This is a genomic window from Rhodococcus sp. SB1D, assembly GCF_048573875.1.
Taxonomy (GTDB): Bacteria; Actinomycetota; Actinomycetes; order Mycobacteriales; family Mycobacteriaceae; genus Rhodococcus_F; species Rhodococcus_F qingshengii.
The window spans coordinates 1-56678 of record NZ_JBMAIQ010000017.1 but is presented as its reverse complement, the minus strand read 5'-3'; the positions used below and the strand labels follow the sequence as shown (position 1 = coordinate 56678).

General features: G+C 63.2%; 57 protein-coding genes and 1 tRNA gene (1 of these 58 running past the window's edge). 37 read left to right on the top strand and 21 right to left on the bottom strand.

What is annotated here, in order from left to right:
• Nucleotides 1-110 carry the beginning of a metallophosphoesterase gene (locus tag ACN50D_RS28220; RefSeq protein ID WP_003943461.1) on the bottom strand. The gene continues 859 nt to the left of window position 1, outside the view, so only the first 110 of its 969 coding nucleotides appear in the window; it begins with the start codon at nt 108-110; its stop codon lies beyond the left edge, outside the window.
• Between the two features lie 132 nt (nt 111-242).
• On the opposite strand from ACN50D_RS28220, the gene ACN50D_RS28215 reads away from it, so the two are divergent.
• Nucleotides 243-719, top strand: coding sequence for a GatB/YqeY domain-containing protein (locus ACN50D_RS28215; protein ID WP_003943491.1), 477 nt, complete (start codon nt 243-245; stop codon nt 717-719).
• Nucleotides 720-814: 95 nt separating this feature from the next.
• Here the strand turns inward: ACN50D_RS28215 and ACN50D_RS28210 are convergent, their stop codons facing one another.
• Nucleotides 815-3184: a penicillin-binding protein gene (locus tag ACN50D_RS28210; protein ID WP_003943525.1), complete on the bottom strand. Its 2370-nt coding sequence runs from the start codon at nt 3182-3184 to the stop codon at nt 815-817.
• A gap of 291 nt (nt 3185-3475) precedes the next feature.
• Between ACN50D_RS28210 and ACN50D_RS28205 the strand changes: the two genes are divergently transcribed.
• The gene (locus tag ACN50D_RS28205; RefSeq protein ID WP_007732375.1) at nt 3476-3799 is read left to right on the top strand and encodes a WhiB family transcriptional regulator; all 324 of its coding nucleotides are present in this window, start codon (nt 3476-3478) and stop codon (nt 3797-3799) included.
• An 18-nt stretch (nt 3800-3817) separates the two neighbouring features.
• On the opposite strand, the gene ACN50D_RS28200 is transcribed toward ACN50D_RS28205, so the two are convergent.
• A complete protein-coding gene (locus ACN50D_RS28200; RefSeq protein WP_007732380.1) occupies nt 3818-4996 on the bottom strand; it encodes an ArsA family ATPase in 1179 nt (392 codons plus the stop codon).
• Nucleotides 4996-6009, bottom strand: a complete 1014-nt coding sequence (locus ACN50D_RS28195; RefSeq protein ID WP_037130910.1) for an ArsA family ATPase — start codon at nt 6007-6009, stop codon at nt 4996-4998. The genes ACN50D_RS28200 and ACN50D_RS28195 overlap by 1 nt, the downstream gene beginning before the upstream one ends.
• A gap of 53 nt (nt 6010-6062) precedes the next feature.
• On the opposite strand from ACN50D_RS28195, the gene ACN50D_RS28190 reads away from it, so the two are divergent.
• The 9 genes from ACN50D_RS28190 (at nt 6063) to ACN50D_RS28150 (ending at nt 13423) form a co-directional block, all read left to right on the top strand.
• A complete protein-coding gene (locus ACN50D_RS28190; protein ID WP_003943454.1) occupies nt 6063-6227 on the top strand; it encodes a hypothetical protein in 165 nt (54 codons plus the stop codon).
• Nucleotides 6228-6232: 5 nt separating this feature from the next.
• Nucleotides 6233-6703 carry a RidA family protein gene (locus ACN50D_RS28185; protein WP_003943508.1) on the top strand — a complete coding sequence of 157 codons (471 nt, stop codon included), beginning with the start codon at nt 6233-6235 and terminating at the stop codon, nt 6701-6703.
• Complete coding sequence (locus ACN50D_RS28180; protein WP_064689104.1) at nt 6703-7524, top strand: MBL fold metallo-hydrolase; 822 nt, start codon at nt 6703-6705, stop codon at nt 7522-7524. Before ACN50D_RS28185 ends, ACN50D_RS28180 begins: the two co-directional genes overlap by 1 nt.
• A 98-nt stretch (nt 7525-7622) precedes the next feature.
• Nucleotides 7623-9098, top strand: a complete 1476-nt coding sequence (locus ACN50D_RS28175) for a 2-hydroxymuconic semialdehyde dehydrogenase (RefSeq protein ID WP_042446666.1) — start codon at nt 7623-7625, stop codon at nt 9096-9098.
• A gap of 42 nt (nt 9099-9140) precedes the next feature.
• Nucleotides 9141-9914, top strand: coding sequence for a 2-keto-4-pentenoate hydratase (locus ACN50D_RS28170; protein WP_003943526.1), 774 nt, complete (start codon nt 9141-9143; stop codon nt 9912-9914).
• Entirely contained in the window at nt 9911-10363 is a 453-nt protein-coding gene (locus ACN50D_RS28165) for a RidA family protein (RefSeq protein ID WP_003943520.1), read from the top strand. The genes ACN50D_RS28170 and ACN50D_RS28165 overlap by 4 nt, the downstream gene beginning before the upstream one ends.
• On the top strand, nt 10360-10881 hold the full coding sequence (locus ACN50D_RS28160; protein WP_003943511.1) for a 3-hydroxyanthranilate 3,4-dioxygenase: 522 nt from the start codon (nt 10360-10362) through the stop codon (nt 10879-10881). The genes ACN50D_RS28165 and ACN50D_RS28160 overlap by 4 nt, the downstream gene beginning before the upstream one ends.
• 3 nt (nt 10882-10884) lie before the next feature.
• Nucleotides 10885-11880 (top strand): amidohydrolase family protein, encoded by a 996-nt coding sequence (locus tag ACN50D_RS28155; RefSeq protein ID WP_042922846.1) that lies wholly within the window; start codon nt 10885-10887, stop codon nt 11878-11880.
• 184 nt (nt 11881-12064) lie between these two features.
• A complete protein-coding gene (locus ACN50D_RS28150) occupies nt 12065-13423 on the top strand; it encodes an MFS transporter (RefSeq protein WP_058227134.1) in 1359 nt (452 codons plus the stop codon).
• A 58-nt stretch (nt 13424-13481) separates the two neighbouring features.
• On the opposite strand, the gene ACN50D_RS28145 is transcribed toward ACN50D_RS28150, so the two are convergent.
• The 6 genes from ACN50D_RS28145 to ACN50D_RS28120 all read right to left on the bottom strand — a co-directional run bounded on the left by ACN50D_RS28145 (nt 13482) and on the right by ACN50D_RS28120 (nt 18215).
• Nucleotides 13482-14408 (bottom strand): LysR substrate-binding domain-containing protein, encoded by a 927-nt coding sequence (locus tag ACN50D_RS28145; protein ID WP_003943516.1) that lies wholly within the window; start codon nt 14406-14408, stop codon nt 13482-13484.
• Nucleotides 14409-14458: 50 nt separating this feature from the next.
• Nucleotides 14459-15751, bottom strand: coding sequence for a carboxylesterase family protein (locus tag ACN50D_RS28140; RefSeq protein WP_212633866.1), 1293 nt, complete (start codon nt 15749-15751; stop codon nt 14459-14461).
• Between the two features lie 85 nt (nt 15752-15836).
• On the bottom strand, nt 15837-16397 hold the full coding sequence (locus ACN50D_RS28135; RefSeq protein WP_003943459.1) for a TetR/AcrR family transcriptional regulator: 561 nt from the start codon (nt 16395-16397) through the stop codon (nt 15837-15839).
• 15 nt (nt 16398-16412) lie between these two features.
• On the bottom strand, nt 16413-16883 hold the full coding sequence (locus tag ACN50D_RS28130; protein ID WP_003943523.1) for a DUF1348 family protein: 471 nt from the start codon (nt 16881-16883) through the stop codon (nt 16413-16415).
• A 129-nt stretch (nt 16884-17012) separates the two neighbouring features.
• A complete protein-coding gene (locus tag ACN50D_RS28125) occupies nt 17013-17687 on the bottom strand; it encodes a Crp/Fnr family transcriptional regulator (protein WP_003943506.1) in 675 nt (224 codons plus the stop codon).
• A 255-nt stretch (nt 17688-17942) separates the two neighbouring features.
• The gene (locus ACN50D_RS28120) at nt 17943-18215 is read right to left on the bottom strand and encodes a hypothetical protein (RefSeq protein ID WP_019746620.1); all 273 of its coding nucleotides are present in this window, start codon (nt 18213-18215) and stop codon (nt 17943-17945) included.
• Nucleotides 18216-18295: 80 nt separating this feature from the next.
• Between ACN50D_RS28120 and nth the strand changes: the two genes are divergently transcribed.
• Genes nth through ACN50D_RS28100 form a run of 4 tightly spaced genes read left to right on the top strand, consistent with a single transcriptional unit; the run spans nt 18296 to nt 21644 of the window.
• The gene (gene nth / locus ACN50D_RS28115) at nt 18296-19081 is read left to right on the top strand and encodes an endonuclease III (RefSeq protein WP_003943471.1); all 786 of its coding nucleotides are present in this window, start codon (nt 18296-18298) and stop codon (nt 19079-19081) included.
• A 6-nt stretch (nt 19082-19087) separates the two neighbouring features.
• Nucleotides 19088-19741, top strand: coding sequence for a TlpA family protein disulfide reductase (locus tag ACN50D_RS28110; protein ID WP_003943500.1), 654 nt, complete (start codon nt 19088-19090; stop codon nt 19739-19741).
• Nucleotides 19738-20457: an NUDIX hydrolase gene (locus ACN50D_RS28105; protein WP_007732411.1), complete on the top strand. Its 720-nt coding sequence runs from the start codon at nt 19738-19740 to the stop codon at nt 20455-20457. The genes ACN50D_RS28110 and ACN50D_RS28105 overlap by 4 nt, the downstream gene beginning before the upstream one ends.
• Complete coding sequence (locus ACN50D_RS28100) at nt 20454-21644, top strand: MarP family serine protease (protein WP_003946095.1); 1191 nt, start codon at nt 20454-20456, stop codon at nt 21642-21644. Before ACN50D_RS28105 ends, ACN50D_RS28100 begins: the two co-directional genes overlap by 4 nt.
• A gap of 3 nt (nt 21645-21647) precedes the next feature.
• On the opposite strand, the gene ACN50D_RS28095 is transcribed toward ACN50D_RS28100, so the two are convergent.
• From ACN50D_RS28095 to nhaA, 3 genes are read right to left on the bottom strand one after another with little or no spacing between them, the layout of a single operon-like run.
• Nucleotides 21648-22583, bottom strand: a complete 936-nt coding sequence (locus ACN50D_RS28095) for an alpha/beta fold hydrolase (protein WP_007732412.1) — start codon at nt 22581-22583, stop codon at nt 21648-21650.
• A 15-nt stretch (nt 22584-22598) separates the two neighbouring features.
• Nucleotides 22599-23108 (bottom strand): phage holin family protein, encoded by a 510-nt coding sequence (locus ACN50D_RS28090; RefSeq protein WP_007732413.1) that lies wholly within the window; start codon nt 23106-23108, stop codon nt 22599-22601.
• Nucleotides 23105-24436, bottom strand: a complete 1332-nt coding sequence (gene nhaA / locus ACN50D_RS28085; RefSeq protein ID WP_371683642.1) for a Na+/H+ antiporter NhaA — start codon at nt 24434-24436, stop codon at nt 23105-23107. The genes ACN50D_RS28090 and nhaA overlap by 4 nt, the downstream gene beginning before the upstream one ends.
• A gap of 173 nt (nt 24437-24609) precedes the next feature.
• Between nhaA and ACN50D_RS28080 the strand changes: the two genes are divergently transcribed.
• On the top strand, nt 24610-26001 hold the full coding sequence (locus ACN50D_RS28080; protein WP_003946096.1) for an MFS transporter: 1392 nt from the start codon (nt 24610-24612) through the stop codon (nt 25999-26001).
• Nucleotides 26002-26056: 55 nt separating this feature from the next.
• Here ACN50D_RS28080 and ACN50D_RS28075 read toward each other — a convergent pair whose 3' ends face one another.
• The 5 genes from ACN50D_RS28075 to ACN50D_RS28055 form a co-directional block, all read right to left on the bottom strand.
• On the bottom strand, nt 26057-27742 hold the full coding sequence (locus tag ACN50D_RS28075) for a purine-cytosine permease family protein (RefSeq protein ID WP_042446692.1): 1686 nt from the start codon (nt 27740-27742) through the stop codon (nt 26057-26059).
• A 135-nt stretch (nt 27743-27877) separates the two neighbouring features.
• The gene (locus tag ACN50D_RS28070; protein WP_212633867.1) at nt 27878-28936 is read right to left on the bottom strand and encodes an AAA family ATPase; all 1059 of its coding nucleotides are present in this window, start codon (nt 28934-28936) and stop codon (nt 27878-27880) included.
• A 10-nt stretch (nt 28937-28946) separates the two neighbouring features.
• Nucleotides 28947-29984 carry an aliphatic amidase gene (locus ACN50D_RS28065; protein ID WP_003946093.1) on the bottom strand — a complete coding sequence of 346 codons (1038 nt, stop codon included), beginning with the start codon at nt 29982-29984 and terminating at the stop codon, nt 28947-28949.
• Nucleotides 29985-30010: 26 nt separating this feature from the next.
• Entirely contained in the window at nt 30011-30631 is a 621-nt protein-coding gene (locus ACN50D_RS28060) for an AmiS/UreI family transporter (protein WP_042922853.1), read from the bottom strand.
• A 122-nt stretch (nt 30632-30753) separates the two neighbouring features.
• Entirely contained in the window at nt 30754-31833 is a 1080-nt protein-coding gene (locus tag ACN50D_RS28055) for a substrate-binding domain-containing protein (protein ID WP_065455129.1), read from the bottom strand.
• A gap of 107 nt (nt 31834-31940) precedes the next feature.
• Here ACN50D_RS28055 and ACN50D_RS28050 point away from each other — a divergent pair, with 107 nt between their 5' ends.
• The gene (locus ACN50D_RS28050; RefSeq protein ID WP_042446697.1) at nt 31941-32366 is read left to right on the top strand and encodes a MarR family transcriptional regulator; all 426 of its coding nucleotides are present in this window, start codon (nt 31941-31943) and stop codon (nt 32364-32366) included.
• 37 nt (nt 32367-32403) lie between these two features.
• On the opposite strand, the gene acs is transcribed toward ACN50D_RS28050, so the two are convergent.
• Entirely contained in the window at nt 32404-34335 is a 1932-nt protein-coding gene (gene acs, locus ACN50D_RS28045; RefSeq protein ID WP_007732429.1) for an acetate--CoA ligase, read from the bottom strand.
• Between the two features lie 364 nt (nt 34336-34699).
• Here acs and ACN50D_RS28040 point away from each other — a divergent pair, with 364 nt between their 5' ends.
• From ACN50D_RS28040 to ACN50D_RS28020, 5 genes are all read left to right on the top strand, one after another.
• Nucleotides 34700-36316, top strand: coding sequence for a peptide ABC transporter substrate-binding protein (locus ACN50D_RS28040; protein ID WP_007732431.1), 1617 nt, complete (start codon nt 34700-34702; stop codon nt 36314-36316).
• A 125-nt stretch (nt 36317-36441) separates the two neighbouring features.
• Nucleotides 36442-37368 carry an ABC transporter permease gene (locus ACN50D_RS28035; protein ID WP_019746637.1) on the top strand — a complete coding sequence of 309 codons (927 nt, stop codon included), beginning with the start codon at nt 36442-36444 and terminating at the stop codon, nt 37366-37368.
• A complete protein-coding gene (locus tag ACN50D_RS28030; protein WP_019746638.1) occupies nt 37361-38317 on the top strand; it encodes an ABC transporter permease in 957 nt (318 codons plus the stop codon). Before ACN50D_RS28035 ends, ACN50D_RS28030 begins: the two co-directional genes overlap by 8 nt.
• A gap of 5 nt (nt 38318-38322) precedes the next feature.
• Nucleotides 38323-40047, top strand: coding sequence for a dipeptide ABC transporter ATP-binding protein (locus tag ACN50D_RS28025; protein ID WP_143173114.1), 1725 nt, complete (start codon nt 38323-38325; stop codon nt 40045-40047).
• 56 nt (nt 40048-40103) lie between these two features.
• A complete protein-coding gene (locus ACN50D_RS28020) occupies nt 40104-40853 on the top strand; it encodes a hypothetical protein (protein WP_020905979.1) in 750 nt (249 codons plus the stop codon).
• Nucleotides 40854-41244: 391 nt separating this feature from the next.
• On the opposite strand, the gene ACN50D_RS28015 is transcribed toward ACN50D_RS28020, so the two are convergent.
• Nucleotides 41245-42063, bottom strand: coding sequence for an HAD-IB family hydrolase (locus tag ACN50D_RS28015; RefSeq protein ID WP_003946123.1), 819 nt, complete (start codon nt 42061-42063; stop codon nt 41245-41247).
• A 312-nt stretch (nt 42064-42375) separates the two neighbouring features.
• On the opposite strand from ACN50D_RS28015, the gene ssd reads away from it, so the two are divergent.
• The 7 genes from ssd (at nt 42376) to ACN50D_RS27980 (ending at nt 46989) form a co-directional block, all read left to right on the top strand.
• Nucleotides 42376-43470, top strand: coding sequence for a septum site-determining protein Ssd (gene ssd, locus ACN50D_RS28010; RefSeq protein ID WP_209922594.1), 1095 nt, complete (start codon nt 42376-42378; stop codon nt 43468-43470).
• A complete protein-coding gene (locus ACN50D_RS28005) occupies nt 43467-44648 on the top strand; it encodes a TadA family conjugal transfer-associated ATPase (protein WP_212633868.1) in 1182 nt (393 codons plus the stop codon). The genes ssd and ACN50D_RS28005 overlap by 4 nt, the downstream gene beginning before the upstream one ends.
• Nucleotides 44645-45433: a type II secretion system F family protein gene (locus ACN50D_RS28000; protein WP_212633869.1), complete on the top strand. Its 789-nt coding sequence runs from the start codon at nt 44645-44647 to the stop codon at nt 45431-45433. Before ACN50D_RS28005 ends, ACN50D_RS28000 begins: the two co-directional genes overlap by 4 nt.
• On the top strand, nt 45430-46014 hold the full coding sequence (locus tag ACN50D_RS27995) for a type II secretion system F family protein (RefSeq protein WP_212633870.1): 585 nt from the start codon (nt 45430-45432) through the stop codon (nt 46012-46014). Before ACN50D_RS28000 ends, ACN50D_RS27995 begins: the two co-directional genes overlap by 4 nt.
• Nucleotides 46015-46079: 65 nt before the next feature.
• Nucleotides 46080-46283 (top strand): DUF4244 domain-containing protein, encoded by a 204-nt coding sequence (locus ACN50D_RS27990; RefSeq protein ID WP_042446719.1) that lies wholly within the window; start codon nt 46080-46082, stop codon nt 46281-46283.
• On the top strand, nt 46283-46642 hold the full coding sequence (locus tag ACN50D_RS27985) for a TadE family type IV pilus minor pilin (RefSeq protein WP_042446722.1): 360 nt from the start codon (nt 46283-46285) through the stop codon (nt 46640-46642). Before ACN50D_RS27990 ends, ACN50D_RS27985 begins: the two co-directional genes overlap by 1 nt.
• Complete coding sequence (locus ACN50D_RS27980) at nt 46639-46989, top strand: Rv3654c family TadE-like protein (protein WP_003946120.1); 351 nt, start codon at nt 46639-46641, stop codon at nt 46987-46989. The genes ACN50D_RS27985 and ACN50D_RS27980 overlap by 4 nt, the downstream gene beginning before the upstream one ends.
• On the opposite strand, the gene ACN50D_RS27975 is transcribed toward ACN50D_RS27980, so the two are convergent.
• Complete coding sequence (locus ACN50D_RS27975; RefSeq protein WP_050655288.1) at nt 46982-49270, bottom strand: DEAD/DEAH box helicase; 2289 nt, start codon at nt 49268-49270, stop codon at nt 46982-46984. The two genes, ACN50D_RS27980 and ACN50D_RS27975, sit on opposite strands and share 8 nt — an antisense overlap.
• A 456-nt stretch (nt 49271-49726) precedes the next feature.
• Here ACN50D_RS27975 and ACN50D_RS27970 point away from each other — a divergent pair, with 456 nt between their 5' ends.
• The 8 genes from ACN50D_RS27970 to ACN50D_RS27935 all read left to right on the top strand — a co-directional run bounded on the left by ACN50D_RS27970 (nt 49727) and on the right by ACN50D_RS27935 (nt 56666).
• A complete protein-coding gene (locus tag ACN50D_RS27970; RefSeq protein ID WP_003946117.1) occupies nt 49727-49930 on the top strand; it encodes a cold-shock protein in 204 nt (67 codons plus the stop codon).
• 185 nt (nt 49931-50115) lie between these two features.
• Nucleotides 50116-50700: a hypothetical protein gene (locus tag ACN50D_RS27965; protein ID WP_003946106.1), complete on the top strand. Its 585-nt coding sequence runs from the start codon at nt 50116-50118 to the stop codon at nt 50698-50700.
• A 169-nt stretch (nt 50701-50869) separates the two neighbouring features.
• A complete protein-coding gene (gene topA / locus ACN50D_RS27960; protein WP_003946104.1) occupies nt 50870-53806 on the top strand; it encodes a type I DNA topoisomerase in 2937 nt (978 codons plus the stop codon).
• Between the two features lie 33 nt (nt 53807-53839).
• Nucleotides 53840-55069: a DNA polymerase III subunit delta' gene (locus tag ACN50D_RS27955; protein ID WP_019746652.1), complete on the top strand. Its 1230-nt coding sequence runs from the start codon at nt 53840-53842 to the stop codon at nt 55067-55069.
• Nucleotides 55070-55099: 30 nt separating this feature from the next.
• Nucleotides 55100-55172, top strand: a tRNA-Thr gene (locus ACN50D_RS27950).
• Between the two features lie 121 nt (nt 55173-55293).
• Nucleotides 55294-55863, top strand: coding sequence for an RDD family protein (locus ACN50D_RS27945; RefSeq protein WP_042446733.1), 570 nt, complete (start codon nt 55294-55296; stop codon nt 55861-55863).
• Nucleotides 55864-55893: 30 nt separating this feature from the next.
• On the top strand, nt 55894-56316 hold the full coding sequence (locus ACN50D_RS27940) for a DUF2752 domain-containing protein (protein WP_003946115.1): 423 nt from the start codon (nt 55894-55896) through the stop codon (nt 56314-56316).
• A gap of 152 nt (nt 56317-56468) precedes the next feature.
• Nucleotides 56469-56666: a hypothetical protein gene (locus tag ACN50D_RS27935; RefSeq protein ID WP_003946112.1), complete on the top strand. Its 198-nt coding sequence runs from the start codon at nt 56469-56471 to the stop codon at nt 56664-56666.
• Nucleotides 56667-56678: the final 12 nt, after the last annotated feature.

The following is a 56678-nucleotide window of genomic DNA, read 5'->3' as shown; positions in this document are numbered from 1 at the left end:
AGTGCAAATGCATTGCGTTCGATGCCGGATGCGTACCCGATCCCTAGTGCAGCGGCGCCCGCGGCACCAAGTGCGGTGCGGGTCAGATTGGTGCGGAACTGGGAAGACACCTCTCAAGGATACGGGTGTGGCGTTCTTCTGCGTCGCTCTCGCCGCCTTTTACAGCTATTCCACAGAGAATTGTGTCCGGGCGGAGGTAACTATCGGCACGCTCGAAACGCCGAGCGCGTAGCGTTTCCACCATGTCCGACACGACACCATCGCTCAAAGCCACCCTCCGAACCGACATGGTTGCATCCATGAAGGCGAAGGATCCGCTACGTACAGCCACCCTTCGGATGCTCATGGCAGCCATCCAGACCGAAGAGGTTGCCGGTAAGGAAGCACGGGTCCTCACCGACGAAGAAATCATCAAAGTCCTTGCAAAGGAATCGAAGAAGCGCGGCGAATCGGCCGAGATCTACACCGAGAACGGCCGCGGTGAACTTGCCGCGAAAGAGCGCGCCGAAGCTCAGATCATCGACGAGTACCTGCCGACGCCGTTGACCGACGCCGAACTCGTCGACGTCGTCGACACCGCCCTCGCTCAGGTGTCCGAGGAGCTCGGTGAGCGTCCGGGTATGCGTCAGATGGGCCAGGTCATCAAGGCCGCCAGCGCGCTGGCCAAGGGCAAGGCCGATGGCGCACGTATCTCTGCAGCAGTGAAGTCCCGCCTGTAGAAGCGCGCCACCGAAAACCGAAAACGGCCGCGAACTCCGAGTCACTCGGAGATCGCGGCCGTTCTTGTTTTCAGGGCCGTCAGTTTTCAGGGCCGTCAGTTCGGTGGGGTCCCCGCAGGCGGTGCGGGTTCGCCTCCCGGCGGAGTCGCATCCGGGGGAGTCGCGCCCGGTGCCGGAGCTGCTGGAGCTGCCGGGGATGCGGGTGCTGCCGGAGCCCTTACGGACCCGTCACTGATGTAGATCGTGACGGTCGAACCCGGGATCGCGGACCCGGACGGCGAAACTCCGGTGACCGTTCCCGCCCGTGCTCCGGATGCCGTGGTCACGGAATTGACCGTGAAGCCGGACGCCTGCAACCTCGACGTCGCCGCCGACTGGCTCAGGCCGACAACCTCGGGAACCTGGCCGTTCTGTGATCCCCGTGCGTACTTCTCGTCGATCGGGGGCAGCGAAGTGGGCCCGAAGTTGTTGGCGACCGGGTTCATTGCCGCGAACCAGGATCTCGCCGGTTCGGTACCGCCGTACAGGTTGCCGCTGTAGCAGGGGCGTAGCGGGCTCGAGCAGATCTCGCCGGGCGTCGGGGAGTCGCCGAAGATGTAGACGGCCGCAGCGAGGTTGTTGGTGAAGCCGAGGAACGCCGAGGACTTGTGGGTCTCGGTGGTACCCGTCTTGCCCGACATCGGCAGGCTCCATCCGGCACTGCTTGCAGCACCGGCAGACGTACCGGCGCCGACGTCGTCACGGCTCATGGCGTTGGCGAGTGTGTCTGCCAAGCCGGGCTCGACGACCTGCTCACAGCCCTGCTCGGTGACGGCCACCGGCTTGCCGTAGCGGTCGAATACCGAATCGATGGGACTCGGCGGGCACCACTTGCCGTGCGAGGCGAGAGTGGCCGCGACGTTGGAGAGTTCGAGCGGGTTGATCCAGGTGGGGCCGAGGGTGAACGAACCGAGGTTTTGTTCCTTCTGGAAGTCGGCCATGCTGCGCTCGTCGAAGCCCGAGGTGTTGGGATCGGCGTACGAGCGCATGCCGAGGCGGACAGCCATGTCGACCGTCGGCGTGACGCCGGTCGCCTCGATGAGCTTGACGAAAGCGGTGTTTGGGGACTGTGCCAGGGCGTCGGTCACGGACAGTGTCGGCGGATAGTTGCCGGCGTTCTCCACGCAGTACGTCGAGACCGGGCAGCCTGCCGCACCACCGCTACCCATGCCCTTGGCTTCGAAGCGCTTGGGCACGTCGAGGGTCGCGTTGATGCCGAGGCCCTTCTCCATCGCCGCAGCGGTCGTGAAGATCTTGAAGACGGAACCCGCACCGTCACCGGCAAGGGAGTACGGCTGCGCCTGGACGGTTTCGTCGGCGTCGGCATTGAGTCCGTACGTGCGACTGCTGGCCATCGCGATGACCTTGTGTGAATCCTGGCCCGGCCTGATCACGTTCATCACGTTCGCGATGCCGTCGAGGTTGGCGCTCGCGTTCGCGTTCAGTCCGGCCTTGGTGGACGCCTGGACCTGCGGATCGAGAGTGGTCTTGATGAGGTAACCACCCTCGTTGATCTGGTCGCGGGTGATTCCGGCATCCGAGAGGTACTTCAGTGCGTAATCACAGAAGAATCCGCGATCGCCTGCAGCGATGCAGCCGCGCGGCAAGTTGTTGGGGGTTTCGAGGACGCCGAGGGGCTCTTCCTTGGCTGCACGGAACTCGTCGGCACGATCCGGAATGTTCGTGATCATGGTGTCGAGCACGGTGTTACGACGCTCGGTCACGCCCTCGACGTTCGTGTACGGGTTCAGCGCGGAGCTGGACTGAACCATGCCGGCCAGCATCGCGGACTGCGGAACGGTCAGATCTGCGGCGTCGACGCCGAAGTAGGTCTGAGCCGCGTCCTGAATGCCGAAGGATCCGTTGCCGAAAGGTACGAGGTTGAGGTACCGGGTGAGGATCTCGTCTTTCGTGAGTTCCTTGTCCAGCGTCAGCGCCATCCGGATCTCGCGGATCTTTCGGGCCGGGGTGGTCTCGATGGCAGCGCGGCGCTCGGCATCCGTCTTGGCCACGACCAACAGTTGGTAGTTCTTCACATACTGCTGATCGAGTGTCGACGCGCCCTGCTGCACTTCACCGGTCGTCGTGTTGGTGAGGAAGGCGCGCAGCGTTCCCTGCCAGTCGACGCCCTTGTGGTCGGGGAACCGGCGGTCCTCGATGGAGACGATCGCCAACTTCATGTTGTTGGAGATCTTCTCGCTCGGGACTTCGAAGCGTCGTTGGTCGTACAGCCAGGCAATGGGATTGCCTGCCGCATCGACCATGGTGGACACCGCGGGGACCGTGCCTTCGACCAGTTCGGCCGAGACGTTGTCGACGGTATCGGCAGCGCGATTGGACGCGAATCCGAATCCGCCGGCCACCGGGAACATCACCCCTGCGACCAGGACACCCGCCAATGCGGAGCTTCCGGCGAGCTTCGCCACTGTTTTTGCAATCGACACGATCTACAGAGTACGTGTGCCCACCCATTGGAACCGGTTTCAGTGTTTTGCGGGTGTTCAAAACCTCCTGAACACGCGCTTTGTACTGCCGTACCAAAAAATGCTCCCGACCGTCTTGCGTTAGGGGCGTTCTTTACCTAAATTGTGATCAGTGTGATCGACGTAACACTCGATCACGAATGTGTCTCAGCTTTCACGTGCTACCGCGAGACGGCTGAGATGGTGCGCTGCTCGCCTCATGGCGACGGTCAGACTTTGTAGAGGGGACCCAGAATGTACACAGCCACCCCGAGTAGCCGTTTGGACATCGAGCAGGCCGAGGCACGAATTGCCTGGGTAACTCAGGCGCGATGCCGCGAGGTCGATCCCGACCAACTTTTTGTTCGTGGCGCCGCACAGCGCAAGGCAGCCACCATCTGCCGTCACTGCCCGGTCCTCATGCAGTGCGGAGCAGATGCTCTCGACAACCGTGTCGAGTTCGGTGTGTGGGGCGGAATGACCGAACGTCAGCGCCGTGCACTGCTCAAGCAGCACCCCGACGTCGACTCCTGGTCCGAGTTCTTCGAAGACCAGCGCCAGCATCACTCAGCAGTCTGATCCAGGTCGATCGGGGGATCAGCCCTTACGAGTGAGCTGATCTCCCACCGCGCGCAGCGCCTCGAGGTCCGAGACCTCGAACGGTAGCGACGGAACACCGATCAGCGGCACCCTCGGGTGAGCTGCGGTGAATCGACTCAGCAAGGCGATTTCTCGCTTCGCGATCACTGCCCGATGGGCATGGATGCGGAGAACGGCTGCGGTGAGGGCCTCGGCCTCGGTCGCATTTTCCTTCGCTTCCAGTTTGTCGGCGGCGGTCACCGCATGATCGGCAGGCAGAGCCGTCAACGTCGGGTGAGTGCGGTTGAGAACCAGACCGGCCAACGGCATCGAGTCACCCGCAAGGCGATCGACGAAGAACGCCGCCTCACGGAGAGCGTCTGGCTCGGCCGCTGCGATCACCAGGAAATGAGTCCCCGGCTGACGCAGCAACTCGTAGGTCTTCGTGGCGCGTTCACGGAAACCGCCGAACATCGAGTCGAGCGACTGCACGAATGCCGATGCATCCGAAAGCATTTGGCTTCCCACGATGGTCGAGACACCCTTCAGGGCCAATCCCATCGCGCCGGCCACGAGCCTGGTCAGGCCACGGCCGGGTGCCGAGAGCAGCCGGATCATCCGTCCGTCGAGGAATGTTCCGAGCCTCTGTGGAGCGTCGAGGAAGTCGAGCGCATTGCGCGACGGCGGGGTATCGACGATCACCAGATCCCACGCGTCGTTCGACGCCAGCTGCCCCAACTTCTCCATCGCCATGTACTCCTGCGTTCCGGAGAACGATGTGGCAACGGTTTGGTAAAAGGGATTCGCCAGGATCTGCTCGGCCTTCTCAGGGCTCGAATGCTCGATGACCATCTCGTCGAAAGTCCGACGCATGTTCAGCATCATCGCGTGGAGTTCGCCCGTGGCCTCGGGACCCAGCTTCACCGGCTGCGGAGTGTTGTCGAGTTCGGCCACACCCAAGGCCTGTGCGAGGCGACGGGCCGGATCGATGGTGAGGACGACTACGCGTCGGCCCTCTTCGGCTGCCCGCAACGCCAGCGACGCAGCCGTCGTGGTCTTGCCGACGCCACCTGCGCCGCAACACACCACGATTCGGGCCGTCGGGTCCTTGATGATCGCCGAAATATCGAGGGCAGGAGCTGCGCGTCGGCCGGTCCTGGAACTGCCGACCGTCACGTTCTCGGTGGTCTCGGTCATCACACGCCCTGTTCCGTGAGGTATTCGGCCAGCTCGTAGAGCCCACCGAGATCGACGCCGTCGGCGAGTGCGGGAAGTTGCACCCGCGCGCCGTCGATCTCGCGGAGCTTCTCCGCACTGGATTCTTGAGCTTCGAGCACCGACGCGTGCTCGATCGTCTCGGTGAGCAGGCCGGCGAAGTCGTCGTCGGACAGATCGATGCCGACATCGGAGAGCGTCGACCGGATCGAAGCTGCATCGATGTTGCCGGCTGCAGCACCGGAGAGTTGGTCTTCGGGCAAGAACCTCGGGCTGGCGCGGTTGACGATGATGGCACCGAGGTTGAGGTCGTCACGCGCCAGTTCTGCGGCGGCGTCGGCGGTTTCCTGAACGGGCAGCGCTTCGAGAAGCGCAACAAGATGTACGACGGTCTCCGGCGAGTGCAACAGCCGAACGACGCCTTCACTCTGCGAATGCACCGGGCCGCCCTTGGCGAGGTCGGCCATCGCCTTGGTGACGTCGAGGAAGCTGCCGATCCGCCCGGTCGGGGGAGCATCGACGACAACGGCGTCGTACACGCGTTTGCCGGTTCGATCGGTGCGGATGACGCACTCCTTGATCTTGCCGGTGAGCAGAACGTCGCGAAGGCCTGGAGCGATTGTGGTGGCGAATTCGATGGCGCCGAACTTACGCATCGCCCGGCCGGCGAAGCCGAGGTTGTAGAACATTTCGAGGTATTCGAGGAACGCGGTCTCGATGTCGACGGCCAGAGCCATCACTTCACCGCCACCTTCGGCGGCCGCGACCTTGGTCTCCTGCGGTGGAAGCGGTGGTACGTCGAAGAGCTGCGCGATTCCCTGGCGGCCCTCGACCTCCACGAGGAGAACGCGCTTGCCGCCTTCGGCCAACGCGAGCGCCAACGCGGCGGCAACCGTGGACTTACCGGTTCCGCCTTTACCTGACACAAAGTGCAGGCGGGCCTTCGTCGCAGACTCGGGCCAGGTCCTGCTCAGCTCATCTTGGGATGCAACCACACCGCGAGCCTATAAGTCTGGGGCCGAAGATGTACGCGGGATAGGCTCACCGCATGAGCGAAATAACTTCCTGGGAATACACCGTGACTCCGTTGCTGGTCCACAATCCGAAGGCAATTCTCGACAACTGGGGTGTCGACGGCTGGGAACTCGTCGCCGTCCTGCCGAGCGCGTCGGGCGAGCAGCACGTCGCGTACATGAAGCGTCCGAAGGGCTGAATCACATGGCAGAGGCAACACAGACCTGGTCGGAGCGTCTCGCCGAACTGGGCATTGCACTTCCCGCCGTCGCGGCACCCGTCGCTGCGTACGTTCCCGCGGTTCGCAGCGGCAACCACGTGTACACGTCGGGTCAGCTCCCGTTCGTCGACGGAAAACTGGCGCTGACCGGCAAGCTCGGCGCGGGCGTGTCGGATGAGGACGCCAAGGCCGCGGCTCGCACCTGCGCGCTCAACGCTCTTGCTGCCATCGACGCCCTGGTCGGCATCGACAACGTCGTTCGCGTCGTCAAGGTTGTCGGCTTCGTGGCATCCGCCGAAGGATTCACCGGCCAGCCCGGCGTGATCAACGGCGCATCCGAGTTCCTCGGCGAGGTGCTCGGCGACGCCGGTATCCACGCCCGTTCGGCAGTCGGCGTGGCAGAACTTCCCCTCGGCTCACCCGTCGAGGTGGAACTGATCGTCGAAGTTCGCTGATGTCGACGGTCCATCCCGCCTACGCGCAGCTACGCCGCGTCACCGACATCGCTTCGGTCTTGCTCGAGAACAACCCGGGCATGATGACGCTGGACGGTACGAACACTTGGATTCTGCATGCTCCGGGCAGCGTCGAGTGTGTTGTCGTCGATCCAGGCGACAACGACGAGGAACACCTGCAACGTGTCGCTGGTATCGGTCCGGTAGCGCTGACCTTGATCACGCACCGGCACTACGACCACACCGGCGGGGTGGACCGTTTCCACGAATTGACTTCGGCTCCAGTGCGTTCCGTCGACCCTACTTTTCTTCGCGGGGGCGCTTCGGCGCTTGTCGACGGTGAAGTGATCGAGGTAGCGGGCCTGAAGTTGCGGATCCTCGCGACGCCGGGTCATACCGCGGATTCGGTGTCGATAGTCATCGAGAACGATGCGAGCGTGCTGACGGGCGACACCATTCTCGGCCGCGGCACGGCAGTTCTCGACGACTCCGACGGCGATCTGGGGGACTACCTCACCTCGCTGCGATCGCTGGCCGCACTCGGCGAAGGACTGACGGTTCTTCCCGGGCACGGTCCGGACCTGCCCGATCTGCAGGCGATTTCGCAGCAGTACCTCGCCCACCGCGAGGAGCGTCTGGATCAGGTGCGGGCCGCTCTGTCGACGTTGGGGGAGTCGGCCTCGGTGCGCGACGTAGTCGAACACGTCTACTCCGACGTCGACCCGAAGCTGTGGCCGGTCGCGGAGAAATCCGTCAACGTGCAGTTGGCGTATCTGCGACGCTGCGACGCTGAGGCGCTCGGCGCCGACACGAAGAGCTGAGTTGTGTGGCCGAACTGCCGCCATCTATGCCGATCGAGGTATAGCTGGCGGCAGTTTTTGCATTTGTTTGATATGGGTCACGGGCCAATAGTTAGTCCATGACCTCACAATGCGACGGATGGATCCGCAATTACGTGGACGGCTCCTATGTCGAACCCGACGAGTCGTCGAGCTTCGATCAGGTCGACCCAGCAACCGGCCGTGTTCTCGCCCGGGTCCACGAGGCCGACAAGGCCCTGGTCGATCGGGCCGTGACCTCTGCCAGACGTGCTCTGGACAACGGTTGGGCCGATACGCCGGTTCGAGAGCGGACGGCTCTGCTGCGACGCGCTGCCGACCGGATCGAGGAGCGATTCGAAGAGTTCGTCGCCGCAGAGATGGCGGACACCGGCAAGCCGATCACGCAGGCACGCGAACTCGACGTCGCGCGCGCCCTGACGAACTTCCGCACCTTCGCCGACATCGTCGCCGCGGCGGGACAGGAATCGTTTGTCACGGATCTCGCGGGCGGCAAGCAGGCGCTGAACTACGCGATCCGCAAGCCGCTCGGCGTCGTCGCCGTGATCGTTCCGTGGAACCTGCCGCTGCTTCTCCTGACCTGGAAGGTTGCGCCCGCGCTCGCGTGCGGAAACTCCGTGGTGGTCAAGCCCTCCGAGGAAACCCCGGCGACTGCGTCGTTGCTGGCCGAGGTGCTCGAAGAGGTCGGCCTGCCTGCCGGCGTCTACAACGTCGTCCATGGATTCGGTGCGAACTCGGCCGGCGAGTTCCTCACCACGCACCCCGGTATCGACGGCGTCACCTTCACCGGATCTTCGGCAACGGGTTCGCATGTCATGAAAACCGTTGCCCCGCGGGTCCGTCCGGTCTCGTTCGAGCTCGGCGGCAAGAACGCCGCGATCGTGTTCGACGACGTCGACATCGACGAGGCTCTGACGGGTCTGACCAAATCGGTGTTCACCAACACCGGCCAGGTCTGCCTGTGCACCGAGCGGGTGTACGTGCACCGCAGCATTTTCGACGACATCGCCGGTGGACTCGTCGAGCGGGCAGCAGGACTGCGTCTGGGCGACCCGACGCTCGATGCAACGACGACCGGACCGCTCATTTCGCAGGCACACCGGAAGAAGGTACTCGACTACTTCGAGATCGCCGAGCAGGAAGGCGCGAAAGTGCTGACCGGCGGCGGTATTCCGGACCTCGGACAGGAACTGTCGGGCGGATCCTGGATCGAACCCACCCTGTGGACAGGCTTGACCAACAAGGATCGCGCCGTGCGTGAGGAGATCTTCGGACCCGTCGCAGCACTCATTCCGTTCGAGACCGAAGCCGAAGCGATCGCCCTCGCAAACGACACCGAGTACGGCCTTGCTGCCTCCGTGTGGACCAACGACCTGCGCCGCGGACACCGCGTCGCGCAGAAGATGAACGTCGGAATCTCCTGGGTCAACACGTGGTTCACCCGCGAACTGCGATCTCCCTTCGGCGGCATGGGCCTGTCCGGCATCGGACGTGAGGGCGGCGAGTCCTCGCTGCACTTCTACACCGAACCGACGAATGTATGTGTGCAACTGTGAACATCGAAACCGCAAAAGTTTTCCAGAAATGAGCGAGGCGTGATGACAGCCCCCGAAGACACCGTATCCGCGCTCGCGCGTCGCCTCGACGACGCTGCGCAGACGCGCACCGACACCCCGAGCCTCGCCGACGAACACACCATCGACATCGACCAGGCCTACCGGATCCAGAACGAACTCCTCGAACGGCGCACCAGCCGTGGTGAATCGATTGTGGGCATCAAGCTCGGCTTCACGAGCAAAGCGAAGATGGCGCAGATGGGTGTCTCCGAAGTGATCGTCGGTCAGTTGACCGACGCGATGTGCGTGAGCAACGGCGGCGAAGTCGACCTGAGGACGTTCATTCATCCCAAGATCGAACCCGAAGTGGCATACCGCTTGTCGAAGGACGTCGATCTCGACGATCCGAACGTCGACATCGAAACCTGCGTCGACGCACTGGCTCCCGCAATGGAGATCATCGACTCGCGGTACCGCGACTTCCGCTTCACCTACACCGACGTCGTCGCTGACAACACCAGCGCTGCCGGGTACGTGATCGGGAGGTGGCTGCCGCTACAGAACGTCGAAGACCGTTCCGTACGTATGGAAGTCGGCGGCGAGACGGTAGTCGGTTCCACGTCGGCCATTCTCGGCGATCCGGTGCGAGCTCTGCACGCACTGCTCGACATCGCTCGTCGACGCCGAATCCCGTTGCGCGCCGGGCAGGTAATTCTGGCCGGTGCCGCCACAGCAGCTGTGCGACTCGACGAGGGCGTCGCACAGTGCACGATCGACGGACTCGGAACCGTCACGGTGAAAGGTGTGAAGCGATGAGTGGGGCGCAGGTCATCGAGAAGCTGGCGAAGCCGCGCGGAAAGTTCCCCCACGTCAAGGTGGTCGGCGATTTCGTCTATGTCTCCGGGACCAGTTCGCGTCGACCCGACAACACGTTTGTCGGCGTCGAGGTCGACGAGATGGGGACCACGGCGCTCGACATTCGGGCGCAGACGCGTGCCGTCATCGAGAACATCGCGGCGATTCTCGCCGAAGTGGGTGGAGAACTGAGTGATCTGGTTCAGGTCACCTCGTACCTGGTATCGATGAACGACTTCGGCGGATACAACGAGGTGTACGCCGAACTGTTCGACGAAAACGGTCCGACGAGAACGACTGTGGCTGTTCACCAGCTGCCCCACCCTCACCTGCTCATCGAAATTTCCGGCGTGGCGTACGTGCCCGCCTCCCGACGCTCGGCGTCCGAAGATACGGAGAATGCATCATGACCACGATTCCTCCCGTCATCGACTTCAAGAAGTGGATCGACGACAACCGCCACCTCCTGCAGCCGCCAGTCAACAATCAGACGATGGCGCTCGGAGACGATTTCATCGTGCAGGTCGTCGGCGGCCCCAACCAGCGGACCGACTACCACCTCGATCCGTACGAGGAGTGGTTCTACCAGCTCGAAGGCGACATCCACGTCAATGTCATGACCGAAGACGGTCCTCAGCGCGTCGACATTCGCGAGGGTGAAACTTGGTTGCTGCCAGGAGACATTCCGCATTCGCCGCAGCGTCCCACCGCGGGCTCGATCGGCCTGGTCATCGAACGCGTCCGCAAGGAAGGCACGCTCGAGAAGTTCCAGTGGTACTGCCTCGAATGTGATCACAAGATTCACGAGGTCGAACTTCAGGTGCGCGACATCGTGGCCGACCTTCCGCCGGTGTTCGTCAAGTTCTACGAGAGCGAAGAAGCCCGCACGTGTGACAAGTGCGGCACGCTCCATCCCGGCAAGGGCTGAGCTATGAGCAACCTGATCGACATCCACACCCACTACGTGCCCAACGGGTGGCCGGATCTGACCGAAGACGCGGGGCCGCAAGCGCCGTGGCTGAAGGTCGAGTCGGAAACCGAAGCAATGATCATGATGGGCACCAAGGAGTTCCGTCGCATCCAGTCCGATGCCTGGGACGCCGAGGTGCGGCTTCGGGACATGGATGCCGACGGCGTGCAGACGCAGGTCGTCTCACCTACTCCGGCGTTCTTCAACTACGGCCGGAGCGGTGAGCAGGCAAGTCGCATTGCACGGATCTTCAACGACCTCGCACTCGAGATCGTGGAGCCGGCGAAGGATCGGTTGATTCCGTTCTGCCAGGTGCCTCTGCAAGACACCGACGCAGCGTGCCGTGAGTTGGAGCGGTGCATCGCGAACGGGCACCGCGGTGTCGAGATCGGCAATCATGTCGGCGATCTGGACCTCGACAGCGAGGGGGTGGTGACGTTCCTGCAGCACTGCGCGTCGCTGGACGTGCCGGTATTCGTGCACCCGTGGGACATGGCCAACTCTCCGCGCCTCGATCGCTGGATGGCGCAGTGGCTCACTGCGATGCCGGCCGAAACGCACCTGTCGATACTCGCACTGATTCTCGGTGGGGTGTTCGACAAGATCGACGATCGTCTCAAGATCGGATTTGCGCACGGTGGTGGATCTTTCGCGTTCTGGTTGGGCCGGATGGAAAACGCCTGGCACGGCCGCAACGACATCATCGGTACGTCGCAGTTCCCGCCTTCGCACTACCTGGGAAGGTTCTACGTGGATTCCGTCGTCTTCGACGAGCGTGCGCTGCGACTGTTGGTGGACACGGTGGGGGTGGACCGTGTGATGGTGGGTAGTGATTACCCGTACCCCTTGGGGGAGCGTCCGGTCGGTGAGGTGGTTCGCAAGAGTGAGTTCTTGGACGATACTGCGCGCCAACTGATTTCGCGGGGGAATGCCGAACGCTTCCTGGGTCTCGTCTGAGGCCCCGGCTATACCTTTTCCGGTATGGCGGACGGTGAATTCGGCATTTGTGAGTCATGTCTCGAGCGAGCACAATTCCAAACACAACGATCGACGACGCTCGTGATACCGACAATCCCGAAGACGGGGTCGGTGACTACAGACTTCATCGTCCGCCTGCCCCATCCAATCGATAGGTTCCGCGATGTCAGACAAGATATCCAACAGCACTACGAGCGACGGAAAGCCGTTGCCGGAGAAAGCGGCCCGTAGCCGCGTTGCCATGGCAACCCTGGCCGGCACAACTCTCGAATGGTACGACTTCTTCCTCTACGGCACAGCTGCCGCGTTGATCTTCAACAAACAATTCTTCCCGAGCCTGAGCCCCACGGCCGGCACGCTGGCTGCCTTCAGCACCTTCGCCGTCGGGTTCATTGCACGGCCGGTGGGTGGACTCGTGTTCGGGCACTTCGGTGACCGGATCGGGCGCAAGGCCACGCTCGTGGTCTCATTGGTGATGATGGGCGTCGGGTCCACACTCATCGGCATCATCCCGAACTACGACTCCATCGGTTTCTGGGCGCCCGTCCTCCTGGTGGCAATGCGCGTCGTTCAGGGCATCGGTCTGGGCGGTGAAGGCGCCGGAGCGACGCTCATGTCGATGGAGCACGCGCCGGCGGGGCAGAAGAATCTCTATGCAGGTTTCCCGCAGATGGGCACACCCGCCGGACTGGTTCTCGCCAACGGCATCTTCCTGACGACCAACGCCGTGATGTCGGACTCGGCATTCGCTTCGTGGGGTTGGCGAATCCCGTTCCTGCTCAGCTTCGTTCTGGTGGCGATCGGTCTGGTGATTCGCCTGCGCGTCACCGAGTCGCCGTCATTCGCCGGGATCATGGAGAAGGGCGAAATAGTCCGCTTCCCGCTGCGTGAGTCGCTCAAGGTCGGCTTCCCCCGTTTGTCTCTCACGCTTGCCGCGTGCTTGGCGAACTCCGCCGTGGCGTACGCCTTCATGGTGTTCACCCTGTCGTACGGAACTCAACATCTGGGCTACGACAAGCAATTCCTGGTGCTCAGCGTGACCGCGGCAGCAGTCCTGTGGTTCCTTTCCATCCCGTTCTGGACAAAGATCGCCGACAAGTACGGGCGTCGGCACATGTTCATCGGCGGATCAGCTGCAATCCTGTTGTGGTGCATCGTGTTCTTCCCGCTCCTCAACACCGAGAACAAAATGGTCGCAGTGATCGCGTTCCTGGGCATGGGCCTGATCGTTCCGGTCACACATTGTGTCCAGGGCAGCATCATCGCCGATACCTTCCCGGCCAAGGTCCGCTATTCCGGCTCGTCTCTGATCCTCCAGAGCGGTGCGATTCTCGGCGGTGGACTGGCACCGATGATCGCCACGGCTCTGCTCGACGCCACCGGATCTTCGGTCGGTGTGACCTGGTATCTCGCCGGGGTGTGCACGATCAGCCTGGTCGGCGCCATCGCACTGTTCAAGATTGTCCCCGATTCGTCGCGGGGCTTGGAGCACGAGGAGATTCGCGTCTCCGAAAACGCCTGAGTCCTGGTCGATCCGACATCGGCCCGTTCCCTCCAGAGGGAACGGGCCGATCGGCGTTTCACGGTCGCATGAGCTCAGTTGCAAAGGACTCCAGCGTCGCGATCAGGGCCTGCGCGGACGGACTCGACGTGCGAGTCGCCGACGAGGTGATGCCGACGCTGTGCCCGATCGGATCGAGTGTGATGGACAGGGTGGTCAAGCGCGCGTCGTCGCGGGGGATGAGGCTCGGTAGTACCGCGATCATGTCGGTCTCGACCAGTAGCTGACGCACGGTGAGGAAAGAGGTTGCCTCGACCCGATTTTCGGGCAACGGCAAGCCGTTCCGGGCGAAGAACTCCTCGAGTTCGCGTCGGAGCACTGTCTCGACCCCGGGAAGGATCCAGGGGAAGCCTCGTAGTTCTTCGAGTTGGACGTCCTCGCGGTGAGCGAGCGGGTGATCTACGCGGGTGACGAGTTCGACGGATTCGGCGTAGAGGTTCCGTCTTGTCGCGGTGTCATCGGTAGGTGAGGTGAGCCGGCCGACGATCAGGTCGATTCGGCCCGCTTCCAGATCGGTGAGCAACTGCTCTGGCGTACCTTCGCGCACGACGACGGTGAGCAACGGGTGGTGAACCTTCAGGCGCGCGATAGCGCCGGGAAGCAGCACGTTGGATCCGGCGAGATGTGTTCCCACGATGACGGTTCCGCGATTGGCGTCGGCAAGTTCGACGACGTGCCGCCCGGCTTCGGTCAGCTGCGCGATCACGGCCCGTGCATGAGTTGTGAAGGCCTCGCCGAAAATGGTCGGGGTGATGCCGCGTGGGCCGCGGTCGAAGAGCGAGACACCGAGAATGGACTCGATGTCGTGCAGACTCCGAGTCGCGACGGGTTGCGTGATGTGAAGTGCGGCAGCGGCGCCGACCACACTGCCCTGACGGCTCAATGCGTCGACGAGCAGGAGATGGCGGAGTTTGAGTCGCCCGTCGAGGAGCTTGGGCATGTCCATGGAGCAATCCTAGACGGGATTTCTCCGGGTGGGTAGGCGCCCGAAGTTGCTCAGGAGAAGGTGATTCCGATCGATTGGGACGAGGCGTACTTCTCCCAGGTTTCGCTGCTGTCCGGACTTCCCGTGTGCGCAAACGACGTCCAGTGCCGGCGTATCCGACGGCCCAGTGCGTCGATGCTCTGCCAGTCGCTGCTGCCCAGCATCGGTGAGCCCTGCCAGGACTGCTCGGTTCCCAACACGAAGGGTAGTTCTATGCAGTGAGTTGCTCCGAAGACGTCGTCCGTCGGTGCCCAGTCGAATCGGTACGTGTACACCGACGCGCCGGCCGCTGTGAAGGTCTCGGCCAGCTCCATTGCCGGTTCGGCAAACATGTTCTGTGTCAGTGCCTTTTCGGCGACGTGTTCGGGATCGGGTACTCCCGCTACGTCGCGCACGAAAGCAGATCCCTCGTCTCGGGTGTATCCCACGATGACGTCAGGCGCTGTTTCGAAAGTTCGGATCACCGGTTCCAGTTCGGAGATCGGCGCGAAGGGCGGTTGCACGACATTGGGGGACCACCGGCTGAACTCGACAGCCGTGCCGCGGAATGCGTCGAGAATGTGGGAGAGCGGCGCGGTCCGAGGATCTCCGTCGAGCAGTCGGGCAAACGTCTCCCCGTTCTCGATCGCGGCAGCCTGCGTGAAGTTGAGGTCCGGCCGTGGAGTGCTCTGCAGAATTGCTCGATGGAACAGAGTTCGAGAGTTGTTACTGCTCAACAGATTCACAATCGAATGAGCGCCGGCCGACTGCCCGAACACGGTGACCGAGTCGGGGTCGCCGCCGAATGCCTCGATGTTCTCGCGCACCCACTCGAGCGCTGCGATCTGATCGTGGACCCCGAGATTGCCTTCGCTGACGCCGTCGAGGAGGAGGTATCCGAGCACGCCGACGCGATAGTTGACCGACACCACGACGACGTCGCCCTCGGCTGACAAAGCGCCGCCGTCGTACCAGGGGAGTGAGCCGCCGCCACTGGAGTACCCGCCACCGTGAAGCCACACCATCACCGGGCGATGACCGGTCAGCGACGGGGTTGTGACGGTGACGGTGAAGCTGTCCTCGCTGTGCTCCGGTTCGGGGAGCGGTGGCCCCATGATGCGTTCGAGTCGTGAAGGTGGTTGGGGGAAGACCGTTCCAAGCGCTGTGGCGTCGAAGACGTCGGAGAACGGTTCCACCGGTCGCGGCTTCTCGAAGCGCGGTGCGCTGGCGTAGGGGATCGCACCGAAGTAGTAGGAACCGTCACGCTTTCGGCCGCGGACCTTCCCCGAAGGGGTGGATGCGATCACCGTCTCGAACGAGGGCATGGGTTCCTTTCTTCTTGTGCATGCTTTTTCGAGCATGCCAGGTGGATGCCGCGGCACAAATGCCTTTGTGGTCGTGCGGTATGCGTTACGGCGTGAGTGCCTGTACCAGTCGATCTTCGAGTCGCGTCGTCACTCGGCTGTATACGGAACCGTCGTCCAGGGCCCGGGACATCACGATCGCCCCTTGGATCCCGGCCACGGCTTCTTCGGCGAGTCCGATGGAATCTTCGGCACCGACGAGTGCCGCCTCGAGAGCCGCTGTCCATTCGTCGAAGTATGTTCGCACCCTGGCGCCGAAGCGGTTTCGCTCTTCACCGAGTGCAAATGCGCCGAACAGGCAAATGCGTTGCCCTGACCGAAAGTAGTCGCCCGCGGTAGCGAACATGCTCTGGATGCGCTGCCTCGGTGGAACCGATTCTGCTCGAAGAGGTTCGAAGACCTCGCTGCGAAACCATCCGTCGACCTCGTCGAGCACCGCCTCGGCCATCTCTTCCTTCCCGCGCGGAAAGAAGTTGTAGAGACTGCCTTTGCCCAAACCGGTGTGTTCGGTGATGACGGCCAGGCTTGCTCCGTCGAACCCGTAGGTTCGAAACACGTTCGCGAGAGCGGGAATCGTGTCCGAGCGTTCAGCTACCTGTCTGGCCATGGATTCATCCTTTCATCACAGACCCAACTCGCTCAGGCCCGGATGATCGTGCGGGCGTGGTCCGGTCGGATCCCAGAAGAACTTTCGCTCGGACTCCTCGATGGAAACGTCGTTGATGCTGGCATGACGGTGGTGCATGAGTCCGTCGGCGTCGAATTCCCAGTTCTCGTTGCCGTAGGAGCGGAACCACTGCCCGTCGTGATCGTGCCACTCGTACGCGAATCGCACTGCGATGCGGTCGTCGCTGTGTGCCCACAACTCTTTGATCAACCGGTAGTCCAGTTCGCGGGTCCACTTCTCGGTCAGAAGTTCGACGATCTCGGATCGGCCGGTGACGAACGTCGACCGATTACGCCACCAACTGTCCGGCGTGTAGGCCAGCGACACCTTGTGCGGATCGCGTGAGTTCCATCCGTCCTCGGCGAGGCGGACCTTTTGGACGGCAGTTTCGTGAGTGAAGGGCGGAATCGGTGCTCGGACGGTCATTGCGGGGCCTCTCGATCAGATATGTACCTATCGGTACAGACTTTACCGATAGGTACAGCAAGAGTCCAGTGAACGACTTCGGCCGCCCCCACCGAAGCGGGAGCGGCCGAAAGAGTCGAACAGGAAGAGCTAGCGCGCGCGACGAGCGAGGCGCTCGGAATCCGAGATCAGGACGCTCTTGCCTTCGAGGCGAAGCCATCCGCGGTGTGCGAAATCAGCGAGCGCCTTGTTGACGGTCTCGCGGGAAGCGCCGACGAGCTGGGCGATCTCTTCCTGCGTGAGGTCGTGAGTGACGCGCAGGGCGCCACCTTCCTGAGTGCCGAAGCGCTGCGCGAGCTGCAGGAGCGCCTTGGCGACACGGCCGGGAACGTCCGTGAAGATCAGGTCGGCCAGGGTGTTGTTGGTACGACGCAGACGGCGGGCGAGAACGCGCAGAAGCTGCTCGGCGATCTCGGGGCGCTGCTGGATCCATGCCTTGAGAGCGTCGCGGTCCATGCTCACGGCGCGAACCTCGGTGACGGTCGTAGCCGTCGAGGTGCGGGGGCCGGGGTCGAAGATGGACAGTTCGCCGAACATGTCGGACGGGCCCATGATCGTCAGCAGGTTCTCGCGACCGTCGGGTGAGCGTCGACCGATCTTCACCTTGCCGGACACGATGATGTACAGGCGGTCACCGGGTTCACCTTCGTTGAAGATGACATGTCCACGGGGGAAGTCGACGGGCTGCAGCTGCTTTGTCAGCGCCGCTACCGCTGAGGGCTCGACTCCTTGGAAGATGCCGGCTCTTGCCAGGACGTCGTCCACGTGCGCTCCTTGTTGGGATTTGTTCGTTTGTGGTGTCATTTTTGCGCTATCTATCTTTGTACCCTCGCTGCGCACAAACCGTCGTACACAGGCTCAGCCCTCATGAGTGAGACACTGTGTCCAATGCAATCTGTGTTCAATGCAACAGGTACGGCATCGAAGTCTACGTCCCGTTAGCTCGCGACGAGTGATTGATGCCACGTAAGAGCCGAAAATTCTTCCGGAATCCGCTGCGGTGACTACTTTGTATGGCCGTCAACTTGCCCGTTGTGTCCGGATTTCGCCCAGGCTGGCGCTCTCGGGAGCCTCCGACTGACGGCCCTTACGCTTCCGGTGGAAGCGGGCGAACGCATGGGGAAACCCATCGCTTGCCAGGCGGGCGACGTCGTCGTGACTTGCCTGGTCGAGGAAGTCTTCTACTTCATGCTCTTGGACCGAGAGCCGACGCAATCGCCCTTCGACTCGTTCCATCGCCAGGGCAAAGAGCATAAGCAGTAGCGGAAAGAGAATTACTGCGAGTCCTTGCATAGGGGGAAGTAAACACGTCGAAGGTCTCAGAATCGACACGACGGAGTCTCCACTCATGTCGTATCCGTACAGTTGTCTGAGTGCAGACCACCCCGACAGGCAGTTCAGAGCAGCGGAAGAAACCGCGTTCGGGGGGTGCGCGGAAGGAAGAATCACACCTCGGATTGGTACGCCGGGCGCGTCGGATGAATCGTGAGCTCGCTGTGGCTTTCCCACACGTGTACTGCGAACTCGACTTCACGACTCCGTTGGAACTGGCAGTGGCGACAATCCTGTCGGCGCAATGCACCGACGTCCGCGTCAACATGGTCACGCCGGCACTCTTCGCCCGTTATCCCGACGCAAAGGCATACGCGGAAGCCGATCGGACCGAACTCGAGGAGTACATCCGCTCCACCGGCTTCTACCGGAACAAGACGACGTCGCTGATCGGACTCGGTCAGGCGCTACTCGAACGCCACGACGGGCAGGTCCCGAACAAGCTCGAAGATCTGGTGAAACTCCCAGGCATCGGACGCAAGACCGCGAACGTCGTGCTGGGCAATGCCTTCGACATTCCGGGAATCACCGTCGACACCCACTTCGGTCGGCTCGTGCGTCGGTGGAAGTGGACCGAGGAAGAAGATGCCGTCAAGGTGGAACACGCCGTCGGGGCACTGATCGAACGTAAGGAATGGACTCTGCTCTCGCATCGCGTGATCTTTCACGGCCGACGGGTCTGCCACGCGCGCAAGCCCGCATGCGGTGTGTGTGTTCTGGCCAAGGACTGCCCGTCGTACGGGCTCGGCCCGACCGACAAAACCGAGGCCGCGGCCCTGGTGAAAGGCCCCGAGACCGATCATCTGCTCGCCCTGGCAGGGTTGTGATCGCCGATGACAAGTGCCGGAAGATGGTCTCTCGCTGCGCTCGTGGTCGTCGCGGCTCTCGTCGTGGCGATCTGGCCGCGCGGAGGAGACGACACGACGCCCACCTCGACGGGCCCGTCCTCGTCCGCGTATCAGCCGCCGACGTTCACTCCGTCGTCGGAATCGCTCGATCAACTCCGTAGCCAGGCGGCTCTGGCTTCCTGCCCGACTCCGACCGGCGAAGCGCCTGCCGGCTCGGCTCTCGCCGGAATCACCCTCGACTGCGTCTCCGACGGAGCGCCCGTCGACCTTGCCGCAGCGGTGGGCGGAAAGCCGACTCTGCTCAATCTGTGGGCGTACTGGTGCGCGCCATGCGCCGAAGAGCTTCCGTACCTTCAGGAATTCGCGGAGCGCGCCGACGGCAGCATCAACGTGCTGACCGTGCATTCGGATCCGAATCAGGAGAACGCTTTGACGCGACTCATCGACTACTCGGTGCGTTTGCCCGGCGTCCAGGACGGTGACGGCAAGGTACGGATCGCAGTGGGCGCACCGCCGGTGCTGCCGGTGTCGGTGCTCGTGCGCGCGGATGGAACAGTCGCCAAGGTCTTGCCCCAACCCTTCCGCAGTGCGGACGAGATCGCCGCCGCTGCGGCGCAATATCTGGGAGTCGTCGTATGAGTACACCGGTTCCCGAGTGGTTGCGCGCTGTCGCCAGCACCCAGCCCACCGATCCCCATCGGATCAACCCCGTCCTCGAGCGTCGCGCGCCGCGCGGCACCGTGACGCGTCCGGCCGCGGTGCTCGTGCTCTTCGGCGGACCGCGTGAGGCCGACCCTCTCGCCGTCGGCGGTTTGCCGGAGGGCGCAGACGTCCTGCTGACCCAACGGGCGTCGACGATGCGTCAGCACAGCGGACAGGTCGCATTCCCGGGCGGCGCCGCCGATCCGGGCGACGACGGCCCCGTCGGCACCGCGCTGCGTGAAGCGCAGGAGGAGACCGGGCTCGATCCGAGCGGAGTTCAGCCGCTCACCGTGCTGCCGGAGATCTTCATCCCGCCGTCGGGTTTCGACGTGACGCCGGTGCTCGGCTACTGGGAGCAGCCGACGACGGTGGGCATTCAGGACGAGGGCGAGGTCGGACGGGTGGCCAGGGTGCCGCTGCGCACGTTGCTCGACCCCGACAACCGGTTTCAGGTTCGACATCCCCTCGGGTACCAGGGCCCGGCGTTCCGCGCCGACGGCATGCTGGTCTGGGGGTTCACAGCAGGAATCCTCGCGGCGCTGTTCACGGTGTCGGGCTGGGAGATTCCGTGGAACTACGAGGACGTGAGAGACCTGGACACAGCGCTGTCCGAGTTCGGTGAAGGTGTCGAGGATTCGGCGGTGCCGCGATGACAGGTTCTCGTTGGGTGGACATCGCCATCGTTCTGGTCGCCCTCATCGCGGCCACGTCCGGATGGCGTCAGGGCGCGGTGGCGTCGGCGCTGGCGTTCGTCGGCGTGATCCTCGGTGCCGTCGCCGGGATTCTGTTGGCGCCGCACCTGCTCGTGCACGTCACCGAAGGCAAGCTGCGCATCCTCGCGGGCATCTCGCTGATCGTCGTGTTGGTCATCATCGGCGAGGTCGCCGGCATGGTGCTCGGACGCGCGGCGCGCAGCGGAATGCACAGTCCGACGGCGCGATCCGTCGACAGCGTCATCGGTGCGGGTCTACAGGCGGTGGCTGTCGTGGTCGCGGCGTGGCTGCTCGCGATTCCGCTCACTTCCTCGTCGCAGCCGAACATTGCCGCCGCTGTTCGTGGTTCGGACGTTCTCGCCAGCGTGGACGAAGTGGCGCCGCAGTGGCTGCGCCGCATCCCGACCGAGTTCTCGGCGCTGCTCGACACCTCCGGCCTGCCGGACGTCATCGGCCCGTTCGGGCGCACGCCCATCACCGAGGTCGAAGCACCCGACGCGAGCGTTCTCGCCAGTCCGTTGGCGGCGCAGTTGCGTCCGAGTGTTCTCCGCATCAACGGCGTCGCACCGAGTTGCCAGCGCGCGCTCGAGGGATCCGGATTCATCGTCGCCCCCGAACGCGTCATGACCAACGCCCACGTGGTTGCCGGAACCGAGAGCATCACCGTGGACACCATGGAGGGCGCACTGCCCGCGCAGGTGGTTCTCTTCGACTCCGCCGTGGACATCGCGATTCTGGCGGTTCCCGGATTGGACGCGCCGGTGCTGCCGTTCGCTCCGGAGCAGGCTCGGACCGGTGACAACGCGTTGGTGCTCGGCTACCCCGGCGGTGGTCCGTACACGGCCAGCGCAGCCCGCGTTCGTGAGGTCCTCAACCTGAACGGGCCGGACATCTACAAGGCCGGAACCACCCAGCGTGAGGTCTACACCGTCCGCGGATCCATCCGACAGGGCAACTCGGGTGGACCGATGGTCGACGATCAGGGGCGGGTCCTCGGCGTCGTGTTCGGTGCTGCCGTCGACGACAGTGACACCGGATTCGTCCTCACCGCGCAGGAAGTCTCGCGCCAGTTGAACGCGGCTGCCTCGGCATCGACGCCCGTACCGACGGGCGCGTGCATCCTGTAGCGGTCACTTCTCCGTAAGGAGGAAGTCCCCGAGTTCGCGATTGACGCGCTCGGGGGCTTCCTGATGCGCGTAATGACCGACTCCGGCAATGGTGCGCAGTTTCTCGCCGGGAGCCCAGTGCTTGTCGCGACGCACGGTACGGGTGAGCACGTACGGGTCGAGTTCGCCGTGAATCTGGACGATCGGAATGCGAAGAACCTGATCCATCAAACGCATGAAACGTCGGCCCTCGGGGCGGAGCTGGCTGCGGAAGGCCCAACGCTGGTACTCCAACGTGGAATGCGCGACGCCCGGGATCCGGATCGCGGACCGCATCTTGCTCATGACGTCTGCGAATTCGGGTTGCTGCGGCCAGGTGGGGCCCGACCGCGAGCGAACCAGACGCTCCACTTCGGCGCCGTTGTCGGCCGTCAACCGACGTTCCGGGCGTAGCGGTACCTGATAGGCCAGGAACGAGGGCAAAAGCGCGCGGCGCTGATAGGGGTCGCGGACGACTGCTTTCTTGAGCGCCATCGGGTGTGGAGACGAGATCAGCGCGATCGACCGCACCAGGCGTGGATGCAGGAGCGCGGTCGCCCAGCACACCAACCCGCCGTCGGCATGACCGATCAGCGTGGCCTTGCCGTAACCCATCGCACGAATGAGGCCGGCTACGTCACCGGCGAGCGTCCAACCGTCGTAGCCGCGAGGGGGCTTGTCGGAATCGCCGTACCCACGAAGATCCATGGCGACGACGCGGAATCCCTGCTCCGACAGTGCCGTCAACTGATGGCGCCAGGACCACCAGAAATCGGCGAATCCGTGCAACAGGACCACCAACGGAGCATCCGGCTCCGCGTCGCCTACCTCGACGACGTGAAACCGGATGCCGTTGGCGTGAATGTCCCGGTGAATCCAGGGGCCGTCGAACCTGACGGTAGATGGATCTGGGGCTGCCACTTTCGATCAGACTCGCTACCGGCGCGCGTTGAAATCGACCGACGGCTTTGCGTCGTCATGGCTGCCGGGGATGACGTTCTTGGCCTGCTTGAGCGATTCGATCGTCTTCTCCGGAGCCCTCAGCTTGCGCACGCGCAGATAACCGAGCAGCGCCAGAATCGCGGTGGTCACCACCATGATCAGGAAGACGATGAGGAACGCCAGCCAGCGCGGCACCCAGGTGTCGAGCATCTCGGCCAGGAAGAAAAAGAAGAAGAACGAGCTGAACAGCAGAACCGTGAAGGCCAGGATGAAGAAGACGCTGCCCTGCAGACCCTTCTTGACCTCGCCCGTCACCTCGGCCTTGGCAAGTTCGACCTCGGCGCGCACGAGGGTGGAGACCTGTGCGGTCGCGTCCTTGACGAGGGCCCCGATGGTGGCCTCGCCCGGCGTGCGGGCGTCCACATCGGTGAGAGGGATGGAAGAGACCGTGTTCGGTACTCCATCTCCGGTGAAGCGCTGGCTCTCTCCGTTGGTCAAGCTCACTTGTCGACCTCTCCAGGTAGTTCTCTCGCGTCCGTGGCAATGGCGGAAGCGTCGTCTCGAGCCGCATGAACTCGTCCACGTCGCCACAGCAGCGCTGATCCGATCAGCGATGCCACCAACGATGTCACGAGAACTGCGGCCTTCGCTATCTCGGCCTCGCTGCCATCGCCGACCCCGTCCAATGCGAGGTCTGCTACAAGCAGGCTAACGGTGAACCCGATGCCACCGAGAACTGAGAGGGCAAACATGTCTCTCAATTCCAGTGTCTTGGGTTTGGTTGCTATCCCCAATTTGATCGCGAGCAGGGAAATTCCGAAGATTCCGACGGTTTTGCCGACCAGAAGGCCGACGACAACCGATTGCCCGACGGGGTCGGTGAAAATGTCGCCGAGCACCGCCGCGTTGATCGGAACACCGGAGGCGAACAGTGCGAAGACGGGGACACAGAAGCCTGCAGAGTAGGGCTGAATACGGTGCTCGAGACGGCTACCGGGCGCGTACTCCTCGTCCGGATCGCGCCTCACCCGGGTGAGTAAGCCGAGCGCGACGCCCGCGAGTGTGGCGTGTATCCCCGCTTCGTGCATCGCGTACCAGGTCAGTAGTGCCAGCGGGACGTAGAGGAACGGCGTCGTGATGCGTTTGTGTTGGGCGTAGGCGTAGGCAGCCAGGGCTGCGGCCGCGGTCAGCAGCCACAACATCGCGAGGGAACCGGTGAACAGTACGGCGATGAGGATGATCGCGAGCAGATCGTCGACGACGGCCAGGCTGAGCAGGAAAACTCGGGCGCTCGCCGGGATCTTCGAGCCGGTCAGCGCGAGCACGCCGAGGGCAAAAGCGATGTCCGTCGCGACGGGAATGGCCCAGCCCTTGTCCATGCCGGGCGTGCCGAAACCGATGGACGCCGCGATGATCGCGGGGACCAGGACGCCGCCGCACGCCGCGATGATCGGGAGCATCGCGGCTTTGCGGTCCGCGAGTTCGCCGACCACCAGTTCACGTTTGAGTTCGAGGCCGGCGACGAAGAAGAAGACGGCAAGCAGTCCGTCCTGCGCCCACGTGCCCAAGCTGAGGTCGAGATGGAGTGCGGACGGACCGATCTGGAAGTCACGTAATGCGATGTAGCTCTCACCGAAAGGAGAGTTCACCCAGATCAGAGCGAGGGCGGCAGCGATCAGGAGGATCGATCCGCCCACCGTTTCGGTGCGGAGGTAGCGGGACAGTTCGGAACGCAGGGTGGAGATCACGCGTGGGGACGACCTTTGTTCGTGCAACCGAATTCGGATGCAACAGACATGAACGTGATCGACGTTGTGACGCATCGAATGCACGTGCCGACCAGACTTCCCGGCTCACCTTTACGGAATTTTATCGCGGATTGCCCGCTGAGCCGAATTCGCGAACCGAATTTGCGTCGGAAAACCCCGCGGGTGTTCAATTCCTACTGATTGGGACACTATCCCACCAATTGGACATCTTTCGTATAACGGCGCAGGAGCATGTTTTGAGCACGTCAGTCAGTGAGAATCCACCCAAGCCGGAGGGCGGCGACGCAGATACCGTCGCCGGAGTGCCGCGCAGCCGAATCGTGGTTGCCAGCATGGTGGGTACGTCCATCGAGTTCTACGACTTCTACATCTATGCAACAGCGGCAGTATCGGTGTTCCCGCACCTGTTCTTCCCGAAGGGCAACGACACCACCGCGCTTCTCGCGTCGTTGGCGACGTTCGGACTCGCGTTCGTCGCCCGTCCCCTCGGTTCGATTCTCTTCGGGCACTTCGGTGACCGCGTCGGACGCAAGGCAACTCTGGTCGGCTCGCTACTGACGATGGGCATCGCGACCTTCCTCATCGGACTGCTGCCCACTTATCACCAGATCGGACTGCTGGCCCCGGCGCTGTTGGCGCTCATGCGTTTCTGCCAGGGCCTCGGACTCGGCGGCGAATGGTCGGGCGCGGCTCTGCTCGCGACCGAGACGGCCAAGGAAGGCAAGCGGGCCTGGGCGGCGATGTGGCCGCAACTCGGTGCGCCCATCGGCTTCTTCATGGCCAACGGACTGTTCCTGATCATCACGTTGTTCATGAACCACGACAATTCCAGCCCGGACCTCGAGGGTGCCTTCCTGAGTTGGGGATGGCGAATTCCGTTCCTGCTCAGCGCAATCATGGTGATGATCGGCCTGTACGTCCGGCTCAAGCTCGAGGAAACCCCGGTGTTCGCGCGCGCAGTCGAGCGCGGCGAGAAGGTCAAGACTCCGGTGGCCGAGGTATTCAAGACCAGTTGGCGTCAGCTGATCATCGGTACGTTCGTGATGCTCGCGACGTACACGCTGTTCTACATCATGACCACCTGGGTTCTCAGCCACGGAACCGGCAAGACGCCGGCCGACGGTGGAACCGGTGCGGGCTTCAAGTACACCGATTTCCTTGTCCTGCAGTTGATCGCAGTCGTGTTCTTCGCTGCCGCCGTGCCGGTCTCGGGTTGGCTCGCCGACCGTTACGGGCGTCGTATCACCTTGCTGATCATCACCGGTCTGATCATGGTGTTCGGCTTGACCTTCGGTGTCTTCCTCGAACCGGACGGAATGAACGACGGTCGCATGTTGGCGTTCCTCATCGTGGGCATGCTGCTCATGGGTCTGACCTTCGGCCCGATGAGTGCCGTTCTCCCGGAACTCTTCCCGACCAACGTCCGCTACACGGGCTCGGGAATCGCGTACAACACGGCCAGCATTCTGGGCGCAGCGGTGGCGCCGTTCATCGCCGTCTACCTCGCGAAGAACTACGGCGTCGGTTGGGTCGGCATCTATCTTCTCGTAGCGGCGACGCTGACTTTTGTCGCGCTGCTGGTCATGCGTGAGACGAAGGGTGAGTCGCTCGACGATGTAGGGGCATAACCCTGCTGTGCGCCTTTATTAACCCCCGGCGGTTAATAAAGGCGCACAGCAGTTGTCAGGGAAGCTGAGCAGGCAGGACATGCTCACCGGTCTTGTCGGTGCTCAAGGCCAGGGAGCTGATGTACTGCTTCTCGCCGTTCGGACCGGGAACGTTCGACGCGAGCATGTCGGGACGCTCGAATTCGATTCCGCTGACGCAGCACAGAAGCGTTTCACCGGAAGGGTTCCCGTACTCGTCGAACATCGGCAGATCGATGCCGTCGTCGGTGCGTCGTAGGTAGTACTTTCCCTTGGTGGCGACGGCCAGGACCGGCGGCATCACCAGCGCGATGACGATTGCGACGATCGGGGAGAACGGCTTGATCGCCGAACCGAAAGCGCCGAAGAACACCAGGATCGAAATGCCCGCGGCCAGCAGCATCGACACGAAGCCGACGGGGTTGACGTCGTAGAGCATCCCGCGTCGGAACTCGGGGACTTTCGGGGAGAGCTTCAACCAGTACTTGTTGATCGCGATGTCCGAGGCGACGACCACGACCCAGGCGATACCGCAGTTGGCGTAGAACCCGAGGATCGTGTTGAGGAAGTCGAACATGTTGGCTTCCATCAAGATCAGTGCGATCGCCAGGTTGACCAGAACGAAGACCATGCGTCCGGGGTAGGTCTTGGTGACGCGGGTGTACGAGTTGGTCCAGGCCAGTGAGCCGGAGTACGCGTTGGTGACGTTGATCTTGATCTGGCTGATGACCACGAGGATCACGGCCAGCGTCATGGCCAGCCAGTGCGGCATCATGTCCTGGTAGATCTCGAGGAACTGGTGCACGGGCTGGTTGGCGATCGAAGATCCGTCGACGACGTTCGCGATGATGTACACGGCGAGGAACAGTCCGACGATCTGCTTGAACGCGCCGAAGATGACCCAGCCGGGCCCCGCGAGAATTACTGCAGCCCACCAACGACGGGTGTTCTCCGGCGTCTTGGGCGGCATGAAGCGTAGGTAGTCGATCTGCTCGGCGATCTGTGCGATCAGCGACAAGCAGACACCCGCGGCCAGCATCACCGATCCGAAGTTGACGCCCTTGCCGTTTGCGCCGTCCTCACCGCCGAAGGCGAAGAACGCGCTCACCGAATCAGGGTGCTTGAACAGCAGATACAGGAACGGCAGCACCATCATGACGAGCCACAGAGGCGTCGTCCACACTTGGAGCTTTGCCAGAGCCTTCATTCCGTAGATGACCAGTGGAATGACCATCAGGGTCGAGACCGCGTAGCCGATCGAGAGTGGGATCCCGAGCCCCAGTTTCAAACCCTGGGCCATGATGGAACCTTCGAGCGCGAAGAAGATGAAGGTGAACGTCGCGAAGATGACGTTGGTGACCACCGAGCCGTAGTAGCCGAAACCGCTTCCGCGAGTGATCAAATCGAGGTCGATATTGTATCGCGCGGCATAGTAGGCGAGTGGGAAGCCGGTCGCCATGATGACGACGGCAAACACGGCGATGCCCAGAAGTGCGTTACCGGTGCCGTACGAGATGCCGATGTTGGCGCCGATCGAGAAGTCTGCGAGATACGCGATTCCGCCGAGCGCGGAGGTCGCGACGACGCCGGTTCCCCATTTGCGGTAGCTGCGTGGCGCAAATCGGAGGGTGTAGTCCTCCAGCGTCTCCTTCAGTGCGGCGTTCTCACCGAGATCTGCCCTGTCCGGTGCGCCGGCGGACACCTGCTCGTTCACTGCTGTCATGACGTCACTTCCCCTGGGTGCCTGTGCATGTGCACTTTGTGGTGCAGGCACCCAACCTAGGGAGGTGGCGTTACGCGGACATGTTTGAAATGTGTCGCCCACGTTGCGGATTCGATCCGCAACGTGAGCGAGCACTCATGGGACTTTCTTTACCTGTATCTGATCACCAACTGCCCGCGCCTGCAAGGCGAGTGGCTGCGTCCCGACCGGCCGAAGGTCGAGAACGGCGGCGGCCACCGGGTCGGCCAAGACGTTCCGGATGGTCCGGCGCAGGCCACGTGCTCCGTACACCGGGTCGAACCCGCGCCGTTGCAACAGGGCGACGGCGCTGTCCTCCACCTCGACGTCGATGCCTCTCCTGGCCAACCGAGTCGTGATCAGTTCGATCTCGAGACGGGTCACTTGTTCCGCGGTCTGTTCGTCGAACTCGTCGAGGATCACGGTTTCGTCGATGCGGTTGAAGAATTCGGGGTCGAAGAACTTCTCCAACGCGCGTTGCACCAGATGATGACCATGGCGCGGTCGATCGATCCGGACGCGATCGGCTAGCTGCCGCAGGTGGGATCGCCGATGTTCTGCCACCGCAGCAGAGCCGAGATTCGAGGTCAGGAACACGTAGCTGTTGCGGAACGAGATCTTCTGCTGACCGTTCGCCAACCGGAGTTCGCCGTTGTCGAGGACCTGCAGGAGCGCACGCAGCACGGTGGGGTCGGCCTTCTCCACTTCGTCGAACAGGACGATTCCGGGGGTGTACGGATCGCCCTCGACGGTGTTCTTGTCGAACAGCGTGAAGGACTCCTTGCTACCGGCATATCCAGGTGGAGCCCCGGAGAACGACGCCGCATAATGCTCTTGCGCAAGAGCATTCATGTCGATGCGGCACAGATCATCGGGTCCTGACCGTAGTTCTGCGGCCACGCGCCGCACCAATTCCGTCTTGCCGACGCCGGTCGGGCCAACGAGAAGGATGTTTGCGAGCGGACGCGTCGGATCCGTGGCACCGACATGCGCGATCGAAATCGCACGAACCACTGCGTCGACGGCGGCCTGTTGTCCGACGATCTTGGAACTCAGGGCTTTCGAGAGCTTGCGAGCGTCGAAGGCCCCGACCGGTACGGGTTCGGTTCGTTCCTCGGCCGGCGGTGGTGCTGCTGCACTGTTCCGGTCATGGAGCATGTCGGTGATATAAGGCACAGTGAGATCCTTACGCTTCGATTGTCTTCTCGACCGGCAGGTTTCCGACGCGACAATCCGCTACACCCACTGTGTCTCGGGTGATGGCCTCGACGCGTTCCTGAGCCTTCTGGGCGTCGGTGACCCACAGCTTGTAGAACTCGAACGGGCAGTCCGCGACGCCCTTGTCTCCGTCACCTGCTGCGTGGACACCGGAGTAGCCGCGATGGAGGAGTTTGAAGATGTGGTTCTGGGACTGATCGTTCTCGCGTGCGTCGCGAATGGCTGAGACGGAAAGCTGCGCGTACTGGATTCCGTATTCTTCTTCGCCGGTTTCACCCAGCGTCCGGCCGTCGAATCCGATGATCGCGGAGTGTCCGAAGTAGGAGTAGACGCCGTCGAATCCGGCCGCATTGGCAACTGCCACATAACAATTGTTGGCCCAGGCCATTGCCTTGGACATCATCACCTGCTGGTCCTTGGCGGGGTACATGTATCCCTGGCAACGGACGATCAGTTCTGCACCCTTCATCGCGCAGTCGCGCCAGATCTCCGGGTAGTTGCCGTCGTCGCAGATGATGAGCGAGATCTTCAGCCCCTTCGGGCCTTCGGTGACATACGTCGTGTCTCCCGGGTACCACCCTTCGATGGGGCACCAGGGCAGGATCTTTCGGTACCTCTGAACGATCTCGCCCTTGTTGTCGATGAGGATCAACGTGTTGTACGGGGGCTTGTTCGGGTGGTCTTCGTGCTGTTCGCCGGTGATGGAGAAGATTCCCCACGTGTCGGCTTCGCGGCACGCTGCGGAGAAGATCGCGGTCTCGTCGCCCGGGATGGTGGCTGCTGTCGCGTACATCTCCTCTTCGTTGTACATGATTCCCTGCGTGGAGTATTCGGGGAAGACCACCAGATCCATTCCGGGGAGGCCGGTCTTCATGCCGATCATCATGTCGGCGATCTTGCGCGCGTTCTCGAGGACGCCGGCGCGATCGTGCAGGCGGGGCATCTTGTAGTTGACCACTGCTACGCCGACCGTGTCGTTGCTCGAGGAGATGTCACCGTGTCGCATTGTCTTTCACTCCTTGGTTGTGTCGATCAGTTGAAGACTGGACGGGATTGGGGTACTGCGGTTTTGGGTGCAGCGAGGATCTTGGCCAGGCCCAGGAGAACCAGAAGCGCTCCGGCCCAACCGGCCGCGACGGCGGGTGTGGTGTGGAAGTTGTCGGTCAGGATCAGAAATGCGGGGACCGTGCACGTGGGCTGGCTCAGAAGGACCGCTGCCCAGCCGGTGAAGCGACTGAGATTCTCGCGGCCGAGCCCGAGTACCAGGAAGAACAGCGTCCACAGCGCTGCCCATGCGAGCCAGATGACCCCGAAGACGGGGTCGTTGCTCACTGTGAAAGAGAGGAAGGAGTACACGAGCGCGGCGCACGCGACGAACAGCGAGAACCACCCGATTCCTTCCGCCTCGAAGCCGGCGAGATTGCTGATACCCACGTAGAGATAGGTGAATCCGAACAGATAGAGCCCTGAGGCCGCCAGGACGGCACTCGAATCTCCCTGAGCCTGAATCAACATGACGGTGGGGACGACGCATTGAAGTGCGCCGACGAAGAGGTTGAGGACCGAGGCGGATCGAACGGGAACTGTGCCGAGCAGCATCAGTCCGTTGACGAAGAGGACGGCTCCCACGTAAAGCAAACCAACACTGCCCATCGGGCACCTCCGGTTACTTCGGGACGGTTACTTCGGGACGGGTTACTTTCAAATGAAATGATTCCAAATGAAACTAAGTGATGCGCGCCACAGAAGTCAAGAGGGAGATCTCAGGGAAAATCTCAGAGCGTTGCGATGATCGAGAAGTCGAGTCCGTCGGCGACGGCGAGCTGAATCTTCTGCCGTGCAACACGATCACGAAACTCGACGGTTCCGCGAGGCCCGTCGTACGCGGCACCCTCGACGACGGCGTCCAGGTCACGCGGATGTGTGCTGTCGGCGCGTCGAACCAGGGCTGAAAGGGTATGTATCCCTTCGTAACACGATTCGGCGGCATTGTTCAGCGCCGGAGCGTGCGCGCCGTGCAGTGCAACGTAGCGCCCGAGAAGATCCATGGAGTTGCCGTCGACCATCGAACGGAAGTACGCGGCGGAGGCAAACAGGTTGCGGGTTGCCCTCGGCCCGCTCGCGAGCAGCATGTTCTCTTCCATCAACGGGCTGAATCGGATCATCGACTCGTCGAGGCCGCGGCGGGCGAAGGCGCGGTTGAAATCGACGGCGTCCTGGCCGACGAGGAGCATGATCACGCCGTCGCAACCGGAGTTCGAGACGGTCTCGACCAGTTGTTTCATGTTGCCGCGCCCCAGGTCGACAAACGAACCGCCGACAAGGCTGAGATCGAGTTCGGTGGCGAATTGCCTCACGGCTCCGAGAGAGCTGTGTGGCCAGATGTAGTCGTCCCCGACGACAAACCACTTACGCGCTCCGACGTTGTCGCGCAGCCACTTCAGCGCCGGCGCGATCTGCTGCCGTGGTGTTTCGCCGGAGCAGTAGATGCCGGATCTGACCTCGCCGCCCTCGTAGAGCGAGGTGTACGAGTACGGAATGCGGTCCGCGACCACGGGCGCAAGCGCATGGCGCACCGAGGAGATGTGCCAACCGCTGACGGCGTCGATGTCGCCGGCGTCGAGTAGTTGTTGCACGCGGGCGGCGACGGCACTCGGCGTCGCGCCGCCGTCGATCACTTCGATCTGGACTTCGCGTCCCAGTACGCCACCGGAGTTGTTGAGGTCGCGGGCGGCCAATTCGCTGATTGCTTCGCAGGAGGGGCCGAACAGTCCGGCCGGCCCCTGAAGGGGAAGCACCATGCCCAGGCGCCACACCGCGCTGCGCGCGCGTTCGAGCGCGCCGGTAGCGCTCATGCGTCGCCGCCGGAATCGGGAGTCAGCGGCCTGGCCTGGGTTACTATCATTTCATTTGAAAGTATTGCCCGAGAAGTGTGAACTGCGCAACAGCGGGGGAGCGATCAGTGGGAAAAAGTGACTCCGGAATTCTTGATGCGTCGCTGACGACTGCGCTGGTCCGAGCAGCTCGAATGGCCGCGGCAGCGGCGGAGAAGGCGCTGGCGGCAGAGAATCTCACTCTTGATCACTGGATGACGCTCGAAGCCCTGGCGTCGACCGAGGGGCTGACGATGGCTGAGCTGCGCGATCGAACGGGAACACCGGCTCCGACGCTGACGCGAGTTGCGGACAAGTTGGTCTCGCTCGCGCTCATCTACCGCGAAGTCGGGGAGGACGACCGTCGGAAGGTACGCGTGTTTCTCTCCTCGCGCGGAAAGTCCTTGCACAAGAGGGTTGCCGCAGACATCCGGGTAGCCGAGGAGTCCTGGCTGACGTCGAAAGAGGAAGTGAAGTTGCGAGAGGGGCTTCGCCCCTGTGTGCCTTTCCGGTAGTGGGGACTACCAAAAAGGCGCACAGGGGCCGAAGGCCCTACTTGCCGCGGATGGCGTCGAATACCTTGGGGTCGACCAGGGTCGAGGTGTCTCCGAGGTCGCGGCCTTCGGCGACGTCGCGCAGGAGGCGGCGCATGATCTTGCCGGACCGGGTCTTCGGCAGTTCCGGCACGATCGTGATCTGACGCGGTTTGGCGATGGGGCTGATGTCGGTGGAGACCTGAGCCTTGAGTTCGGCGATGAGGACGTCGCCGGTGTTCTCGACGCCTTCACGGAGGATGACGAACGCGACGATGCCCTGTCCGGTGGTCTCGTCGGCGGCACCGACGACGGCGGCTTCGGCGACTCCGTGATGGTTCACCAGTGCTGATTCCACTTCGGAGGTGGAGATGCGGTGACCGGAGACGTTCATGACGTCGTCGACGCGGCCGAGGACCCAGAGTGCGCCGTCGTCGTCGTACTTGGCGCCGTCACCGGCGAAGTACCAGCCTTCTTCGGCGTAGCGGGACCAGTAGGTGTCGCGGTAGCGGTCCATGTCGCCCCAGATGCCGCGGAGCATCGCCGGCCACGGCTCGTCGAGGACGAGGTAACCGTTGCCGCCGGGGCCGAGGGGCTTGGCGTCGTCGTCGACGATCTTCGCGGAAATCCCCGGCAGCGGTGCCATCGCGGATCCGGGCTTGGTGGCGGTGATACCGGGCAGCGGGGAGATCATGATCGCGCCGGTCTCGGTCTGCCACCAGGTGTCGACGATGGGGGCTTTGTTGCCGCCGATGACCTCTCGGAACCAGCGCCACGCTTCGGGGTTGATGGGCTCGCCCACAGATCCGAGGAGGCGGATCGAGGACAGGTCGTGGGCGTCGGGGATCTCGCGGCCCCACTTCATGAACGTGCGCACGAGGGTGGGTGCGGTGTAGTAGATGGAGACGCCGTACTTCTCGATGATGTCGAAGTGGCGGTGCTCGTTCGGGGAGTTGGGGGTGCCTTCGTAGACGACCTGGGTGACGCCGTTCGAGAGGGGTCCGTAGACGATGTAGGAGTGTCCGGTGACCCAGCCGATGTCGGCGGTGCACCAGTAGACGTCTTGTCCCGCTTTGTGATCGAAGACGTTGTGGTGGGTGTACGAGGCCTGGGTGAGGTAGCCGCCGGAGGTGTGGATGATGCCCTTGGGCTTTCCGGTGGTGCCGGAGGTGTAGAGAATGAACAGGGGATGTTCGGCGTCGAAGGCCTGCGCCTCGTGCTCGGGTGAGGCCTGTGCGACGGTTTCGTGCCACCACAGGTCGCGGCCGTCGGTCCAGTCGACGTCGATGCCGGTCCGGTTGACCACCAACACGTTCTGGACGGATTCGGCGCCGGCGACGGATTCGTCGACCGCTGTTTTGATGGGTGCTGCTGCGCCGCGTCGCCACTGCCCGTCGACGGTGACGACGAGTTTGGCTTGGGCGTCGTCGATGCGCGAGCGTAGGGCGGTGGCGGAGAATCCGGCGAAGACGACCGAGTGGGTCAGGCCGAGGCGGGCGCAGGCGAGCATGGTGACGATCGCTTCGGGGATCATCGGCATGTAGATCGCGACGCGGTCACCGGCGACGAGGCCGAGGTCGGTGAAAGTGTTTGCGGCGCGGCTGACTTCGGCGAGGAGGTCGTTGTAGGTCAGGTCGCGGGAATCGCCTGGTTCGCCTTCGAAGTGGATGGCGACGCGGTCGCCGTTGCCGGCGAGGACGTGGCGGTCGACGCAGTTGTAGGCGACGTTGAGTTTTCCGCCGACGAACCACTTGGCGACGGGGGCGTCGGTCCAGTCGAGGACGTCGGTCCATTTCTCGTGCCAGTGAAGGCGCTCAGCCTGATTCGCCCAGAAAGCGAGGCGGTCGGTATCTGCGGCAGCCTGCAACTCCGGTCCCGCGTTGGCGGCCGCAGCGAACTCTGCGCTCGGCGGATATGCCTGGGGGACGTCTGTTTCGGCTGCGCTTGTCATGGCTGACGGCCTTCTTTCCACTTTGATCGACACTTTTCTGACTCCGTGTGAGGGTAGTCACAAGCTCGCGTAAACGCACCGTTGCATCACGTTGCAACCCGTTGTCCTGCGACGATCGGTCGAATTGATGCGACGGGTGGTCGCTTCCGCCGACGAGTGAATGGGCGCGGACAGATTTCCCTCGGAATTGCGGACAATGGGTGCGATGCGCGCCCCGCGTCGGATGTGTCTATTGTCAAACCATTATTCGACCACAACTCGAAGTCACGTTCACTTTCAGTTGTAGGCGACACGACGCCGGCAGTTACGGCTGTCGGCAGGCCGCGAGCATGCTCGGGGTCACTTAGATGTGGAAGGAATTCCTTTGCGTATCTCACGCATAGCGACGGGCGCGGTCGCGCTCGGAATGACGGCAGTGCTGATCACGGCATGTTCGTCCGGCGATTCGTCGGGCGGATCGTCCAGTGGCGTCGTCAACGCCTGGGCGGGCGAGCCTCAGAACCCGTTGATCCCCACGAACACGAGTGAGAACATGGGCGGCCGCGTCCTCGACTCGCTGTTCTCCGGTCTCGTTTCGTACACCGCAGACGGCGGTACGGAGAACGAGGTTGCCGAGTCCATCGAGAGCACCGACGGTCAGAACTTCACCGTCAAGCTCAAGGACGGTTGGACCTTCACGGACGGCACCCCCGTCACCGCGAAGTCGTTCGTCGACGCGTGGAACTACGGCGCCCTCTCCACCAACGCTCAGCTTCAGGCATCGTTCTTCGATCCGATCAAGGGCTACGACGAAGTTGCCGCCGAGGTTCCGACGGCACAGACCATGTCGGGTCTGAAGGTTGTGGACGACTCCACCTTCACCATCGAACTCAAGCAGCCCGAGTCGGCGTTCCCCGATCGCCTCGGCTTCACGGCGTACTACCCGCTGCCCGAGGTCGCGTTCAAGGACATGACCGCCTTCGGTGAGAACCCGATCGGCAACGGCCCGTACAAGCTCGACGGAACCGGCGCGTGGCAGCACAACGTCCGCATCGACACCGTCGTGAACCCGGACTACAACGGCAACCGTAAGCCGAAGAACGCCGGCGTCGACTTCATCATGTACAACAGCCTCGACACGGCGTACACCGATCTCCTGGCCAACAACGTCGACGTTCTCGACCAGGTTCCGCCGAGCGCCGTCACGACCTTCGAGTCGGACCTGCCCGGACGCACCGTCAACCAGCCGTCGGCAACCATCGAGACGTTCACGATCCCGGGTCGCCTGCCGCACTTCAGCGGCGAAGAGGGCATGCTCCGCCGTCAGGCGATCTCGATGGCGATCAACCGCGATCAGATCACCCAGCAGATCTTCAACAAGACCAGGACGCCTGCACTCGACTTCACCAGCCCCGCAATCAAGGGCTGGAACGACTCGCTGACCGGTAACAGCAACGTGAAGTTCGATCCCGAGGCCGCCAAGGCCGCTTGGGCCAAGGCCGACGCCATCGCACCGTGGTCCGGCAGCTTCGAGATCGCCTACAACTCCGACGGCGGACACCAGGAATGGGTCGATGCCACGGCGAACAGCATCCGCAACACCCTCGGTATCGACGCAAAGGGCAAGCAGTACGCCACCTTCGCTCAGATCCGCACCGAAGCCACCGACCGCACCATCCAGAGCTCTTTCCGCTCCGGTTGGCAGGGCGACTACCCGCAGCAGTACGGCTTCCTGGCGCAGAACTACCAGACCGGCGGCAGCTCCAACGACGGTGAGTACTCCAACCCCGAGTTCGACCGCCTCCTGCGCGAATCGGCCGGCCAGACCGATCAGGCGAAGGCTCAGGAACTGCTCGATCAGGCCCAGGAAGTCCTGCTCAAGGACCTGCCCGCAGTTCCGACGTGGTACCGCAACGCTGCCAGTGGATGGTCGGAGAACGTTTCCAACGTGACCATCAGCTGGAACGGTGTTCCGGTCTACGAAGACATCGAAAAGAACTGACGCGTAGAACGATCCGCATCTGAAACGTGAGTTCGGGGCGGCAGGCGCCCTGCCTGCCGTCCCGAACTCGTGTTCACACCGGACTGTCCGCTGACGTACACGATCATCGACAAGGAGGTGATCCGATGCTCTGGTACATCGGTCGCCGAGTGCTTCAAATGATCCCGGTTTTTCTCGGGGCCACTCTTCTGATCTACGCCATGGTCTTCCTGCTTCCCGGTGATCCGATTGCCGCGTTGGCGGGCGACAAGGCGCTCAGTCCGGCTGTGGCAGCACAGCTTCGGGAGCGCTACCACCTCGATCTCCCCTTCTATCAGCAGTACCTGCTGTACCTGAAGGGCATCTTCACGCTGGACTTCGGCACGTCGTTCTCCGGACGACCTGTCAGTGAAGTTCTGGCACAGGCATTTCCGATCACGATGAAACTCGCCTTCATGGCACTGATCGTCGAGACCGTCTTCGGTGTCGGCTTCGGCCTCATCGCCGGCCTGCGTAAGGGCGGATTCTTCGACAGCACCGTCCTGCTGTTCAGCCTCGTTCTCATCGCCATCCCGATCTTCGTGATCGGCTTCCTGGCTCAGTTCTTCATCGGCGTCAAATGGGGCATCGTCCCGCCGACGGTCGGTGGCAACACCAGCTTCACCAATCTCCTGCTCCCTGCCCTGGTTCTTGGTTCGGTCTCGTTCGCCTACGTCCTGCGACTGACCCGAACGTCCGTGGCGGAGAATCTGACTGCCGATTACGTCCGCACCGCTACCGCCAAGGGACTTTCCCGTGGACGAGTGGTTCGCGTGCACGTGTTGCGCAACTCGCTGATCCCCGTGGTCACGTTCCTGGGCGCCGACCTCGCAACGTTGATGGGCGGCGCCATCGTCACCGAGGGCATCTTCAACATCAACGGCGTCGGCGGCACGATCTACCAGGCCGTGACCAGAGGTGAAGCGCCGACGGTGGTTTCGTTCGTCACCATCCTGATCGTGATCTACCTGATCGCGAATCTGCTCGTCGACCTCTTGTACGCCGCGCTCGATCCGAGGATCCGCTATGTCTGAGACCGTGAAGACCGGACGCGCAGTCCGGCAAAGTCATTTCGTGGCACCGCCCGAAGTTGCGGCACCGGGGGAGACGGACGCCGTCAAACTCGATCAGGCGCCGACCAGCATGTGGACCGATGCGTGGCGCGACCTACGCAAGCGCCCCCTGTTCATCATCTCGACGATCATCATCCTCGCGGTCATCGTCATCGCAGCGTTTCCGAGCTTGTTCACGAGCACCGATCCGCGGTTCTGCGACCTGACCTACAGCATGCAGGGGCCGACCTCAGGGCACTGGTTCGGTTTCGACCGCCAGGGCTGTGACGTGTACTCGCGCACCATCTACGGTGCTCGCGCATCCGTACTCGTGGGCGTCGGCGTCACGGCGTCGGTGCTGGTGATCGGCGTGATCTTCGGTGCGCTGTCCGGTTTCTACGGCGGATGGACCGATTCGATCCTCTCCCGTGTCGCCGACATCTTCTTCGGCATCCCGCTGATCCTGGCTGCCATCGTCCTGATGCAGCTGTTCACCGATCGCACCATCTGGACCGTCGTCGGCGTCCTGGCACTGTTCGGCTGGCCGCAGATGGCAAGAATCGCTCGAGGCGCGGTGATCTCGGCGAAGAACAACGACTACGTCATGGCTTCGGAAGCGTTGGGTGTCTCGAAGCTCAAGACACTGATCCGCCACGTCATCCCGAACTCGTTGGCGCCCATCATCGTGGTCGCCACCATCTCGCTCGGTACGTACATCGTTGCCGAGGCGACGCTGTCCTTCCTCGGTATCGGTCTTCCGTCCACCGAGGTTTCGTGGGGCGGCGACATCAGCAACGCTCAGGTGACGCTGCGTCAGGGTTCGACCATTCTGTTCTACCCGGCAACGGCTTTGGCGATCACCGTTCTCGGATTCATCATGATGGGTGACGCTCTGCGCGACGCCCTCGATCCCAAGTCGCGGAAGCGGTGAGCACGATGACCACCAAGGAAACTCTCACCTCGGAGGAAACTCCGTTGCTCGAGATTCGTGATCTCGAGGTGTCTTTCCAGTCCAATTCCGGTCCGGTTCCGGCAGTTCGAGGCGTCAGCCTGACCGTCTACCCGGGTCAGACGGTCGCGATCGTCGGCGAATCGGGTTCGGGTAAGTCCACCACCGCCCACTCGATCATCAATCTGCTTCCCGGCACCGGCAAGGTGACGGCAGGCGAGATCATCTTCGACGGCAAGGACATCTCGAAGGTCTCGGAGAAGGACTTCGTCCACATCCGGGGAAGCCAGATCGGTTTGGTTCCGCAGGACCCGATGTCGAATCTGAATCCCGTGTGGAAAGTGGGCTTCCAGATCGAGGAAGCACTGGCCGCCAACGGAATTGCCAAGGGCAAGGCAGCCAAGGTTCGGGCCGCCGAACTGCTCGAGGAGGCCGGCCTCGCCGAAGCCGAGAGCCGGTTGGGGCAGTACCCGCACGAGTTCTCGGGCGGTATGCGTCAGCGCGCACTCATCGCGATCGGGTTGTCCGCTCGTCCGAAGCTCCTGATCGCGGACGAGCCGACGTCGGCGCTCGACGTCACCGTCCAGCGTCAGATCCTCGACCACCTCGACGGTCTGACTACGGAACTCGGCACCGCCGTTCTGCTCATCACTCACGATCTTGGCCTGGCCGCCGAGCGCGCCGAGCATCTGATCGTGATGAGCAAGGGTCGTATCGTCGAATCCGGTCCGGCACTGGAGATTCTGAAGCGCCCGCAGCATCCGTACACGCAGAAGCTGGTCGCGGCTGCGCCGTCGTTGGCGTCGAAGCGGCTCAGCTCGTCGGTGGCGCGCGCCGAGATTCGCGAACAGGCGGAAGAGGTCGCCGAAGCGGTCAAGGCCGAGGAAAGTGCGGCAGAGTCCTTCGGCAAGGTGACCGACGACGTTCTTGTCGTCGATCATCTGACCAAGGTGTTCAAGCTGCGCAAGGGTTTCCGCAAGACCACCGACTTCACAGCCGTGAACGACGTGTCCTTCAAGGTCCGCCGCGGAACCACGACTGCAATCGTCGGCGAATCGGGTTCCGGTAAGTCGACGGTCGCACAGATGGTCCTCGGTCTGCTCGAGCCCACTGCAGGCAACGTGGTCTTCGACGGTCAGGACGTGGCGAAACTCGGTGCGAAGGAAACATTTGCGTTCCGTCGACGAGTGCAGCCGATCTTCCAGAACCCCTACGGCACACTCGACCCGATGTACTCGATCTACCGCACGATCGAGGAGCCGCTGCGTACCCACAAGGTCGGGACCAAAGCCGAGCGTGAGGCTCGCGTCCGCGAACTTCTCGACAAGGTGGGTCTACCGCAGTCGGTCATGCGTCGGTTCCCGAACGAACTCTCCGGTGGACAGCGTCAGCGCGTCGCGATCGCGCGAGCACTGGCCTTGCAACCGGAGGTCGTGATCTGCGACGAGGCGGTCTCCGCTCTCGACGTGCTCGTGCAGGATCAGATCTTGACCCTGCTGAACGACCTGCAGGCAGAGTTCGGGTTGACGTATCTCTTCATCACGCACGACCTGGCCGTGGTTCGTCAGATCGCGGACAACGTGTTGGTGATGTCGCGTGGCTCGATCGTCGAATCGGCACCGATCGACGACGTGTTCGGCAATCCGCAGCAGGACTACACCCGCAAGTTGCTCGACGCGATTCCCGGTGGGTCCATCAAGCTGGGAAGCTGACGCAACAGGTAGGTAGGCAAGTCCGCAGAGGGGCTGCAAGGGTACCGTCGTTGATCGTGACGGACCCCTTGCAGCCCCTCGTCGATCTTCCAGGCGTACGCGCCGCCGCCGATCATGCGCGCGATGCTCTGGGTGAGGTTCATCGGCACAAGACCAACCGTCGCGGTTGGCCCACCACTGCCGCCGAAGCCGCGGTTCGCGCTGCGCGCGCTTCTGCATCGCTGGCCGGTGGCACCACCGAATTGCCGGCCGAGGGCATGGCCGGTGATCCGATTCTCGCGGGTGCTCTGCGCGTGGCTCAGGCTCTCGACGGCGACAGCCTTCCGCTCATGGAGTCGACGTGGAAGCGAGCCCCACTTCAGGCTCTGGCCCGGCTGCACCTGTTGGCCGCGGCGGATCTCGTCGAGGACGCAGATCAACTGGGGCGGCCACGGTCGGATCGCGGAGTGGGGGAGCGGTTGGACGCTCTCGCCCAACTCGTTACAGGCGGAACCAGTGCACCGGCACCTGTTCTGGCGGCCGTCGTACACGGAGAACTCTTGGCGCTGAGCCCGTTCGGCACCGCTGACGGCATCGTCGCCCGCGCGGCCTCGCGTCTGGTTGCGGTCTCGTCGGGGCTGGATCCGCACAATCTCGGGGTCCCCGAGGTCAGTTGGCTTCGGCGGCCACAGGCGTACACGGACGGCGCGGCAGGATTCGCTTCGGGAAATCCGGCGGGCGTCGGCAGCTGGGTGATTCTGTGCTGTGGTGCTCTCGAAGCCGGTGCGCGAGAGGCGACTTCGATTGCCGACGCTGCTACCGGATAGTCCGGCAAATTGCCCCTGCCGGAACATAACGAACGGGCGGCGCTGCCGATAAATCGACTTCGCCGCCCGTCAGCACGGACTACTCGTTACCAAGCGTGCTCGGTGGGTTGTGTGGGTGGCCTCGGCGAGGGATCGCACTTTCTGAGGTCGTCCCCGCAACCTGTGCGGGGTCCTCGCTCAAATTGAACGAATCTCGCAGGCCCACAACGCTTCCGCCCTTATAGTGGCTTGTGCTCCGCGTGGGTGCCCTAGTGCCCGTGCTAGGAATTTCGGTTGGGGAAACGGTCCTTCTCTTCCGAGCCGTTCCTGGCCTTCCGTTCTTCCGTAACTCCTTTGTACCCTGTGTCCGGGCTCACAGCAAGTACCAATTTTTGTTTGTGGGCCTTGGATTTCAGCGTTTCCGGCGCAGTAGCCCGAAGGTCATGGCGCCGGCCACCAGAGCTGCGATTCCCACCGCAGCGGTAGTAGCCACCGTGGTCGTGGACTGGGCCGACAATCGGGCACGAAGTGAGACCGGATTCGAGAAAGTCAGTATGGGCCAACCGTTTACGGCCGCTTCCTTGCGCAACGCTCGATCGGGGTTGACTGCGGTCGGATGTCCGACAGCCTCGAGCATGGGTAAATCCGTCACCGAGTCGGAGTAGGCGTAACTGGCGGCGAGGTCGTAACCGTACTCCGCGGCGAGTTTTTCCATGGCTTCGACCTTGCCGGGGCCGTAGCAGTAGAAGTCCACCTCGCCGGTGTAGTGGCCGTCTTCCTCCCTCATCGACGTCGCGACGGAATGGGTGGCGCCGAGGGCGCGGGCGATCGGTGCGACGATCTCTTCACCCGAAGCAGACACGACGATGACGTCGTGTCCACGCAGCTTGTGATCTGCGATCAGATCGGCCGCCTCGGCGAAGACGAGTGGATCGACGATGTCGTGCAGAGTCTCCGCGACGACGGCCTTCACCTGTTCCACGTCCCAGCCCGCACACATCGCCGTCAGATGCTCGCGCATGCGCTCCATCTGATCGTGATCGGCGCCGGACAGTAGAAACAGGAATTGCGCATAGCTGCTCTTGAGAACCGAGCGTCGATTGATCAGACCCTGTGCGAAGAATGGCTTGCTGAACGCCAGGGTGCTCGACTTCGCGATGATCGTTTTGTCCAAATCGAAGAAAGCGGCTGTCCGCCCGGTATTCAGTCCGTTCGCAGGCTTGTCGGTCACAGGATTGAGGATAGTCCGACAGGCGGTTCGTGTGCTCTTCGGCAAGCGTCCTCTTTCGGCGAAAAACAGCAGTTCAGTGCAGCTCAGGCTTGCATTTCTCGCCGATGGCGGGTGTAAGATCGTTGCTGTTCGATTCGTTCGAACTAGTTCAGCCCGACCCCCCGGGGCTGAACTCAGACGGCCCCCGCCTCCTCCCCCCATTGGCGGGGGTCGTCCTCTGTCTCAGGCCTGTTTCTCCACAACCTCCCAGTTGTCCACAGGGTTGTTCGGCCCACTGTTTTCGGTGACGGAGCTCGTTCAGGCTCTGCAGACATGAACACGACGATCAACTCTCGGGAATCCGGCGCTCCCATTCTGGTTCTCGTCGACGACGCGAAAATCCTCGCGAGCGTGCGACGCGTCGCTGCCGCGGTGGACCGCCGGCTGGACGAGGCCGAACATCCCGTGTCCCGGCAACAGTGGAACCGGGCCTCGGCGGTGGTACTGGACGCGTCGGCGGCGCGAGATGCTCTGGCTCGTTCCCCCAAGCGAACGCGAGTGTTCCTCGTATGCGACGGCACACCGACCGTCGACGATTGGAAGAGCGCCACCGCGATCGGAGCTGACAGCGTTCTGTCCTTGCCCGAGGAAGAGAACGCGCTGGTCGCAGTTCTGGCCGACCACGTCGACGTCAGTGGTGACGGCACCGTCGTGAGCGTGGTGGGTGGTTGTGGCGGCGGCGGAGCCTCGGCAACTGCTGCGGCAGTCGCGTTGACGTCGGCGGCACGTCACGTCCCGACGCTGTTGGTGGACGTCGACGCACTCGGTTCCGGCGCCGACGTGCTGTTGGGTATCGAGACTGCTCCCGGATTACGTTGGGGTGCACTGACCGTCGAGGGCGGGCGGTTGTCCCCGGATGCGCTGCGCGATGCACTGCCGGCGAAGGGAAAGTTTCTGAGGGTTCTGGCGAGCAGTCGCCGGGAGATCGACGGTCCGACAGTGACCGCCGTTCGCGCCGTGCTTGACGCAGGTCGCAGTTCCGGCGGGCTCGTGGTCTGCGACGTGCCACGTCATCCCAGCGAGGTAGGTCAGGCCGTGTTGGAGATGTCGGATTCGGTGCTCGTGGTGGTTCCGGCCACCGTGGCCGCATGCGTCGCGGCCGAGAAGGTCGGAGCCTGGGTGGTGCGACACAACTCCAACGTCGGGCTCGTCGTGCGTGGGCCGGCACCGGGAGGCCTACGCGGCGCCGATGTGGCAGACATGCTCGGCCTGCCCCTGACGGCCGTGATGCGCGGCCACCGATCGCTGGCGCCGATGCTCGAGCGTGGTGGCCTCGAATTGACCCGCGGTTGTCCGTTGAGTGTGGCGGCAACAGCGGTACTCGGCGCCGTCGAATCCGGCGCACGCCCGCGCAGGGCTGCGGCATGAGTGCGTTGGTCACGGCCGAACTGCTCGACCGAGTTCGCGAGCGATTGACGGCGTCGTCGGTCGCCGAGCCGACGGCGGCCACCGTTGCCGATGCCGTGCGAGCCGAGTCCTCGGGCGTTCTGGCGGACACGGATCTGTTGGGGGTCGTCAGGGTGCTCCAGACGGAACTGACAGGCGCGGGGCCGCTCGAACCTCTACTGCACGAACCCGGGGTCGCCGACGTACTGGTGACCGCGCCGGATCAGGTCTGGGTGGACCGCGGGGTCGGCCTCGAAAGGTCGGGGGTCCGGTTCACCGACGAGGCAGCTGTGCGTCGACTGGCGCAGCGGTTGGCACTGTCGGCAGGTCGACGCCTCGACGACGCCCAACCGTGGGTCGACGGCCGCCTGCGGGGCGTCGGCGACGGGCACTTCGGGGTACGACTTCATGCCGTACTCGCACCCGTGGCCCAGGGTGGAACCTGCGTGTCACTGCGAGTGTTGCGGCCCGCGACCCAGGGTCTCGACGCGCTGTCCGCCCACGGCGCCGTGGAACCGGACGCGCGGGAGCTCCTCAATCGCATCATTTCTTGTCGCTTGGCTTTTCTGGTGATCGGCGGGACCGGTGCGGGAAAGACCACGTTGTTGTCCGCCATGCTCGGCGCGGTCGACCCGCGTGAGCGAATCGTCTGTGTCGAGGACGCGGCCGAACTGGCGCCGCCGCATCCGCACGTCGTCCGCCTCGTCGCCAGAGCTCCCAACGTCGAGGGCGTCGGAGAGGTGACGGTGCGCGATCTGGTTCGGCAGGCACTACGAATGCGTCCCGATCGCATCGTCGTCGGTGAGGTCCGCGGCGCAGAGGTGACTGATCTGCTCACGGCGATGAACACCGGCCACGACGGCGGCGCCGGCACCGTTCACGCCAATTCGCCCGAAGAGGTGCCGGCCAGACTCGAGGCGTTGGCGGCGCTCGGCGGGATGGATCGCCACGCGTTGCACAGTCAACTTGCCGCGGCAGTTCAAGTGATCCTGCACGTGCACAGATTGGCTGACGGATCGAGGCGTCTCGAACAGATCGGTGTCATCGACCGCGGTGCGGACGGGTATGTACGAATCATGCAGGCGTGGCCGGACGGCGGTTCGGGTCGTGAGCGGCTCGAGCGGATGTTACGGCTTCGCAATCGAGAGGTCGGGACGTGACGGTTTCCCTCTTGGCCTTCGCGTTGGCGGTCTCGATTGCGCCGGTGCGGGATTCACGTGCTCGGCTCGCTACGTACACCCCGAGCGTCCGCAAGCCCTCCCGGCAGATTCGGTGGCAGTTCGTCGCCGCATTTCTCGCGATTTCGGCCGCGTGGATCCTCGGAGGTCTTCCGGCAGGGTGTGCGGCTGTCGTCCTCGCCGGGACCCTGATCCTCCGTGGCCGACGCGCGAATGCAGCCGAAACCCGGGATCTCTCACAGAAGATGCTGCTCTCCGGTCTGGAGGTGCTGATCGCCGAGCTGAGCGTCGGCGCGCATCCTGCAGCGGCCAGTTCTGTTGCAGGCGAGGAATGTACCGGAGAAGTGAGTGCCGTATTCCGTTCCGCTGGGGCCAGGGCGCGTCTCGGTGGTTCTGCCGCAGCGGCCTTCGCGGTACCGGATTCGTGCATCGAGCGTGAGTTCTCCCGCATCGCATCCGTCTGGCGGGTCGCCGACCAACACGGGCTGGCACTGGCGGAACTACTCGGCGCCGTCCGGACGGACATGTTGGGACGTAGACGCTTTCGTCAGCGTACCGAGGCCGGGTTGGCGGGCGCTCGGGCGACCGCTGCGGTGTTGGCCTTTCTCCCGCTGTTGGGGATCGGTCTCGGGCAATTGATGGGTGCTTCGCCGCTGCGCGTGCTGTTCGGAGGTGGGCTCGGCGGCGTGCTCCTGGTGATCGGAACCGCTTGTGTCTCAGCTGGTCTGCTCTGGACCGACCGGATAACTGCGAAGGTCACGTCGTGAGTTGGGCATCCGTGGCGATGATGGCGTTGGCGCTCGCGATCATTCCCGCTCGTCGCGGTGCTTCGGCCAGGGCGGCAGAAATTCTCTTCGCGGACACAACAACAGAAGATTCGGTTCCAGTCCCGGACAAGCCGGATCCACTCGCAGTTGCCGCAAGTCTCGACCTTCTCGGGGCCTGCCTACGAGCGGGGCTTCCCGTCTCCGCCGCGATCACAGCGATGGCGTCGACGGCACCGAAACCGATGGCCGACTCGCTTCGTCGCGTCGCCGACCTTCTGGCGCTCGGTGCCGATCCCGACGCCGCGTGGGGCGAAGCCGCTCTCGATCCCGATACCGAGGCGCTCGCCAGAATGGCTCGGCGTTCCGCCCGTTCGGGTTCGTCGCTGTCCTCATCCATGGCCGAACTCGCCGAGCGCAGTCGAGGTGACGCCGAGGATCTTGCTGCTGCCGCAGCCGAACGCGCGGGAGTGCTGATCAGCGGTCCACTCGGGCTGTGTTTCCTGCCGGCGTTCATCGCCTTGGGCATCGTCCCGGTGGTGATCGGGCTTGCCACGACTGTGCTCGGTAACGGCCTGCTGTGAGCCGGATCCGAGTGAAAGCTCCTGCGGCAGAAGTGCTGCCACAGGTTTCGATTGAAGGGGGAGAAATGATTTCGAAGACGTTGAGGACGGTGTCGGCCAGATTTGCGCTTTTGGTAACGGAGGACGACGGCATGTCCACCGCGGAGTATGCGATCGGCACGATTGCGGCTGCCGCATTCGGTGCCGTCCTGTACACGGTTGTCACTGGCGACTCCATTGTCTCGGCGCTGACAGGCATCATTGACAAGGCGCTCAAGACAGCTGTGTGATGTTGTCCACGAGAGGTATTCGGCAAGCCGACGACGGCGCCGTGACGGTGGAGGCCGCGATTGCTCTGGCTTCGATCGTCACGGTGGTCGTGCTGTGTATCGGCGGAGTCCTGGCGGTGTCGATGCAGGTTCGGTGTGTCGACGCCGCTCGTGAGGCCGCGCGGTTGGTGGCACGTGGTGATCGTGAGTCTGCGGTCACCACGGCCCGCCGGATCGCACCCGAAGATGCGTCGATCTCGGTGGAGATCGTGGACGGCTTTGCGGTGGCCGTTGTCAGCGCCGAGAGTGCGTTGCTGCCGTTGGTCGACATTTCTTCCGAGGCGGTGGCAGCAGTGGAGTCGGGAGTGGAGGAGGGGTGAACCTACGTGACGACGAAGGTGTTGCCACGGTTCTGGCGTGCTGCGTTCTGGCGGCGATCGTGATGGTGACCGGCGGGATGCTGCATGTCGGTTCCGCAGTGGTGGCTCGGCACACGGCTCAGTCGGCCGCTGATCTTTCGGCTCTCGGCGGTGCGGGCGCCTTGGACGGCGGCGACGAGTCGGCGTGCGAGATGTCCGCGGTGATCGCGGAGCGGATGCGCACGGTGCTCGAGGAGTGCGACGTCCAGGGGTGGGATGTAGTCGTCGAGATACGCGCACCGGTGTTGTTGTCGGGCTTCGGGATCGGGGATGCGCAGGCTTACGCTCGTGCAGGTCCGGTCAGCTGATCGTGTCGATCACGGCGGTCAGAACCTTGACCGCGCCGTCTTTGTCGAGTGGGTCGTTTCCGTTGCCGCACTTGGGTGAATAGACGCAGGACGGGCAACCGTGAGCGCACTCGCAGGACAGTATGGCGTCGCGCGTCGCGGTGAGCCATCGGGACAGTTCGCTGTGCCCTCGGTCGGCGAACCCGGCGCCGCCGGCATGACCGTCGTAGACGAAGACGGTCGGGAGTCCGGTGTCCGCGTGCATCGCGGTGGACACTCCGCCGATGTCTCCGCGGTCGCAGATCGCCACCAGTGGCAGCAGGCCGATTGCGGCATGTTCGGCGGCATGCAGTGATCCGGGGAACCGTTCGGGCGGGACCCCGATGGATTCGAGGAGTTCCGGCGTGACCGTGTACATCACTGCCCTGGTGGGCAAAGTGTGTGCGGGCATGTCGAGTTCGATCGAGTCGAGGACTTCACCCGAAGTCAACCGTCGTAGGTACCCGACGACTTGATGTGTCACCTCGACCTGGACGAGAGCGACGGCGATGTCGCCGTAGTTCTTGTGCTCGAGTTGTTCGGTGATCGTGATTTCGGTGGTCTCGCGAGCCGAGGTGGTCCAGTCCGGATTCTCGGTGTGCACCAGTGCGAGTCCGACGTCGAGGTCCAGTTCGTCGACGACGTAGGTCTCGCCTTGATGGATGTGCACGGCGCCGGGATGAACTGTGGCCGGAGCGCGGCCCGCGTCGACAGTGCCCAGCATCCGGCCGGATTCACCGTCGACAATGGCCACCTGAGTTCCGATGCCGCCGCGAATGTCCAAAGAGCCGTGGGGGTTCGAATCGGCGGTGACGAACCATCCGTGCTTTCGGCGCCGGATCCTGCCTTCCTCGGACAGTCTCGTCAGAACCTCGAGAGCCCCGAACGCGTCCACCTCGGCATCGGAAAGTGGGAGTTCCATTGCAGCGCAGAGAAGTTGTGGTCCCAGGACGTACGGATTTCCGGGATCTGTCACCGTCGCCTCGACGGGTTTGTCGAGTACCGCTGACGGATGGTGAACGAGGTAGGTGTCGAGTGGATCGTCGCGGGCGATCAACACGACGAGTGAACCCTCACCGCGTCGCCCGGAGCGACCCGCTTGCTGCCAGAACGAGGCGACGGTGCCCGGGAAGCCTGCCACGACAACGGCGTCGAGGCCTGCGATGTCGACGCCGAGCTCCAGTGCGTTGGTGGTGGCTGCGCCCAGCAGTGTGCCGTCGGCGAGTGCAGCTTCCAGTTCGCGTCGGTCCTCGGCCAGATATCCGGCGCGATACGACGCGACTCGCTCGGCGAGGTCCGGGTCCACCTCGGCGAGTAGACGTTTGGTGGCCATCGCGGTCAGTTCGGCGCCGCGGCGGGAGCGGACGAAGGTGAGAGTGCGGGCGCCTTCGATCATGAGGTCGGCCATGATCCGCGCGGCTTCCGCGCCCGCGGGACGTCGTACCGGGCTACCGTTTTCGCCGGTCAATGCCTCCAGTAGCGGTGGTTCCCACAGTGCGACGGTGCGTGGGCCGTGCGGCGATCCGTCTTCCGTGACCTCGGTGCAGTGTGCGCCTATGAGCCGCGAGGCCGCCGCGCCGGGATCTGCTGTGGTCGCGCTGGCCAGAATGAAGGTGGGTTCGGCGCCGTAACGGGCTGCAATTCTGCGTAATCGCCGGATCACGAGCGCGACGTTGGATCCGAAGACTCCCCTGTAGGAGTGGCATTCGTCGATGATCACGTATTTCAGGTTGCGGAAGAAGTGTGCCCATCGCTGATGGGTTCTGAGCAGAGAAATGTGGATCATGTCGGGGTTGGTGAAGAGCCAGCGTGAGTTCTCACGTGCCCAAGTGCGGAGTTCCTGAGAGGTGTCGCCGTCGTACGCACTGGCGTTCGTGCTGCGAAGTTCGACGTCGAAGTCGGTGAGGGACAGCACTGCTCGCAGTTGATCGGAGCCCAGCGCTTTGGTGGGGGAGAGGTACAGGGCTGTTGCGAGCGGATCGGTCGCCATGGCCGTCAGCACCGGGAGTTGGTACGCCAGTGACTTACCCGACGCCGTACCGGTGGCCACGACCACGTGTTTTCCGGCGTAAGCGAGGTCGGCGGCCTCACTCTGGTGGATCCACGGGGACCGCACGCTGTGCTCGGCGAGCGCACGTACGACGCTGGGGTGCACCCACTCCGGCCATTCGGTGAACTCGGCTACGCGAGCAGGTAACTGCGCGGTGAACATCAGTGGTTTTTCGCTTCCACTGACCCCTGCGACGACCCGATCGAGCAGCATCTGCCCGTAGGTCTCGCCAGGCTTCCCTCCCGGGGCGGGGATCGGGGAAGGTGCGTTCACGTGACTCTCCGGGCTCGGCGTTGGGGTGTGGCGGCAATCGGAAACTGTCGCTACCTGCAGTTTTGATGATACGCAACGGTCCGCGGTCTTGGTGGAACCGGGTGCTCGGCGCGCAAGCGGGAAACCACGATCGTGGGCTGTTTTTCTCGTAGCGAACTTTTAACGTTTTTAGTTCCCTTTTCGACTGTTGTGCACGCGGAGAACATGGTTGACTGACAATCGGTCGCAGCTTCTGTGTTCGTAGGCTTGAGAAAGTGCACGCTCGCAGGATCGTTGTTGCGGGCGCGGTGCTCTGCCTTTCCTGAGGGGGAAATAAAGACGTACAGCGGTCGGAACCGGCCCGGTGGACTGTAAGGGCTGTTCACCGAATCCGGTGTTAGAAAGAGAAGGAAAAGCATGGCACAGGGCACTGTGAAGTGGTTCAACGCTGAAAAGGGCTTCGGCTTCATCGCTCCCGAAGACGGTTCCGCAGACGTCTTCGTTCACTACTCCGAAATTCAGGGCAACGGCTTCCGTACCCTCGAGGAGAACCAGCGTGTGGAGTTCGAGGTCGGCCAGGGCACCAAGGGTCCCCAGGCTACCGGCGTTCGCGCGGTCTGATTTTTCCGCTCACTTGCTGAGCGAATAGTTCGGACAGTATTTGTCCCCCATCGCATCCGTGCGGTGGGGGACAAATCTTTTCGGGCTGAGTTAGTACTTTCCCTGTCCGAGGTGAATGCACGCAGCTGTTCGGCCACGGCCGGTCGTCTATGCCGTCGATACCTTCGTGGCTTACGTTTCACTCTGTGAGCCAACTGTCCTTTTTCTCTGCCGAGTCGATTCCACCTGCCGTGACGGACCTTGCCGGAATGCTGGCCGGACCGGGGCAGGTCGTGACCTCGGAGGATCGCGCGCGGATCTCGATCGTCGTGGATCGGGACTGGAGAGCACAGGCCGTTGCCGAGTTGATCGCGCAGTGCGGACTCGGGGCCGAGGTGACGCGTAGCGAAGAAGGCAGCCCACTCGTCCGAACTCAGTCGACGCCCGCACTCCTTCCGCTGTCCGTGCAATGGACCAAAGGAGCAGTGAAGGCCGTGCCGGTCGGGTGGGTTCCTAATTCTCGCCAACTCCGAGTGTGGGCCGTCGCCGCCGGCCGACTCGAAGAAGGCGGTGAACGATTCGTGTTCGGCCTCGACCCCCATGCGAAGGAGACACACGCACCGCTGGCTCAGGCCTTGATGAGGGTTGGTATCGCGCCGACTCAACTGGGTAACCGGACACCGGGTCCGGGGCTCCGTGTGTCGGGAAAGAAGAGACTGACAAAGCTCGTCGAATACCTCGGTGAGGCGCCGAAACACGTCGACACCTCGGTCGCCTGGCCACACGTCTGACAGTGCTGATGCCGCGTGTCCGACGGAGCCCATACTGTACTGATCTGCACGAATGTCTTGCGGGTATGTCACTCTGTAAAGAGAGACACGGGGTATAACTTGCTCCACACGTCTAGTTCTGAAGATCTGCCGACGGCAGTGAACGTCCAAAGGAAGGCTCGGGCAGCAGGTGGCTAAAGCGGACAACGGCAGCGGTCAGGGAGCGTCCGGTAACCCTCGTCGCCTCGTGATCGTCGAGTCACCGACCAAGGCGCGCAAAATCGCTCCCTACCTCGGTAAGGACTACGTCGTCGAGGCATCGGTCGGTCACATTCGCGACCTCCCGCGCGGCGCAGCGGACGTTCCGGCCAAGTACAAGGGCGAGTCGTGGGCCCGTCTCGGCGTCAACGTCGATCACGACTTCGAGCCGCTCTATGTCGTGAGCCCGGAAAAGAAGGGCAAGGTCGCCGAACTCAAGTCTCTGTTGAAGGACGCCGACGAGCTCTTCCTCGCAACTGACCCCGACCGCGAGGGCGAGGCAATCGCCTGGCATCTCCTCGAGACTCTCAAGCCCAAGATTCCGGTTCGTCGAATGGTCTTCCACGAGATCACCGAGCCGGCAATCCGTGCTGCCGCCGAAGACACCCGCGAACTCGACACCGACCTCGTCGATGCTCAGGAAACCCGCCGCATCCTCGACCGTCTCTACGGCTACGAGGTCAGCCCGGTTCTCTGGAAGAAGGTCATGCCGAAGCTCTCGGCCGGCCGCGTCCAATCGGTGGCCACTCGCGTCATCGTCCAGCGTGAACGCGAGCGCATGGCGTTCAAGTCGGCGTCGTACTGGGACATTTCCGCGACGCTCGACGCCGGTGCAGAGGCCAGCCCGCGTAGTTTCGGTGCTCGCCTGGTCTCCGTCGACGGTTCGCGTGTCGCCTCCGGCCGTGATTTCGGAGCTGACGGAAAGCTCAAGGGCAGCGCGGTCACTGTGCTCGACGAGGCGTACGCGCGTCGTCTCGCGGAAGCATTGCAGGGCGTCGACCTCACGGTTTCCTCCGCCGAGGACAAGCCGTACACCCGCAAGCCTTACCCGCCGTTCATGACGTCGACGCTCCAGCAGGAAGCCGGACGCAAACTTCGTTTCACGTCCGAGCGTGCAATGCGCATCGCACAGCGTCTGTACGAAAACGGCTACATCACCTACATGCGTACCGACTCGACGACTCTCTCGGAGTCGGCGATCGCTGCCGCTCGTGCGCAGGCCACCGAGTTGTACGGTCCGGAATACGTGCATCCGACGCCGCGTCAGTACACCCGCAAGGTCAAGAACGCGCAGGAAGCCCACGAGGCGATCCGCCCCGCCGGCGACGTGTTCCAGACCCCGGGTCAGCTGCACTCCAAGCTCGATTCCGACGAGTTCAAGCTGTACGAACTGATCTGGCAGCGGACCGTCGCTTCGCAGATGGCCGACGCCCGCGGTACGACGTTGACGCTTCGCATCTCCGGCACGGCAGGCACCGGCGAGGACTGCACGTTCTCCGCTTCGGGTCGCACCATCGTGTTCGCCGGCTTCCTCAAGGCTTACGTCGAGAGCGTCGACGAAGAGGCCGGCGGTCAGTCCGACGACGCCGAATCCAGGCTTCCGGTGCTGGTCAAGGGTCAGGAAGTCACGGCCACCAAGCTCGATCCGGACGGGCACAGCACCAACCCGCCCGCTCGCTACACAGAAGCCAGCCTGATCAAGACGCTCGAAGAACTCGGCATCGGCCGTCCTTCGACCTACTCGTCGATCATCAAGACCATCCTCGATCGCGGATACGTCTACAAACGTGGCAGCGCGCTGGTTCCGTCCTGGGTGGCGTTTGCCGTCATCGGGCTGCTCGAGGTGCACTTCGGCCGGCTGGTCGACTTCGATTTCACGGCAGGAATGGAAGACGATCTCGACGCGATCGCCGGTGGCCGTGAGCAGCGTGGCAACTGGCTGAGCAGCTTCTACTTCGGCGGCGAGACAGGCGCTGAAGGTTCGGTCGCCCGCGAGGGCGGGCTGAAGAAGATGGTCGGTGTCAATCTCGAGGAGATCGACGCTCGCGAGGTCAACTCCATCCGACTGTTCGACGACGCCGAGGGTCGCGAAGTTCACGTGCGCGTCGGCCGGTTCGGCCCGTATCTCGAGCGCATGGTTCAGAACCCGGACGATCCCGAAGGCGATTTGATCTCGCAGCGGGCAAATCTTCCCGATGACCTGCCACCGGACGAGCTCACTCCCGAGTACGCCGAGAAGTTGTTCTCGACGCCTCAAGAGGGCCGCAAGCTGGGCGTCGACCCGCTGACGGGCCACGAGATCGTCGCGAAGGAAGGCCGCTTCGGTCCCTACGTGACCGAGATCCTGCCCGAACCGCCGGCCGAGCCGGAACCGGACATCGTTCCCGTCACCGCTCCCGAGCCGGAAGAAATCAGCTCGGGCAGCACCAAGACTGCGGTGAAGAAGGCCGCGGCCAAGAAGGCGCCTGCGAAGAAGGCTGCCAAGAAGGTCGCAGGCCCCAAGCCGCGGACCGGATCGCTGCTCAAGTCCATGGACTTGGCGACGATCACCTTGGAAGATGCGCTGCGTCTGCTGTCGCTTCCGCGCGTCGTGGGTGTCGACCCCGAATCGAAGGAAGAGATCACCGCGCAGAACGGCCGTTACGGTCCGTACCTGAAGAAGGGCACGGACTCACGCTCGCTCGCCAACGAAGAGCAGATGTTCACCGTCACGCTCGACGAGGCCCTCAAGATCTACGCCGAGCCGAAGCGTCGTGGGCGTCAGGCGTCGGCAACGCCTCCGCTGCGTGAGTTGGGCGTCGATCCGGTCAGCGAGAAGCCGATGGTGATCAAGGACGGCCGTTTCGGTCCGTACGTCACCGACGGCGAGACCAACGCCAGCCTTCGCAAGGACGACGACGTCGAATCCATTTCCGATGCTCGGGCGTCGGAGTTGCTGGCTGATCGTCGTGCGCGCGGCCCGGTCAAGAAGAAGGCAGCAGCCAAGAAGGCTCCGGCAAAGAAGGCCGCTGCCAAGAAAACAGCCGCCAAGAAGGCTCCGGCAAAGAAGGCCGCCGCCAAGAAGGCTCCGGCGAAGAAGGACTCGTAAGGCTTCGTCGGTGCCGACGGTTAGGGTTTTTGCATGAGTACTGAAGTGGCCGAACGAGGTGTGTTCGGTCGGCTGGTGGGTCAGCACGACGTCGAGCAGAGCCTGCGTGATGCTGCACTGTCGGCTCGTGGAGATTCCAGCGGCTCGGAGATGACCCACGCGTGGCTCTTCACCGGGCCACCCGGCTCTGGTCGTTCGGTGGCTGCTCTCTGCTTCGCCGCTGCCCTGCAATGCACCTCCGACGGTGCACCAGGGTGCGGTGAGTGTCATGCATGTACGACGACGATGGGTGGAACCCACGGTGACGTACGACGGATCATCCCCGACGGCCTGAGCATCAGCGTCAAAGGCATGCGCGAGATAGTCAACATCGCTTCGCGTCGGCCGACGACGGGGCGGTGGCAGGTCATCGTGGTCGAGGATGCCGATCGTTTGACCGAAGGCGCAGCCAACGCCCTCCTGAAGGTTGTCGAGGAGCCGCCGGACCGCACGGTCATCCTGCTCTGCGCGCCGACGACCGATCCGGAAGACATGTCTGTCACCCTCCGATCGCGGTGTAGGCACATGCCGTTGGTGACGCCGTCCGTCGAATCGATCGCCCAGGTACTGATCGACCGCGACGGGCTGGATCCGGAACGGGCGAGAATCGCCGCATCGATCAGCGGCGGACATGTCGGCCGGGCTCGGCGTCTCGCCACCGACGAGAGCGCGCGCGACGAGCGTCAGCGTTCGCTTCGACTAGCCGCCGACGCGATCGGGGCTTCGACGGCGTACAAGGCCGCAGAGAACTTGGTGAAGTCGATCGAGGCTGACACCAAGGCGTTCTACGCCGAACTCAAGGAACAGGAACTCGAGGAACTCAAGGTCTCCTTGGGTGGCGGTGGAACCGGCAAGGGAACAGCCGGGACTCTGCGCGGATCGGCTGGTCTGATCAAGGACCTCGAAGCGCGTCAGAAATCGCGCGACACCCGGGCCCGCCGCGATCTTCTCGACCGGACGCTGATCGACCTGGCCGGCATGTACCGAGACGCGCTGTCCTATTCGCTGGGGTCGACGTCGACGGCGACCCATCCCGACATGGCTCGGCAGGCCGCCGAGTTGGCTGCACGAACGTCCCCGGAGGGGTTGCTCAAGTGCATCGAAGCGGTGCTCGAATGCCGCGAGGCCGTCGACTTCAACGTCAAGTTGCAGTGGGCGCTCGATGCGATGGTTGCCTCCATCGGAGCCGCTTTCCGACCCCCGTTTTCGCGATCCGGGGGTTGACCAGATAGACTCGCCACCGCCGAAAGGCACGCTGCCTTAGCTCAGTCGGTAGAGCATTTCACTCGTAATGAAAAGGTCGAGAGTTCGATTCTCTCAGGCAGCTCAGCCAAGAGCCCCACACCCGGAAATCCGGATGTGGGGCTCTTGTCGTTAGTTCCCAATTCTTGCGTATGTGCGGTTTATCCTGAGTTCGGCGAACACGTGCCTGAACAGGAGAGACCTCGATGTCGGATCAGAACTGGGGACCAGGCCAACCATCGCAGAATCAGCCGCCGTACGGGCAGATGCCGCCGATGCCGCCGCAGGGTTATCAGCCGCCGACGCCCGCCTATCCGTACGCAAGCTGGATCTCTCGGGTGTTTGCGTCAATCCTCGACGGCTTTGTCATTCCGCTCCCCGGCGTCATCCTCGCGGGCATCGGAGCAGTGATCGCGTTCTCCGGATCCGAAGTGACCACATACGACGACGGCAGCGTGAGCGCTGAAGGCGGTAATCCGGTCGGGGTGATCGTCATGGTCGTCGGCATACTGGCGATCTTCTTGATCGAGGTGTGGAATCTCGTCTTCAGGCAAGGGAACACCGGACAGACGCTCGGCAAGAAGTGGCTGGGAATTTCGGTGATTCGGGAGTCCGACGGTGTGCCTCTCGGCCCGGTGATGGCGCTGCTTCGTTGGATCATGATGGCGATCCTGGGTGGCGCCTGCTTCCTCAACTATCTCTGGCCGCTCTGGGACTCGAAGCACCAGTGCTGGCACGACATGGTGGTCCGGTCGGTAGTCGTTCGCGCGCGCTAGTCGCTGCCGAGGTCTCTTACAGTGGGTGCCATGGAGTTGGAAGCGGTCACAAGTCGACGACGCTCGCTGGCCGCACCTGTCGGTGTTGCTGCAGTGGCCGTGACGGCCGCCGCGGTACTCCACTTCCGTGATCCCCACAGCGCGGGTAGTTACGGCGTTTGTCCGATGTACGCGTTGACGGGATTGTGGTGCCCGGCGTGTGGTGGCCTTCGTGCGGTCAATGACCTGACTAATCTGGATATTGGCGCCGCAGTGTCCAGCAATGCCTTGATCGTGCCGCTTATCGCGGTGTTGGTGATCGCGTGGATCGGTTGGACAGTGCGCCGTTGGAAAGGCACGCGGGATCGCATGATCGTGCTTCGGCCGACTGTGACGATCGTGGTGCTCGGAGTTCTCGTTGCATTTACGGTTGTTCGAAACACCCCGTGGGGGAGCTGGCTCGCGCCGGCGTGACGGTAAGAGGTCGACATGGCACTGCAGGTTTTTTCGCTCATCGTTCTGCTCGGCGCGCTGATCATCCTGATTCCGACGGCACGACGTGTCTTCGGCAAGAAGGACGACGAGTAGGCCTCGACAACTGAGCCCGAGCGGCACATGCTGGCGGTATGGCTGATTCGTTGAAAGCCCGCGTCAAGGAAAAGCTGCTGAGGCAACTCGCCGAGGACGGTCGGCACCCGATTCAGGAAGCTGAGGGTGACGATCCCCGGCTGGTTTCGATCAACGACGATCTCGAAGCGTTGGAACAGGCCGAGGAAGGCGATCCGATCGTCGAAGAACTGGCCGAGAGGTACTGGGTTCCGTGAAGTTTACCGACC

Coding starts and splice junctions, on each gene's coding strand:
- ACN50D_RS28215 (WP_003943491.1), top strand. CDS start 243: ATGTCCGACACGACACCATCGCTCAAAGCCACCCTCCGAACCGACATG.
- ACN50D_RS28205 (WP_007732375.1), top strand. CDS start 3,476: ATGTACACAGCCACCCCGAGTAGCCGTTTGGACATCGAGCAGGCCGAG.
- ACN50D_RS28200 (WP_007732380.1), bottom strand. CDS start 4,996: ATGACCGAGACCACCGAGAACGTGACGGTCGGCAGTTCCAGGACCGGC.
- ACN50D_RS28190 (WP_003943454.1), top strand. CDS start 6,063: ATGAGCGAAATAACTTCCTGGGAATACACCGTGACTCCGTTGCTGGTC.
- ACN50D_RS28185 (WP_003943508.1), top strand. CDS start 6,233: ATGGCAGAGGCAACACAGACCTGGTCGGAGCGTCTCGCCGAACTGGGC.
- ACN50D_RS28180 (WP_064689104.1), top strand. CDS start 6,703: ATGTCGACGGTCCATCCCGCCTACGCGCAGCTACGCCGCGTCACCGAC.
- ACN50D_RS28175 (WP_042446666.1), top strand. CDS start 7,623: ATGACCTCACAATGCGACGGATGGATCCGCAATTACGTGGACGGCTCC.
- ACN50D_RS28170 (WP_003943526.1), top strand. CDS start 9,141: ATGACAGCCCCCGAAGACACCGTATCCGCGCTCGCGCGTCGCCTCGAC.
- ACN50D_RS28165 (WP_003943520.1), top strand. CDS start 9,911: ATGAGTGGGGCGCAGGTCATCGAGAAGCTGGCGAAGCCGCGCGGAAAG.
- ACN50D_RS28160 (WP_003943511.1), top strand. CDS start 10,360: ATGACCACGATTCCTCCCGTCATCGACTTCAAGAAGTGGATCGACGAC.
- ACN50D_RS28155 (WP_042922846.1), top strand. CDS start 10,885: ATGAGCAACCTGATCGACATCCACACCCACTACGTGCCCAACGGGTGG.
- ACN50D_RS28150 (WP_058227134.1), top strand. CDS start 12,065: ATGTCAGACAAGATATCCAACAGCACTACGAGCGACGGAAAGCCGTTG.
- ACN50D_RS28145 (WP_003943516.1), bottom strand. CDS start 14,408: ATGGACATGCCCAAGCTCCTCGACGGGCGACTCAAACTCCGCCATCTC.
- ACN50D_RS28140 (WP_212633866.1), bottom strand. CDS start 15,751: ATGCCCTCGTTCGAGACGGTGATCGCATCCACCCCTTCGGGGAAGGTC.
- ACN50D_RS28135 (WP_003943459.1), bottom strand. CDS start 16,397: ATGGCCAGACAGGTAGCTGAACGCTCGGACACGATTCCCGCTCTCGCG.
- ACN50D_RS28130 (WP_003943523.1), bottom strand. CDS start 16,883: ATGACCGTCCGAGCACCGATTCCGCCCTTCACTCACGAAACTGCCGTC.
- ACN50D_RS28120 (WP_019746620.1), bottom strand. CDS start 18,215: ATGCAAGGACTCGCAGTAATTCTCTTTCCGCTACTGCTTATGCTCTTT.
- ACN50D_RS28110 (WP_003943500.1), top strand. CDS start 19,088: ATGACAAGTGCCGGAAGATGGTCTCTCGCTGCGCTCGTGGTCGTCGCG.
- ACN50D_RS28105 (WP_007732411.1), top strand. CDS start 19,738: ATGAGTACACCGGTTCCCGAGTGGTTGCGCGCTGTCGCCAGCACCCAG.
- ACN50D_RS28100 (WP_003946095.1), top strand. CDS start 20,454: ATGACAGGTTCTCGTTGGGTGGACATCGCCATCGTTCTGGTCGCCCTC.
- ACN50D_RS28075 (WP_042446692.1), bottom strand. CDS start 27,742: ATGACAGCAGTGAACGAGCAGGTGTCCGCCGGCGCACCGGACAGGGCA.
- ACN50D_RS28065 (WP_003946093.1), bottom strand. CDS start 29,984: ATGCGACACGGTGACATCTCCTCGAGCAACGACACGGTCGGCGTAGCA.
- ACN50D_RS28060 (WP_042922853.1), bottom strand. CDS start 30,631: ATGGGCAGTGTTGGTTTGCTTTACGTGGGAGCCGTCCTCTTCGTCAAC.
- ACN50D_RS28055 (WP_065455129.1), bottom strand. CDS start 31,833: ATGAGCGCTACCGGCGCGCTCGAACGCGCGCGCAGCGCGGTGTGGCGC.
- acs (WP_007732429.1), bottom strand. CDS start 34,335: ATGACAAGCGCAGCCGAAACAGACGTCCCCCAGGCATATCCGCCGAGC.
- ACN50D_RS28035 (WP_019746637.1), top strand. CDS start 36,442: ATGCTCTGGTACATCGGTCGCCGAGTGCTTCAAATGATCCCGGTTTTT.
- ACN50D_RS28030 (WP_019746638.1), top strand. CDS start 37,361: ATGTCTGAGACCGTGAAGACCGGACGCGCAGTCCGGCAAAGTCATTTC.
- ACN50D_RS28025 (WP_143173114.1), top strand. CDS start 38,323: ATGACCACCAAGGAAACTCTCACCTCGGAGGAAACTCCGTTGCTCGAG.
- ssd (WP_209922594.1), top strand. CDS start 42,376: ATGAACACGACGATCAACTCTCGGGAATCCGGCGCTCCCATTCTGGTT.
- ACN50D_RS28005 (WP_212633868.1), top strand. CDS start 43,467: ATGAGTGCGTTGGTCACGGCCGAACTGCTCGACCGAGTTCGCGAGCGA.
- ACN50D_RS27990 (WP_042446719.1), top strand. CDS start 46,080: ATGATTTCGAAGACGTTGAGGACGGTGTCGGCCAGATTTGCGCTTTTG.
- ACN50D_RS27985 (WP_042446722.1), top strand. CDS start 46,283: ATGTTGTCCACGAGAGGTATTCGGCAAGCCGACGACGGCGCCGTGACG.
- ACN50D_RS27975 (WP_050655288.1), bottom strand. CDS start 49,270: ATGCTGCTCGATCGGGTCGTCGCAGGGGTCAGTGGAAGCGAAAAACCA.
- ACN50D_RS27970 (WP_003946117.1), top strand. CDS start 49,727: ATGGCACAGGGCACTGTGAAGTGGTTCAACGCTGAAAAGGGCTTCGGC.
- ACN50D_RS27955 (WP_019746652.1), top strand. CDS start 53,840: ATGAGTACTGAAGTGGCCGAACGAGGTGTGTTCGGTCGGCTGGTGGGT.
- ACN50D_RS27945 (WP_042446733.1), top strand. CDS start 55,294: ATGTCGGATCAGAACTGGGGACCAGGCCAACCATCGCAGAATCAGCCG.
- ACN50D_RS27940 (WP_003946115.1), top strand. CDS start 55,894: ATGGAGTTGGAAGCGGTCACAAGTCGACGACGCTCGCTGGCCGCACCT.
- ACN50D_RS27935 (WP_003946112.1), top strand. CDS start 56,469: ATGGCTGATTCGTTGAAAGCCCGCGTCAAGGAAAAGCTGCTGAGGCAA.